At 60.6% G+C, this 55,756-nt stretch carries 55 protein-coding genes, 1 tRNA gene and 2 riboswitches (2 of these 58 cut by a window edge); of the genes, 30 read left to right on the forward strand and 26 right to left on the reverse strand.

Annotated features, from left to right (window positions below; genetic code table 11):
• The 5 genes from pip to QA644_RS08995 form a co-directional block, all read left to right on the forward strand.
• Positions 1–846, forward strand: the 3' portion of a protein-coding gene (pip, locus tag QA644_RS08975) for a prolyl aminopeptidase (protein ID WP_283072058.1). Its footprint begins 123 nt before the window's first position; the window shows 846 of its 969 coding nt (coding positions 124–969); the start codon falls outside the window, past its left edge; the stop codon is at positions 844–846.
• A gap of 380 nt (positions 847–1,226) precedes the next feature.
• Entirely contained in the window at positions 1,227–1,826 is a 600-nt protein-coding gene (locus QA644_RS08980; protein ID WP_283072060.1) for a transglutaminase-like cysteine peptidase, read from the forward strand.
• A gap of 244 nt (positions 1,827–2,070) precedes the next feature.
• Entirely contained in the window at positions 2,071–2,823 is a 753-nt protein-coding gene (locus QA644_RS08985; protein ID WP_283072062.1) for a hypothetical protein, read from the forward strand.
• 116 nt (positions 2,824–2,939) lie between these two features.
• On the forward strand, positions 2,940–4,472 hold the full coding sequence (locus QA644_RS08990) for a D-alanyl-D-alanine carboxypeptidase (RefSeq protein ID WP_283072063.1): 1,533 nt from the start codon (positions 2,940–2,942) through the stop codon (positions 4,470–4,472).
• A 110-nt stretch (positions 4,473–4,582) separates the two neighbouring features.
• Positions 4,583–4,855: a hypothetical protein gene (locus tag QA644_RS08995; RefSeq protein WP_283072065.1), complete on the forward strand. Its 273-nt coding sequence runs from the start codon at positions 4,583–4,585 to the stop codon at positions 4,853–4,855.
• Positions 4,856–4,857: 2 nt separating this feature from the next.
• Here the strand turns inward: QA644_RS08995 and QA644_RS09000 are convergent, their stop codons facing one another.
• Positions 4,858–5,295 carry a DUF1489 family protein gene (locus tag QA644_RS09000; RefSeq protein ID WP_074068223.1) on the reverse strand — a complete coding sequence of 146 codons (438 nt, stop codon included), beginning with the start codon at positions 5,293–5,295 and terminating at the stop codon, positions 4,858–4,860.
• A 62-nt stretch (positions 5,296–5,357) separates the two neighbouring features.
• The gene (locus tag QA644_RS09005; protein WP_283072066.1) at positions 5,358–6,764 is read right to left on the reverse strand and encodes an L-serine ammonia-lyase; all 1,407 of its coding nucleotides are present in this window, start codon (positions 6,762–6,764) and stop codon (positions 5,358–5,360) included.
• Between the two features lie 181 nt (positions 6,765–6,945).
• Between QA644_RS09005 and QA644_RS09010 the strand changes: the two genes are divergently transcribed.
• From QA644_RS09010 to QA644_RS09020, 3 genes are read left to right on the forward strand one after another with little or no spacing between them, the layout of a single operon-like run.
• Entirely contained in the window at positions 6,946–7,710 is a 765-nt protein-coding gene (locus tag QA644_RS09010) for a DUF599 domain-containing protein (protein ID WP_074070273.1), read from the forward strand.
• Positions 7,707–8,675 (forward strand): DUF1624 domain-containing protein, encoded by a 969-nt coding sequence (locus QA644_RS09015; protein ID WP_283072067.1) that lies wholly within the window; start codon positions 7,707–7,709, stop codon positions 8,673–8,675. The genes QA644_RS09010 and QA644_RS09015 overlap by 4 nt, the downstream gene beginning before the upstream one ends.
• Positions 8,676–8,685: 10 nt before the next feature.
• Positions 8,686–9,159, forward strand: a complete 474-nt coding sequence (locus QA644_RS09020; RefSeq protein ID WP_283072068.1) for an isoprenylcysteine carboxylmethyltransferase family protein — start codon at positions 8,686–8,688, stop codon at positions 9,157–9,159.
• Positions 9,160–9,162: 3 nt separating this feature from the next.
• Here QA644_RS09020 and QA644_RS09025 read toward each other — a convergent pair whose 3' ends face one another.
• Both QA644_RS09025 and mgtE read right to left on the reverse strand, forming a co-directional pair.
• Positions 9,163–9,555 (reverse strand): MerR family DNA-binding transcriptional regulator, encoded by a 393-nt coding sequence (locus tag QA644_RS09025; RefSeq protein WP_022715690.1) that lies wholly within the window; start codon positions 9,553–9,555, stop codon positions 9,163–9,165.
• 66 nt (positions 9,556–9,621) lie between these two features.
• Positions 9,622–11,037: a magnesium transporter gene (gene mgtE, locus QA644_RS09030; RefSeq protein WP_283072069.1), complete on the reverse strand. Its 1,416-nt coding sequence runs from the start codon at positions 11,035–11,037 to the stop codon at positions 9,622–9,624.
• A gap of 236 nt (positions 11,038–11,273) precedes the next feature.
• On the opposite strand from mgtE, the gene QA644_RS09035 reads away from it, so the two are divergent.
• Positions 11,274–11,768: a peptide deformylase gene (locus QA644_RS09035; protein ID WP_283072071.1), complete on the forward strand. Its 495-nt coding sequence runs from the start codon at positions 11,274–11,276 to the stop codon at positions 11,766–11,768.
• A 75-nt stretch (positions 11,769–11,843) separates the two neighbouring features.
• Positions 11,844–12,341, forward strand: a complete 498-nt coding sequence (locus QA644_RS09040; protein ID WP_283072073.1) for a BON domain-containing protein — start codon at positions 11,844–11,846, stop codon at positions 12,339–12,341.
• A gap of 118 nt (positions 12,342–12,459) precedes the next feature.
• Here the strand turns inward: QA644_RS09040 and QA644_RS09045 are convergent.
• A tRNA-Leu gene (locus QA644_RS09045) sits at positions 12,460–12,544 on the reverse strand.
• Between the two features lie 174 nt (positions 12,545–12,718).
• Here QA644_RS09045 and lipB point away from each other — a divergent pair.
• From lipB to sugE, 9 genes are all read left to right on the forward strand, one after another.
• A complete protein-coding gene (gene lipB / locus QA644_RS09050; RefSeq protein WP_283072074.1) occupies positions 12,719–13,432 on the forward strand; it encodes a lipoyl(octanoyl) transferase LipB in 714 nt (237 codons plus the stop codon).
• A 59-nt stretch (positions 13,433–13,491) separates the two neighbouring features.
• Positions 13,492–14,430 (forward strand): DMT family transporter, encoded by a 939-nt coding sequence (locus tag QA644_RS09055; RefSeq protein ID WP_156886417.1) that lies wholly within the window; start codon positions 13,492–13,494, stop codon positions 14,428–14,430.
• Between the two features lie 85 nt (positions 14,431–14,515).
• Positions 14,516–15,208, forward strand: coding sequence for a hypothetical protein (locus tag QA644_RS09060; protein ID WP_283072076.1), 693 nt, complete (start codon positions 14,516–14,518; stop codon positions 15,206–15,208).
• Positions 15,209–15,312: 104 nt separating this feature from the next.
• The gene (locus QA644_RS09065; RefSeq protein ID WP_283072078.1) at positions 15,313–17,322 is read left to right on the forward strand and encodes an acetyl/propionyl/methylcrotonyl-CoA carboxylase subunit alpha; all 2,010 of its coding nucleotides are present in this window, start codon (positions 15,313–15,315) and stop codon (positions 17,320–17,322) included.
• Between the two features lie 114 nt (positions 17,323–17,436).
• Positions 17,437–18,699, forward strand: a complete 1,263-nt coding sequence (locus tag QA644_RS09070; RefSeq protein ID WP_283072080.1) for a hypothetical protein — start codon at positions 17,437–17,439, stop codon at positions 18,697–18,699.
• A 130-nt stretch (positions 18,700–18,829) separates the two neighbouring features.
• The gene (locus tag QA644_RS09075) at positions 18,830–19,957 is read left to right on the forward strand and encodes an S-(hydroxymethyl)glutathione dehydrogenase/class III alcohol dehydrogenase (RefSeq protein ID WP_194729761.1); all 1,128 of its coding nucleotides are present in this window, start codon (positions 18,830–18,832) and stop codon (positions 19,955–19,957) included.
• Positions 19,958–20,267: 310 nt separating this feature from the next.
• Positions 20,268–20,741: a YaiI/YqxD family protein gene (locus QA644_RS09080; protein ID WP_194729762.1), complete on the forward strand. Its 474-nt coding sequence runs from the start codon at positions 20,268–20,270 to the stop codon at positions 20,739–20,741.
• Positions 20,738–21,571 carry an S-formylglutathione hydrolase gene (fghA, locus tag QA644_RS09085; protein ID WP_239598694.1) on the forward strand — a complete coding sequence of 278 codons (834 nt, stop codon included), beginning with the start codon at positions 20,738–20,740 and terminating at the stop codon, positions 21,569–21,571. The genes QA644_RS09080 and fghA overlap by 4 nt, the downstream gene beginning before the upstream one ends.
• Positions 21,572–21,730: 159 nt before the next feature.
• Positions 21,731–22,045, forward strand: coding sequence for a quaternary ammonium compound efflux SMR transporter SugE (sugE, locus tag QA644_RS09090; protein WP_074068251.1), 315 nt, complete (start codon positions 21,731–21,733; stop codon positions 22,043–22,045).
• 36 nt (positions 22,046–22,081) lie between these two features.
• Here sugE and QA644_RS09095 read toward each other — a convergent pair whose 3' ends face one another.
• The 7 genes from QA644_RS09095 to crcB form a co-directional block, all read right to left on the reverse strand.
• The gene (locus tag QA644_RS09095) at positions 22,082–22,474 is read right to left on the reverse strand and encodes a DoxX family protein (RefSeq protein ID WP_283072083.1); all 393 of its coding nucleotides are present in this window, start codon (positions 22,472–22,474) and stop codon (positions 22,082–22,084) included.
• Between the two features lie 124 nt (positions 22,475–22,598).
• Complete coding sequence (locus tag QA644_RS09100; RefSeq protein WP_194729765.1) at positions 22,599–24,131, reverse strand: acyl-CoA carboxylase subunit beta; 1,533 nt, start codon at positions 24,129–24,131, stop codon at positions 22,599–22,601.
• 36 nt (positions 24,132–24,167) lie between these two features.
• Positions 24,168–24,626: a hypothetical protein gene (locus QA644_RS09105; protein ID WP_074068258.1), complete on the reverse strand. Its 459-nt coding sequence runs from the start codon at positions 24,624–24,626 to the stop codon at positions 24,168–24,170.
• Between the two features lie 68 nt (positions 24,627–24,694).
• Positions 24,695–25,480 (reverse strand): ATP12 family chaperone protein, encoded by a 786-nt coding sequence (locus QA644_RS09110; protein WP_194729766.1) that lies wholly within the window; start codon positions 25,478–25,480, stop codon positions 24,695–24,697.
• A gap of 9 nt (positions 25,481–25,489) precedes the next feature.
• Complete coding sequence (locus tag QA644_RS09115) at positions 25,490–26,140, reverse strand: HAD-IA family hydrolase (protein WP_283072086.1); 651 nt, start codon at positions 26,138–26,140, stop codon at positions 25,490–25,492.
• Complete coding sequence (locus tag QA644_RS09120; protein WP_092585543.1) at positions 26,137–27,129, reverse strand: RluA family pseudouridine synthase; 993 nt, start codon at positions 27,127–27,129, stop codon at positions 26,137–26,139. Before QA644_RS09120 ends, QA644_RS09115 begins: the two co-directional genes overlap by 4 nt.
• A gap of 87 nt (positions 27,130–27,216) precedes the next feature.
• Positions 27,217–27,594 (reverse strand): fluoride efflux transporter CrcB, encoded by a 378-nt coding sequence (gene crcB / locus QA644_RS09125; protein ID WP_074068262.1) that lies wholly within the window; start codon positions 27,592–27,594, stop codon positions 27,217–27,219.
• Between the two features lie 121 nt (positions 27,595–27,715).
• Between crcB and QA644_RS09130 the strand changes: the two genes are divergently transcribed.
• Positions 27,716–27,982, forward strand: coding sequence for a hypothetical protein (locus tag QA644_RS09130; protein ID WP_194730132.1), 267 nt, complete (start codon positions 27,716–27,718; stop codon positions 27,980–27,982).
• A gap of 57 nt (positions 27,983–28,039) precedes the next feature.
• Here the strand turns inward: QA644_RS09130 and QA644_RS09135 are convergent, their stop codons facing one another.
• Complete coding sequence (locus QA644_RS09135; RefSeq protein WP_283072090.1) at positions 28,040–29,005, reverse strand: copper chaperone PCu(A)C; 966 nt, start codon at positions 29,003–29,005, stop codon at positions 28,040–28,042.
• Positions 29,006–29,083: 78 nt separating this feature from the next.
• Positions 29,084–29,467 (reverse strand): hypothetical protein, encoded by a 384-nt coding sequence (locus QA644_RS09140; RefSeq protein WP_283072092.1) that lies wholly within the window; start codon positions 29,465–29,467, stop codon positions 29,084–29,086.
• A 160-nt stretch (positions 29,468–29,627) separates the two neighbouring features.
• Positions 29,628–29,716, forward strand: a riboswitch (glycine riboswitch).
• A 3-nt stretch (positions 29,717–29,719) separates the two neighbouring features.
• Positions 29,720–29,800: riboswitch (glycine riboswitch) on the forward strand.
• Between the two features lie 72 nt (positions 29,801–29,872).
• On the opposite strand from QA644_RS09140, the gene gcvT reads away from it, so the two are divergent.
• From gcvT to gcvP, 3 genes are read left to right on the forward strand one after another with little or no spacing between them, the layout of a single operon-like run.
• On the forward strand, positions 29,873–31,009 hold the full coding sequence (gcvT, locus tag QA644_RS09145) for a glycine cleavage system aminomethyltransferase GcvT (protein ID WP_283072094.1): 1,137 nt from the start codon (positions 29,873–29,875) through the stop codon (positions 31,007–31,009).
• 25 nt (positions 31,010–31,034) lie between these two features.
• On the forward strand, positions 31,035–31,397 hold the full coding sequence (gcvH, locus tag QA644_RS09150; RefSeq protein WP_239598676.1) for a glycine cleavage system protein GcvH: 363 nt from the start codon (positions 31,035–31,037) through the stop codon (positions 31,395–31,397).
• Positions 31,397–34,261 carry an aminomethyl-transferring glycine dehydrogenase gene (gene gcvP / locus QA644_RS09155; RefSeq protein ID WP_283072096.1) on the forward strand — a complete coding sequence of 955 codons (2,865 nt, stop codon included), beginning with the start codon at positions 31,397–31,399 and terminating at the stop codon, positions 34,259–34,261. The genes gcvH and gcvP overlap by 1 nt, the downstream gene beginning before the upstream one ends.
• A 171-nt stretch (positions 34,262–34,432) precedes the next feature.
• Here the strand turns inward: gcvP and QA644_RS09160 are convergent, their stop codons facing one another.
• Positions 34,433–35,233 carry a class I SAM-dependent methyltransferase gene (locus QA644_RS09160; protein ID WP_074068271.1) on the reverse strand — a complete coding sequence of 267 codons (801 nt, stop codon included), beginning with the start codon at positions 35,231–35,233 and terminating at the stop codon, positions 34,433–34,435.
• A 754-nt stretch (positions 35,234–35,987) separates the two neighbouring features.
• On the opposite strand from QA644_RS09160, the gene QA644_RS09165 reads away from it, so the two are divergent.
• Positions 35,988–36,263 (forward strand): flagellar basal body protein, encoded by a 276-nt coding sequence (locus QA644_RS09165; protein ID WP_283072099.1) that lies wholly within the window; start codon positions 35,988–35,990, stop codon positions 36,261–36,263.
• A gap of 17 nt (positions 36,264–36,280) precedes the next feature.
• Here QA644_RS09165 and QA644_RS09170 read toward each other — a convergent pair whose 3' ends face one another.
• The 8 genes from QA644_RS09170 to QA644_RS09205 form a co-directional block, all read right to left on the reverse strand.
• Positions 36,281–36,916, reverse strand: coding sequence for a LysE family transporter (locus QA644_RS09170; protein WP_237361670.1), 636 nt, complete (start codon positions 36,914–36,916; stop codon positions 36,281–36,283).
• Between the two features lie 89 nt (positions 36,917–37,005).
• Positions 37,006–37,401 (reverse strand): Fe-S cluster assembly scaffold SufA, encoded by a 396-nt coding sequence (sufA, locus tag QA644_RS09175; RefSeq protein ID WP_039846772.1) that lies wholly within the window; start codon positions 37,399–37,401, stop codon positions 37,006–37,008.
• Positions 37,402–37,717: 316 nt separating this feature from the next.
• Positions 37,718–38,098, reverse strand: a complete 381-nt coding sequence (locus QA644_RS09180; protein ID WP_027512444.1) for an SUF system Fe-S cluster assembly protein — start codon at positions 38,096–38,098, stop codon at positions 37,718–37,720.
• 11 nt (positions 38,099–38,109) lie between these two features.
• Positions 38,110–39,351: a cysteine desulfurase gene (locus QA644_RS09185; protein ID WP_283072104.1), complete on the reverse strand. Its 1,242-nt coding sequence runs from the start codon at positions 39,349–39,351 to the stop codon at positions 38,110–38,112.
• A 13-nt stretch (positions 39,352–39,364) separates the two neighbouring features.
• Positions 39,365–40,639, reverse strand: coding sequence for a Fe-S cluster assembly protein SufD (sufD, locus tag QA644_RS09190; RefSeq protein ID WP_283072106.1), 1,275 nt, complete (start codon positions 40,637–40,639; stop codon positions 39,365–39,367).
• Positions 40,640–40,662: 23 nt separating this feature from the next.
• Positions 40,663–41,418: a Fe-S cluster assembly ATPase SufC gene (gene sufC / locus QA644_RS09195; protein WP_022715290.1), complete on the reverse strand. Its 756-nt coding sequence runs from the start codon at positions 41,416–41,418 to the stop codon at positions 40,663–40,665.
• Positions 41,419–41,490: 72 nt separating this feature from the next.
• The gene (sufB, locus tag QA644_RS09200; protein WP_074068280.1) at positions 41,491–42,960 is read right to left on the reverse strand and encodes a Fe-S cluster assembly protein SufB; all 1,470 of its coding nucleotides are present in this window, start codon (positions 42,958–42,960) and stop codon (positions 41,491–41,493) included.
• A 141-nt stretch (positions 42,961–43,101) separates the two neighbouring features.
• Positions 43,102–44,268: a cysteine desulfurase family protein gene (locus QA644_RS09205; protein WP_283072107.1), complete on the reverse strand. Its 1,167-nt coding sequence runs from the start codon at positions 44,266–44,268 to the stop codon at positions 43,102–43,104.
• Positions 44,269–44,469: 201 nt separating this feature from the next.
• On the opposite strand from QA644_RS09205, the gene QA644_RS09210 reads away from it, so the two are divergent.
• Positions 44,470–45,147 (forward strand): alpha/beta hydrolase, encoded by a 678-nt coding sequence (locus QA644_RS09210; RefSeq protein ID WP_022715287.1) that lies wholly within the window; start codon positions 44,470–44,472, stop codon positions 45,145–45,147.
• 3 nt (positions 45,148–45,150) lie between these two features.
• Here the strand turns inward: QA644_RS09210 and QA644_RS09215 are convergent, their stop codons facing one another.
• Complete coding sequence (locus QA644_RS09215) at positions 45,151–45,672, reverse strand: GNAT family N-acetyltransferase (protein ID WP_283072108.1); 522 nt, start codon at positions 45,670–45,672, stop codon at positions 45,151–45,153.
• Positions 45,672–46,790, reverse strand: coding sequence for an anhydro-N-acetylmuramic acid kinase (locus tag QA644_RS09220; RefSeq protein WP_283072109.1), 1,119 nt, complete (start codon positions 46,788–46,790; stop codon positions 45,672–45,674). The genes QA644_RS09215 and QA644_RS09220 overlap by 1 nt, the downstream gene beginning before the upstream one ends.
• Positions 46,791–46,900: 110 nt before the next feature.
• Here QA644_RS09220 and tyrS point away from each other — a divergent pair, with 110 nt between their 5' ends.
• Complete coding sequence (gene tyrS / locus QA644_RS09225; protein WP_283072111.1) at positions 46,901–48,157, forward strand: tyrosine--tRNA ligase; 1,257 nt, start codon at positions 46,901–46,903, stop codon at positions 48,155–48,157.
• A gap of 48 nt (positions 48,158–48,205) precedes the next feature.
• Here tyrS and QA644_RS09230 read toward each other — a convergent pair whose 3' ends face one another.
• Positions 48,206–51,604: an AsmA-like C-terminal domain-containing protein gene (locus tag QA644_RS09230; RefSeq protein WP_283072113.1), complete on the reverse strand. Its 3,399-nt coding sequence runs from the start codon at positions 51,602–51,604 to the stop codon at positions 48,206–48,208.
• Between the two features lie 122 nt (positions 51,605–51,726).
• Here QA644_RS09230 and QA644_RS09235 point away from each other — a divergent pair, with 122 nt between their 5' ends.
• From QA644_RS09235 to QA644_RS09250, 4 genes are all read left to right on the forward strand, one after another.
• Complete coding sequence (locus QA644_RS09235) at positions 51,727–52,200, forward strand: peroxiredoxin (protein ID WP_074068294.1); 474 nt, start codon at positions 51,727–51,729, stop codon at positions 52,198–52,200.
• Positions 52,201–52,211: 11 nt separating this feature from the next.
• Positions 52,212–53,021 (forward strand): ferritin-like domain-containing protein, encoded by an 810-nt coding sequence (locus tag QA644_RS09240; protein ID WP_194730133.1) that lies wholly within the window; start codon positions 52,212–52,214, stop codon positions 53,019–53,021.
• Between the two features lie 101 nt (positions 53,022–53,122).
• Entirely contained in the window at positions 53,123–54,433 is a 1,311-nt protein-coding gene (locus tag QA644_RS09245; protein WP_283072115.1) for a M23 family metallopeptidase, read from the forward strand.
• Between the two features lie 157 nt (positions 54,434–54,590).
• Positions 54,591–55,756, forward strand: the 5' portion of a protein-coding gene (locus QA644_RS09250) for a DEAD/DEAH box helicase (protein WP_074068298.1). It continues 328 nt past the right edge of the window; 1,166 of the gene's 1,494 nt are visible here — the first part of the coding sequence; its start codon is at positions 54,591–54,593; the stop codon falls past the right edge of the window.

The raw sequence follows: 55,756 nt of genomic DNA on the forward strand, positions 1-55,756 counted from the left end.
GGCGGTCCCGGCTCGGGATGTTCTGCAACCGCACGACGCTATTTCGACCCTTCAGTCTATCGCATCGTGCTCTTCGACCAGCGAAATTGCGGCCGCAGCCTGCCGAGTGCCGCCGAGTTCGATACGGACCTTGCGGCAAACACCACGTGGCATTTGGTTGACGACATAGAGCGGCTTCGGCTTCACGTCGATGTCGAGGCCTGGGTCATATTCGCGAACTCCTGGGGCTCGACGCTGGCGCTCGCCTATGCCGAGAGCCATCCCGATCGCGTGCGAGCCATGGCGATCGCTGGAGTGACGACCACCCGCCGTACCGAAATAGATTGGCTCTGCCACAGCATGGCACGCTTCTTTCCCGAGGAATGGGGGCGGCTGCGCGAGGCGATACCGCCCAACCTTCGCCATCTCGATATGCTTTCGGCCTTTCACCAGTTGCTGAATGCGCCTGATCAGGAAGTCCGCATAAAGGCGGCGCGCGATTGGCACGACTGGGAGGCGGCACCGATACTTCTCGCCGATCCGGATGGTTTGCCCCGCCGCTGGCGCGATCCGGACTATGTGCTGGCCCGAGCGCGGATCGTCACGCACTTTTTCTTCAACGGCGCATGGCTTGATGACGGTGTCCTGCTTCGCAACGCGGGACGGCTTTCAGGAATACCCGGCATATTGGTACAGGGCCGCTTCGACCTTGAAGCGCCGCTGACGACCGCCTGGGAACTGGCCGAAGCGTGGCCCGGCAGCCGCCTTGTCGTGGTTGAAAACGCCGCGCACTCGACGTCGAACACGGCAATCTCCTCCGCCATCATCGCCGCAACCGACGAATTTCGCGAAATTTCCCAAAAATAATTTTGAGGCATCGCTGCGAAAAACGAGCCGCAACCGCGGTTCGAAGCAACCCTATTCAGAATTTCCGCGTCTTCTCCATGCCGCGCGCGCTATCTCCGCACCGGGCAGCGCGCTGCAATATTTAGCCGAACTGGTCGCTGCCGTTAACTTTTTTACGGAACGGCAGCACCTGCGGCGCCCTCAAGGCTTGCGTCGAAACATAAAAGTTTATTCGAATTTACGTCGAAACTGCGACGAGTTTTACGCGTATTCGATTTTGTTTTTAATCAGGTTTTACGTGCTTTTGAATCAACTAAGATGTTAATTTTACTGCGTAATTTTGCGCTGGATAAAAACGTCCGTGTCATTGTCATCCTCACAAAACGGGGACGACAAAGACAATGTTCAATGCACTCAAAGGCACCTTTCTGGCCGGTATCCTGATGATGGCAATGACGGGCTCGGGCCAAGCGACGCCTGCCAATATGACGCTTGCAGGCAACACAAGTCCGCCGATCGGCCACTATGAATTTTGCAAGGCAAACTCGAGCGAATGCGCCTATGACGGTGGCGACGCCGGCCCCGCGATCCTAACCCAGGAGCGTTGGAAGGCGATTCTCAAGGTCAACTACGAGGTCAACTCGCAGATCCAGCCGATGACCGACAAGGAAATCTACGGCGTCGAGGAGCGCTGGGCCTACCCGCGCAGCGTCGGCGATTGCGAGGATTTCGTACTGCTGAAGCGCAAGATGCTGATAGACGCCGGCATCTCGCCATCCGATACGCTGATAACGGTTGTCATGCAGCCGAACGGCGAAGGCCATGCCGTGCTGACAGTCCGCACGGACCATGGCGACTTCATCCTCGACAACATGCGCAACAAGGTGATGCTTTGGGCGGATACCGAATACACCTTCCTGAAGCGCCAGTCCGCCGATGATCCGGCACGCTGGATGAAGCTGCAGGACGGCCGTGCCGTCGCGGTTGGTAGCGTTCGCTAAGTCAAATTGCCCCGCCGGAAATACCGGCGGGTCCACTCGGCCCGGTCAGTCCCCTACATCCCCGTCCCGACCGGCGCCCTGGAGCCGCTCCCGCTGTCCCGGGAGCGGCTCGCCCTTTTTGAGGGACGTTCGGCAATCGGGGTTAATCTTTCTTTAACTGCATCCGCCCGATGATACCGTGAGATTCATCCAGGTACCGGCGACTCCAGTCTCTTTCGCGGCGGTCAGACACTGAAGAACCGCCATGAGCCACCTCGCCCTCAGCACCGGCACATCCGAGGAGTCGCCCCTCTTCTCGAACGGCTTCATCCTCCGTCTGACCGCAGTTGTCGCAATGCTTGCAATTCTGATGCTGGGTATCAGCATCGGCGGTCGCTGGATCGGCCGGCACATTACGCTGGCGGGCAATACCGACAATACCGCCATCGTCACGATCACCATCGGCCGCGACACGCTCAATCTACCCGAAAACGTGATCCGCTTCCCGAGCCAGAGGCATAGCGGTGCCGCCGAACGCGCCGACGTCTATCTCACCTGGCCGGAATTGCAGGGCTACACGAAGGAACACCGCGAGCGATTCGACGACGTCTCGCAGTCCGCCAATCTCATCTTTCTGCAGATCACCCAGAGCACGATGTCGCGCGACATGTCCGGTCGCGTCGAGCTCATCTATACGCATGTGATGGAAGGCGCCGCCGTGCCCTATGGCAACGGACTGACGCTTCACAATCTGAAAGCCGAGGCAGGCTATGGCGGTGAGGTTCTGCTGACTGCACCGCGCGCCAATGAGGCCACATATGCCGTTCGCTGCATCCTGCCCTCCGCGGCGGTTAGCCCAACAAGCGGGGACTGCCAGCGCGACATCAAGGTCGGCAAAGACCTTAGCGTCCTCTACCGCTTCTCAAGCCGCCATTTGCAGGACTGGGACCATATTGATGCCGCTATTCGCGGATTTGTGGAGGCCCGTATTGTGACCCTTTCCGCAACACCCCGCTAAAATGCAGCTGCACGGCGAAGCAAACGATTAATCATAAACGGATTGGTAACCCTGCTCGGTTAGATTCAAAAGACAATGGCCGAGACAACGAGGACGTGTGTAGGCCGATATTTGAAATGCAAGCGAAGAGTGAAATAGTGTCAAGGTCAATATCCTTCGTATCATCGCCACGATCCGGCAATTTCCTGGTGAAGATGTTAGCGGCGATCGCGATCGCAACAACGGCTTTCCTCGTTGAGTCGGCCACAGCCGAAGCAGAAGCCGCAAATTCGAAATATGCGGGCATCGTCGTCGATGCGAAGTCCGGCAACGTTCTCTACAGCGAGAATGCCGATCGCCTGCAATACCCGGCGTCGCTGACGAAGATGATGACGCTCTATATGGTCTTCGAGGCGCTTGAGCAGGGTCGCATCCGTCTCGACACGCGTGTCCCCTTCTCGGCTTACGCTTCATCTCAGGCTCCGACCAAGCTCGGCGTCAAGGCCGGCAGTTCGATCAGCGTCGAACAGGGCATCCTTGGCCTTGTGACACTCTCCGCCAATGACGCGGCAACGGCCCTTGGCGAATTGCTTGCCGGCAGCGAAAGCCGGTTCGCGCAGACGATGACCGCCAAGGCGCATGCGCTCGGCATGACCCGTACTACCTATCGCAATGCCAACGGCCTGCCGAACACGGCACAGATGACCACGGCACGCGATCAGGCCCGCCTCGGTATCGCACTTCGCCAGCATTTTCCGCAGTATTACAGCTATTTCTCCACGCGCAGCTTCAAGTTCGGCAAACGCGTCATCCGCAGCCACAACCGCCTTGTCGGTTCGGTGCGCGGCGTCGATGGCATCAAGACCGGCTATACCCGGGCTGCCGGTTTCAATCTTGTGAGCTCAGTGCAGGCCGACGGCAAGTCGATCGTTGGTGTCGTCATGGGTGGCACCTCCACGCCTGCCCGCGATGGGCAGATGCGTAAGTTGATTGCGACCTATCTTCCGAAGGCTTCCACGCGCGGCGGTTCAAACCTGATTGCGCAGACGGCGCCCACGCCGGTTCCGTCACCTGTTGATTCTGCGGCTGAAATTCCTGTCGCGGCCGCCGATGTCGACCTGCCGCGCAAAGGCCCGACGCCGGATGCGCGCTATGAGGTAGCGTCCGCTGTCGTCGCCTATACTGACGCTCCTGCTGCGAAATCCGAAAACCCGCTCGTTGCCGAACAGAAGACCGAGATTCCGGCTCCGACCAAGGTGAAGACCAAGAGCTTCAAGCAAGCCTCCGTTGCTGCCCCCTCTCCGGCCCCTGCCTACATGCCGCCGGAAGAGCCCGCCGGCAATCCCGTCGATGCTCTCACGACCGCCTCGGTGGGTCCCGCCGCCGCTGCCGCGAAACCGGCTCCGGTTGCCGACCAGGGGCCCAGCGGCTGGGTCGTTCAGATCGGCGTGTCATCGAGCCGCGAAATGGCGATGGATCTGCTGGAGAATGCAAAGAGCAAGGGCGGCAAGGCTTTGAGCTCCGCAAAGCCCTTCGCAGTCGCCTATGCAAACGGCGGCGATCAGGTCTATCGCGCCCGCTTCGGCGGCTTCGACGACCAGCGCGAAGCCGTAAATGCCTGCAAGGCGCTCAAGCGCGCAGGCGTCAAGTGCTGGGCGGCAGCCCAATGAGAGATACGGTGCGGCCAGCATTCCTGCCGGCGCCGTTCACGGCCGGAATCGGTGTTTGCGGCGCCGGCTACAGTTCATAACCTCGATTTGTAATGCGTACGGGGATGATTATGGCGACCAATGGAAATGTAACGGGTTTTCCGCCCCGCAGTTCAGGCAAGCCGGCGCGGTTCGGCTTTCACCCGCTGCACGAGGCAGCGCTCCGGCTTGCTGAGATCGGCCTGCACCGGCCGAGAGCAAAATCGGCGAAGACCAAGGATCTCATCAATCTGCTCCTCTGCCACGGCGCGCGCGCCTGGCGCTACTCGCAGCCGGAAGCCAGCATCCACTTGCACGTCACCTGCCCGGACGGCAAATCGCCGGTGATGCTGCGGCTGCGCTGAGGCTACAGCAATCCAAGCTCCGACAGCTCGCGGCGCAAATCCGCGGGCATCTCGGCAACACCCTCTCCGAGCGTCGTGATATCCCGCGGCACGTCTTCTTCCGGATAATAGCGCCAGCCCTGGAAGGCGCGCTTCGGCTGCACGGCAGTTTCGATCACTTCCGGCCCAAGAACCAGGTGGCACCGGCCGATCCCTTCGCCGTCCGTGAAGGTCTGGATATCCAAGAGCTTCTGGCGCGCTTGCACCTGCCCCTTGATGACCCAATAGAGTGAGCCGCCGTCAAGCAGTTCGTCCACGCGTTTCGGAACCATGCGCGTTGTGTGAACGGAATGCGGCTCGAGGCCAGCCGCAATCGCCCGCAGCGAACGCTCCGCCACCCATTCGCGCAAATCGTCGATCGAGTCCGCGCCGACGCATAATTTGATGAGATGCAATGCCATGCCGTCGTTGAAATCCTTTTGACCGGCAGCGTCAAGCGACTAACGGTCGCAAGTCCACAGGCTCAGCATTCGACGACGTTGACAGCGAGACCCCCGGTCGAAGTTTCCTTGTATTTCTCGCTCATGTCGTAGCCCGTCTGGCGCATCGTCTCGATGCAGGCGTCGAGCGGCACGAAATGCTGGCCGTCGCCTTTGACGGCAAGCGAGGCGGCGGTAACGGCCTTGACGGCACCGAGCGCATTGCGTTCGATGCACGGCACCTGGACGAGACCGGCCACCGGGTCGCAGGTCATGCCGAGATGGTGCTCCAGCGCGATTTCCGCCGCATTCTCGATCTGGGCGGGCGTGCCGCCCATCACCGCCGCAAGTCCCGCAGCCGCCATCGCAGCCGCAGAACCGACCTCGCCCTGACAGCCCACTTCGGCGCCGGAAATCGAGGCGTTGTGCTTGATGATGCCGCCGACGGCAGCCGCAGTCAGGAGATAGTCGCGGATGCCGTTCTGATCCCAATCCTCGTGGAAATGCTCGTAATAGCGGATCGTTGCGGGAATAACCCCCGCTGCACCGTTCGTGGGCGCGGTCACCACGCGGCCGCCGGCCGCATTCTCCTCGTTGACGGCCATGGCATAGACACTCAGCCAGTCGTTGGCGAGCAGCGGATTGATGCGGTTGCTCCTCCACTCCTCCTGCAGCTTGTCATGGATCTTCCTCGCACGGCGCCGGACGTTCAAACCGCCCGGCATGACGCCGTCGACCTTGAGGCCGCGCTCGATACAGGAGCGCATGGCTTCCCAGATACGGTCAAGACCTTCGTCGAGCTCCTCACGGCTGCGCTGGCTCTCCTCATTGGCGCGCTTCATCTGCGCGATGCTGAGGCCGGAGCGCTCCGCCATTTCCAGCATCTGCTTGGCGGTGGCGAAGGGATAGGGAACCTTGGTCGCACCCGCGATGGCTTTCTTCTTGGCGCGCATCTGCTCGAGCTCGGTATCGGTGACAACGAAACCGCCGCCAACGGAATAGTAGACGCGTTTCAGAAGCAGGCGTTCGTCCCTGTCATAGGCGCAGAAGGACATGCCGTTTGCGTGGCCCGGCAAGGGCTGCTTCTTGTTGAAGACCAGATCGTTCTTCGACATGAAAAAATAGGTCGGGTGGCCGGGCGGCGTGATGCGGCCCGAGCGCTCCACCTGGTCGATGATGCCGTCCATCTTGTCTGGATCGACGCTGTCGGGCTTCTCGCCCATCAGGCCAAGAATGACCGCCCTGCCCGTCCCGTGGCCGATACCGGTATGCGCAAGCGAGCCATGCAGGCTGACCTTGATCGAGGCAACCTGCGCGCCAGAGGACGGACGTGGCCATTCGCTCGAAAGGATCAGGTCGAGGAAGCGGTTGGCAGCCGACATCGGCCCCATCGTATGCGAGCTCGAGGGGCCAATACCGATCTTGAAAACGTCGAATACCGAAAGGAACATGCCAGCTTCCTGTGAAAATCTTCCGCCAGACTATCCAAAAGGCTATTCCGGCACTCGCGACGAACCGACATCGCGTTTAATTGGCGCGACACTAAAACGAAGGGCGCGTCTTGCCAATCATTGCAGCATGCAATTGCATCTGTAGAGTGGCGGCGTCGAATGCAGGATTGTAACATTGATGCTGACGGTTGCGGATTATATCGCACTGGCTTTCTTCGCCATTCTGTGGCTCGGCTATTCCTGGCTGCTGCGCGGCAGGACATTCTTCGGCCGCACGAGCCTCACCCACGCCATGACCGAACGGCGGCGCGAATGGATCTACAATTCGCTGCGCCGCGACCTCAAGATGATCGACACGCAGATCATGGCCGGGCTCCAGAACGGCACGGCCTTCTTTGCATCGACCTCAATGTTCGCGATCGGCAGCTGCTTTGCACTGCTCGGCGCGACGGACAAGGTAAATGCCATCTTCGCCGATCTGCCTTATGTATTCAGCAGCGGCACCGCGAGCTTCGAACTCAAGGTCGGCGGGTTGACGGCGCTCTTTGCATACGCCTTCTTCAAGTTTGGCTGGTCTTATAGGCTCTTCAACTACTGCAGCATCCTCTTCGGCTCGATCCCAATGGTGCGCGACAGCGAGACCGATATCATCGCCGCCGAGCGCGCCGCCGAACGGGTCATCCGCATGAATGTGATTGCCGGCGGACATTTCAACGAAGGCCTTCGCGCGATCTTCCTGTCGATCGGCTATCTCGGATGGTTCGTGAACGCTTACGTTTTCATGGCGACGACGGCGATCATCGTCGTGGTGCTCACGCGCAGGCAGTTCTTCTCGGAGGCGCGGCTGGCGATCATGGATGCCAACCCGCCATCAATTCTCCACCTTTCTGCTATTCGCCGCGATATGCCGCCAGGTGGCGGAAGTGATTTGCCCGGGGGATTATGATGGCTATTTCGGCGAACGAAAACGGTGCGTCCTCCCGGCCGCCGCGCATCGGCCTGCTCGATACGGCGCGTGGCGCGGCCCTGATTGCCATGGCGACCTACCACTTCACCTGGGATATGGAGTTCATGGGCTATCTGGCGCGCGGCACAGCGGAGGCTGGGTGGCTGAAGATCTATGCCCGCGCGATCGCCTCGACATTCCTCTTACTCGCCGGTGTCAGCTTGGTGCTTTCCGGCACACCAAGCATCAGGCGCCAAGCCTATCTCCGGCGGCTTGGCATGATCGTTTCAGCCGCGGCTCTTATCACGGCCGCGACGGCAATGGCGATGCCACAGGGCGCGATATTTTTCGGTATTCTGCACAGTATCGCAGCGGCAAGCGTCATTGGCCTGCTCTTCCTGCGCATGCCCGGGATTATAACGATCGCCGCCGGCATTATGGCCGTCATCGCCCCGCTCTATCTGCGCTCTTCATTCTTCGATACGCCATGGCTTTGGTGGGTGGGCCTATCCCAAACGGTTCCGCGATCGAACGATTATGTGCCGGTTCTACCCTGGATTGGGCCTTTTCTCATCGGCATGGGCGTTTCGAGCATAGCGCTGAAACAGGGCTGGGCGGAATGGCTGGCAAAGTTTGGCACCGGCACCACTCTGCTCGCAAAAGCTGGCCGCCACAGCCTTGCCATCTACCTGATCCACCAACCGATCCTGATCTCGATCGCCTATGCGCTTTCGATCACCGTCCCGCCCGCAAAGCCGGATCCCGTGCAGACCTACTTGCAGCAATGCCAGTCCTCCTGCGTCGTCCAGGAAGGCGAAGCGCTTTGCCGCAGCTTCTGCCAGTGCACGCTCGAAAGATTGCAGGGTGAGAACCTGTTCACGCCACTCCAGTCTGGCGCAATCCAGGCGGATAAGGATGAAAGGGTACAGCGTATCGCATTGGAGTGCAGCACCGAAGCGCAATGAAGGCAGTTCGATGAATGCCTATCGTTCTAAGCCGCTGAAGTTTCCATGGCCGCCGGTTCTATACGGCCTCGCTTTTTTCTCCGCTTTCCTGCTCGGCGAAATCGCCGGGCTTCCGGTACCCCGGATGCATGCCGCCTTTGGCTGGATCATAGGCGCAGCGCTCACCGTCGCAGCCGTCTCGCTCGACATATGGGCGATCAAGACCCTGCTGGAGAGCGGGACGACGATCATGCCGCATCGCGCAACAGCCCATCTCGTCACCCGCGGACCCTTTCGCTACACGCGCAATCCGATCTATCTCGGCTACACGCTTGCAACGGTCGCCTTCGGCCTCATGACGGCAAACAGCTGGTTCTACGTCGCAGCGGTCTTCGCGGCGATCGTCACCACCTTTGTCGCGATCCGGCGCGAGGAAAGACACCTGCAGGCCCGCTTCGGCTGCGATTTCGAAAGCTATTGCAGAAGAACCAGACGCTGGATCTGACGCTCAGGTGCCCACGCCGATTTCGGCGAGCCGGCCGAGACAGGCCTCTTCGATATTGTCGAGCTCCGTCAGCGTGTCGTCGATATCCTTGCGCTTCTTGCGCAGGTCTTCCCGCTTTTCGTCAACACGTTTCATCAAAAGCTTGAGCTGGCCGAGTTCCCCCGGCGGGTCCTTATAGACCTGAATGATCTCGCGAATCTCCGCGATCGTGAAGCCGATGCGGCGGCCGCGCAGGATTTCCTGGATCAGGCGCCGATCGGCCGGACGAAAGAGGCGCGTGCGCCCGCGGCGTTCCGGATGGATCAGGCCCTCGTCTTCGTAGAAGCGAAGCGTGCGCGTCGACACTCCGAATTCGCGCGTCAGCTCCGTTATGCTATAGTACTTGTTCACTGGCATTGGCTTCCCACTCTCGTAGCCCATAATATTGACTTTTACGTAATAGTCAATTTAGGCAAGTCCGGCTCAGATACCGAACCACCAGGTGGCGATACCGAGGAAAGCGAAGAAGCCTGTGCAGTCGGTGACGGTGGTTACGAAAACGGACGACGCAATAGCCGGGTCCGCGCCGACTTTATCCAGAAGAAGCGGCAAAAGAATGCCCGCCAGCGCCGCAGCCACCAGATTGATGATCATGGCGGCGCCGATGACCATACCAAGCTGGTAGTCGTGGAACCACGCGCCGGCAATCGTGCCCATGATGCTGGCAAAAACGATGCCGTTCATGATCCCGACGCCCGCCTCCCTGCGGATGATGCGGCCGGCATTGTATATGTCGAGGTCGCGGGTCGCGAGCGCGCGCACGGTCACGGTCATCGTCTGCGTGCCGGCATTGCCTCCCATGGAGGCCACGATTGGCATCAGTACGGCAAGCGCGATCATCTTCTCGATCGAGGCGTCGAAGAGGCCGATGACACTGGCCGAAAGCATCGCCGTGCCGAGATTGATCATCAGCCAAAGGAAGCGCGAGCGGACGGTCGATATGACATTGTCGGACAGCTCTTCGTCACCGACGCCGCCGAGGCGTTTGATGTCCTCATCCGCTTCCTCGTGAATGACGTCGACTACATCGTCGATGGTAAGAACACCGACAAGACGCTCGTTCTCGTCCACGACGGCGGCTGAGAGAAGGTCGTATTGCTCGAAGAGCTGCGCCGCCTCTTCCTGGTCCATCTCGGCTGGAATCGGACGGGTCGTCTCGCGCATGATCGCTTCGATCTTTGTCTGCCGCTTGGTGCGGAGAATCTGGTCGAGATCGACGGCGCCGAGCAACTTGAAGGTCGGGTCGATAACGAAGATCTGCGTGAAGGAATAAGGCAGGTCCTCCTCTTCGCGCATATAGTCGATCGTCTGACCGACAGTCCAGAAGGGCGGCACCGCCACGAATTCCGTCTGCATGCGGCGGCCGGCAGAGCTTTCCGGGTAATCCAGTGCCCTACGCAGGCGCACCCGCTCGGTGAACGGCAGCTGCGCCAGAATTTCTTCCCGGTCTTCCTTGTCCAGGTCCTCGAGGATGTAGACAGCGTCGTCCGAATCGAGGTCGCCGATTGCAGCGGCAATCTGCTCGTTCGGTATCTGATCGACAATTTCGCGACGGATCGTTTCATCGACCTCCGTCAGCGCCGTCATGTCGAAATCGTCGCCGAGGAGGCGGACAAGCGCTAGACGCTGATCCGGCTGGATCGATTCCAGCAGGTCGCCTATTTCGGACTCGTGAAGACGCGCGACGTTCTGCCGGAGAAAAATCGTATCGCGGTCGGCGATGGCAGCGCCGACAAGCGCCAGAAAGTCGCTGCGGACATTGCCGTCCTCGTCGTAGATGTCGGCTCCTTCGTCGTCCGGACGTCTGCGGATGCGGTCGTCTTCTCCGGTTTCCGTCATCTGCCGTCCTCGCATTCCAAGATTAACGACTGTCGCGCCGCATTCGAGAATGGCGGCTGAAAAAGCATTGTCAACAAGCGGATAAACGAATTCCGCCTGCCCTCTCGGCCCGCCCGAATTCCAGCCCCTGCTAACCGAAATGCTCGGTGTCGTCTAGCGCCAAAGCGCATCGCGCAGATGACAATGCGCCGTCTTGCCGATAGTTTCCGCGCGCCAGCAAACAAGGACCGCCGCCGATGGCCATTCGCCCCATTCTTCGCTATCCGCATCCCGGCCTGAAGACAGTCTGCGAACCGGTGGCGGTCTTCGATTCGGCACTGCGTCGGCTTGCTGACGATCTGCTGGAGACGATGCGCGTCGCACCCGGCGTCGGCATCACGGCCGCCCATGTCGGCGTCTTCCTGCGGGTGGTCGTGATCGAGCTCAACAAGGCGGACGGGGTTCGGATATTTATCAACCCCGATATCATGTCGGTTTCGGATGAACTCATGCGCCAGACCGAAGGAAGCGTGTCGATGCCGGGCGTGACCGACGAGGTGACAAGACCCCGCGCAGTCCGTTTCCGCTACCAGGACATCAACGGTGTCCAGCATGAAGAGCATGCCGATGGCTTCCTGGCGATTTGCATTCAGCACGAAGTCGACCAGCTTGACGGAATTTTCTGGCTTCAGCGCCTGTCGAAGCTGAAGCGCGACCGCCTGATCCGGAAATGGGAAAAAGCGACGCTGTGATTTCACGAAACTTTGGCGAACCATTCCGGACCACGAGCGTTCTTCGATCAAGGTAACGCCTGAGGGAGAATGACGATGCCAAAGAAGAACGACAAGACCACCTTTTCGCGCGAAGACGATTATCGCGATTACGAAGAACGCAATCTTGACGACGGCTGGCCCTACTCCGACGAAGCAGGTGCGCGATCGCCTGAACCGCAAAATCGAGCCTACGGCGAAACGCCCGCAAACTTCGACCGCGAGCCTAACAGCGGCTTTCGCGTTGACGGCACGGACGGAGACGGAAACGAAAACCGGCTCAAGGATTCGCTCAGGGCCGATACGATCCATCGCGACGAAAGCGATGACCTCGAAGCGCGCGTGACGGAGAACCTGGAAAACATCCCGGATCTGAACCTCGACAGCATCGATGTTCACGCCGACGGCCATACCGTAACGCTGGAAGGCGCGGTCGAGACCATCGGAATGGCCCGGAAGGTCGAACTCGGTGCCCTTTCAGTTGATGGCGTCCACCATATCCGCAACCGGCTAGAAACGATCGGTGTTGATTCGCATCTATCGGACGAGGATTGAAGTCCCAAGGCCAATCGAACCGTCGGGCATGCCGCAAACGAAAAGGGACCGGAAACACCGGCCCATTTTTCATGTCGCACGCGAGATGGGACGTTCTAAAAATTTCTCTGGAAGAGAATGGTGCGGTCGAGAAGACTCGAACTTCCACGGGTTGCCCCACAGCGACCTCAACGCTGCGCGTCTACCAATTCCGCCACGACCGCATCGTGGTAGGTGCCGATTTGCGTCGGCGGGGCAGCATGTAGCAAAAGCATTTGGGGTGCACAAGGGCGATATGGCAGATTTTTGCAAAACAAATCACAGCATTTGAATTGCCCGTCAAACGGGGCCATATAGGCGATCTGCCGCCTCTGATCACCGTGCGGCGAGGGAAGTCTATGCTGCGCACCGATCTACAATTCTCGATGTTTCCGCTTGAAGGCTCAAAGCCGGTGCGTTGGCGCATCTCCGATGGTCTCATTCCTTATAGCGAAGCCGTCGAGACGATGGAGCGCGAGGTGGCCCTGATCGCCGAGGGCGGCGACGAGCTTGTCTGGCTCGTCGAGCATCCGCCCCTCTATACGGCAGGCACCAGCGCCAATGCGAAGGACCTTGTGCAGCCGGACCGTTTTCCGGTTTTTGCGACCGGCCGCGGCGGCGAATACACTTATCATGGCCCCGGCCAGCGCGTTGCCTATGTGATGCTTGATCTCAAACGCCGGCGGCAGGATGTCCGCGCCTTCGTCGTGGCGCTTGAAGAAGTGGTGATCCTTACGCTCGATTCGATGAATGTACGCGGCGAGCGGCGCGAGGACCGCGTCGGCGTCTGGGTGAGACGGCCGGAGAAACCGCATCTTCCGGACGGCAGCATGAGCGAGGACAAGATTGCTGCGCTCGGCATCCGGCTTCGCAGATGGGTGACGTTTCACGGCTTGTCGCTCAATGTCGATCCCGACCTCGACCATTTTACCGGCATCGTACCCTGCGGGATTTCTGCCTACGGCGTGACCAGCCTTGTCGATCTCGGCCTGCCGGTTATGATGGCGGATGTGGATATCCGCCTGCGCGAAGCCTTCGAATCGGTCTTCGGCAATACGGTGGGCGAACGCTAGGCCATATTGATCGGCATGCATTCCTGTGGTTGATGGCTTCGTTTTCGAAAGCCTGCACCATGTCCCAAGAACAATCTCCGCATAACCCGCTTCAAGGCATGGTCATCATGGCCGGAGCCATGGTCGTCCTGCCCGCCATGGACGCGATCGCCAAATACATGGCGACCTTCGAGGCGATGTCACCAGGGCAGGTGACATTCTATCGCTTCTTCTTTCAGGTCGCCTGCACGCTTCCTATCCTGCTTGCCGTCTTCCGCTGGAAGGCGCTTTCGGCAAAGCGGCCATGGATGAACCTGCTGCGGGGCGCCTTGCATGGCGCAGCCAGCCTGCTCTTCTTCGTCGCGGTCAAATACATGCCGCTCGCGGATGTCTTCGCGATCTATTTCGTGGAACCATTCATGCTGACGGCTCTTTCGGCGCTCTTCCTCGGCGACAAGGTCGGTTGGCGGCGGTGGGCGGCGATCGTCGTCGGCTTCGCAGGTGCGATGATCGTCATCCAGCCGAGCTACGAAATCTTCGGCCTGAAGGCGCTGCTGCCAGTGCTTTGTGCCTTCCTTTTCTCGCTCTATCTCTTCCTCAACCGGGCAATCGGTGAAGCCGATTCGCCGTTAACGATGCAGACCTTGGCCGGAATCGGCGGAACGCTCTTCATGGGGGCAGCGCTCCTGGGCGGAAATGCGCTTTCAATGCCCGATTTCGAAATGTCGCTTCCCTCGTCGGTATTGGGCCTCGTCCTTTTGCTCGTCCTCGGCACCATCTCCGGCTATGCGCATATGCTGATCGTCAGGGCATTCCGCCTTGCGCCGCTGTCGCTGCTTGCCCCGTTCCAATATTTTGAGATCATTTCGGCGACCGTGCTCGGATACGCGCTGTTCAACGATTTTCCCAATTTTTCCAAATGGATCGGCATTTTCATCATCGTCGCGTCCGGCCTCTTCATCATCTGGCGCGAACGCGTTCAGTCAAGATCGCTAAAATCATCGGAAACACCTGCGTAGTCGATTAACCCTTGTCGTTGAGGGTTCTTCAATTCCGCTGGGCTAAAATCATTTCTGGCTTCATGAAGAAGTCTGGAGATGAAAGATGAGCGAATTCCGACTCGCTTTTCCGGCATGCGTGATCGCGGGAAAGCATCGGCTGGCCGCCGACGATATCAGCCTCTTGCGCAAGCACAGCTTTCCGCACGGCGTCCGGAGGGCCGACGACGTCGTTGTCATGCTTGCACTGAACAATTCCTGTCCTGAAAAATGCCCGGAATGGAGCGCCTTCTTCGTGGAGGAACTCGCCGGTTTCATTGTCAACTACAGCTATCCGCAGGGCTCGCTGGACGAGATCAATGTCGCCTGGATCATGCGCATGTTCGCGACCGACGGCGTCATCAATTCGGCGCTCGAACTGGAACTCATACTGCACATCATGGAGATTTCCTCCCATGTACCGGACGAGCTGCGCGCCTTTGCGCTCGATCAGCTGCGCCTTGCGATTACCGACGATGTCGGCGGCTACAAGCTGTCGCGTGCAGTGGACCGCAAAGGCATCGCCCGCCAGGACATCGATTTCGTGATGCGCGTGCTGCGGAACATCTGCGAGGGCGGTGTGATTCCAGTTTCGCATCTCACCTACAGCGTCTTGCGCCGGATCGAAGCGGAAACGCTGCCGTCCGCCAATCATCCCCGCTGGGCTGAAATCCTCCAGGCGCTCCAGCTTCGGGATTACGCCGAACCGCGCACCAGCCGCTGGCTGCGGATCGTGGACGACGAACAAGCCGTTGCGTGACTTGCGTTAGGACAGGTCCCTTCCCCACCGTCAGATTTCGCACGATTGTGCGTCCCGGCGTTTCTGCGTAGAACTTCTGGACGCATTTTTCGGTTGGAGTCTGCATGTTCAAGAAAATTCTGATCGCGAACCGCGGCGAGATCGCTTGCCGCGTGATCAAGACTGCGCGCCGCATGGGTATTGCAACGGTCGCGGTCTATTCGGACGCAGACCGCGATGCCCTTCACGTCGAAATGGCTGATGAGGCAGTGCATATAGGCCCGGCGGCGGCAGCCGAGAGCTATCTCGTCGCCGAAAAGATCATCGCCGTCTGCAAGGAGACCGGCGCGGAAGCTGTTCACCCCGGCTACGGCTTCCTTTCCGAACGGGCCTCCTTTTGCGAGGCCCTCGAAAGGGAGGGCATCGTCTTCATCGGGCCGAAACCGAAGGCCATCAGGGCGATGGGCGACAAGATCGAATCGAAGAAGTTCGCCAATGCCGCCAAGGTTTCGACGGTGCCGGGCTATCTCGGCGTCATCGAGGATGCAGCGCATGCCGAGATGATCGCCGGTGAGATCGGCTATCCCGTGATGATCAAAGCTTCGGCCGGCGGCGGCGGCAAGGGCATGCGTATCGCCTGGAACGAGGCGGAAGTCCGCGACGGTTTCGACCGTGCCCGCTCGGAGGCAAGGAGTTCTTTCGGCGACGATCGCGTCTTCATCGAGAAATACATTGTCGATCCACGCCATATCGAAATCCAGGTGCTGGCGGATGCGCACGGCAATACCGTCTATCTCGGCGAGCGCGAATGCTCGATCCAGCGGCGGAACCAGAAGGTCGTCGAAGAGGCACCCTCGCCTTTCCTCGACGAAAAGACCAGACAGGCGATGGGCAAGCAGTCCGTCGCACTGGCGAAGGCCGTCGATTATCAGAGCGCAGGAACGGTAGAATTCATCGTCGACCGCGACCGCAATTTCTATTTCCTCGAAATGAACACGCGGCTGCAGGTCGAGCATCCGGTGACGGAGCTGGCGACCGGGATCGACCTCGTGGAGCAGATGATCCGGGTTGCCGCGGGCGAAACACTTCCCATCAGCCAGAAGGACATAAAGCTGAATGGCTGGGCGATCGAAAGCCGCCTCTACGCCGAAGATCCCTATCGCAACTTCCTGCCGTCGATCGGCCGCCTGACGCGTTACCGCCCGCCCGCGGAAGGCTGGCACGGCAGCACGATCGTCCGCAACGATACCGGTGTCTTCGAGGGCGCCGAAATCTCGATGTATTACGATCCGATGATCGCCAAGCTTTGCGCCTGGGCGCCGGACCGTTCGGCAGCGATCGAGGCCATGGGCCAGGCACTCGACGGCTTCGTGGTTGACGGCATCGCGCATAATCTGCCGTTCCTCTCGGCATTGATGAAGCATCCGCGCTGGCGCGAGGGCAGACTTTCGACTGGTTTCATTGCCGAGGAATATCCGGACGGCTTTGCGCCGATGGCCCCGGATCAGCGGGAGGAGGCTCTGCTTGCGGCCGTAGCGCTGTCCACAGCGCTGATCGAAGCCAATCGCCGCGAACGCCATATCGACCGATTGCGCGCTTCGGACGGTAATCTTCGCAAGCAATGGGTCGTGAAGATCGGCACGGACTATGTGCCGGTGAGGCTTGCCGATGGACTGGTGACCATCCCGTTCGACATGGAGATGGAAGCAGCGGGAGAAAAGTTCCATGTTGTCACCGATTGGCGACCCGGTGCGCCAGTCTGGAACGGGGCAATCGGCGGACGGGCGGTGACGGCCCAGATCCGGCCGGTTCTGAACGGCATGCGCATCGATTGGCAGGGCCTTGCGGTCCGCGCCACGGTTTTCACGCCGCGCCACGCCGAACTCGATTGCCTGATGCCGGTCAAGCTCCCGCCGGATACCTCGAAGCTGCTGCTTTGCCCGATGCCGGGGCTGGTGATTTCGATCGCCGTCGCGGAAGGCCAGGAGGTAAAGGCCGGCGAGACGCTTGCCGTCGTGGAAGCTATGAAGATGGAAAACGTGCTGCGCGCCGAACGCGATCTGGTCGTCGGCAAGATCAATGCGAAGCCTGGCGAGAGCCTCGCCGTCGATGCCGTGATCCTGGAATTCGCCTGATCCGGATTGGCACAGGTCCGTCTGCGCCGCCGCTGACGCGACTTCGCATTTGTTAAGGTCTTGCAGCCTAGTATGCGGCGTTTTCGTCCTGTGGCTGGGGCCTCGGAGACACGAATGACGGCGCTGCAATCTGCCGCCCTGCTGCTTTTCATCAATCTTGGCCTGCTCTGGCTGCTCATGCGCATCCCACTCGGCGTGCGCACCATTCGCCTGACGCGGACATTCCAGAGACCGCCGGAGGAGCTGTGGAGAGCGATCGATCCCGCCGGCACCGACGCCGACTGGCACCATTCCGTCATCAGCAGCAAGCCGCTCAAAAACCGCACAGGCATCGTCGAGCAGATCTACAGCCATTTGGACCGCAACGGCGCACCTCTGCGCCGCTTGCTGGCTTTGGAGCCGTTGCCGGCCGCCGGCGGACGCGGCTTTCGTTCGCGCGTCGCTGACGACAGCACGCTTGATTTGGCCTTCTGGCGGGATTTCAGCGAAAGCAGGATCGTCCGCCGCCTGCCCGACGGCGCCGAGATCGAAATTACGCAGACGGATCGTTACCGCGGCCTCGCCTTCCTTCTTTTCCGATATGTCATGCTGCGCCGCGAGCTGCGTGCGCTCGAAGGTTGGCTTGAAACCGGTGCATCGGTTCCGCAGGGATATTTCGAACATCCCACGTTTCAATGCGGCCTGGCTATACTTTCGACGTTTTTGCTTTGGCCGTTCTTCGGACTGACGACATCCGGGCTGATGATCTCGACATTTCTTACCCTCGTCATCGCTGTGCACGAGCTCGGGCATCTCGCCGCCTACCGGACTTTCGGACATGAATCCGTGCGCATGATCTTCGTGCCGCTCCTCGGCGGCATCGCGATTGGCGGCAGACCCTACAAGAGCCATTTCGAGGTTGCCACCTGTGCGCTGATGGGGCCTGGCATCTCGGCCTTCTTCGTGCCTATCCTGATTGCCGGGGATAACATTGCGGCACATGGCCTGCTGTCGGAGCAATTCCGCGGCCCGCTATTGATCTTCCTGCTCATCCTCGGCGCTTTCAACCTGCTCAATCTTCTGCCAATGCAAAGGTTCGACGGTGGTCAGGTCTTGCGGCAGATCTTCAGGACACCTCGCTCGCTGATCGGAGCGAGCTTTGCCATTACGGCCTGCATTCTCGTCATCGGCTGGGAGGTCGGCGTTTCCAGCGGCATCCTGGCTGCGGCGCTCGCCGTCTTCATCCTGCTCAGCATGATTGGCGCGGGATCCCTCAAGCCTCGCCACAAGCTCGAGGAGATGAAGGCCTGCGAGCGCCTGCTGGTCACCTTCGGTCTTTATGCTGCGATCCTCATTCACGGCTATGCCGTTATTTTTTCGGCAGAAAAGCTCTTTTGACGCTCTGAGCAAACTGGTTGTCGCAAGTAGCTGATTTTGCGTTAATGTCGTCGCCGCCTTTCCTTTTCGCTTGAGCCGCCGTCGCCCGGCATGCCAAGGTTACGCCGGAAAATCACGAGGAGATCAGACGATGGATGTTCGCGCCGCCGTTGCCGTTCAGGCTGGAAAACCGCTGGAAGTCATGACCGTGCAGCTGGAAGGCCCGCGGGCCGGCGAGGTTCTGGTCGAGGTCAAGGCGACCGGCATCTGCCACACGGACGATTTCACGCTGTCTGGCGCCGATCCGGAGGGCCTGTTTCCGGCAATCCTCGGCCATGAGGGTGCCGGCATCGTCGTCGATGTCGGACCGGGCGTCACTTCGGTCAAGAAGGGCGACCACGTCATTCCGCTCTATACGCCGGAATGCCGTGAATGCCCGTCCTGCCTGTCGCGCAAGACCAATCTCTGCACGGCGATCCGCGCCACCCAGGGCCAGGGCCTGATGCCGGACGGCACGTCGCGCTTTTCGATCGGCAAGGACAAGATCCATCACTACATGGGCTGCTCGACCTTTGCCAATTACACGGTGCTGCCCGAGATCGCCGTTGCCAAGGTCAATGCGGACGCCCCCTTCGACAAGATCTGCTACATCGGCTGCGGCGTCACCACCGGCATCGGCGCCGTCATCAACACCGCCAAGGTGGAGATCGGCGCAACGGCGATCGTCTTCGGCCTCGGCGGCATCGGCCTCAACGTCATCCAGGGCCTGAAGCTTGCCGGCGCCGACATGATCATCGGTGTCGACATCAACAATGACCGCAAGGTGTGGGGCGAAAAGTTTGGCATGACGCATTTCGTCAATCCGAAGGAGGTCGGCGACGACATCGTGCCCTATCTCGTCAACATGACGAAGCGCGGCGCCGACCAGATCGGCGGTGCCGACTACACCTTCGACTGCACCGGCAACACCAAGGTGATGCGCCAGGCGCTGGAAGCCAGCCATCGCGGCTGGGGCAAGTCGGTCGTCATCGGGGTTGCCGGTGCCGGCCAGGAAATCTCCACCCGCCCGTTCCAGCTGGTCACCGGCCGCAGCTGGATGGGCACCGCCTTTGGCGGCGCGCGTGGCCGCACCGACGTGCCGAAGATCGTCGACTGGTACATGGAAGGCAAAATTGAGATCGATCCGATGATCACCCATACGATGCCGCTCGAAGACATCAACAAGGGCTTCGAACTCATGCATTCCGGTCAAAGCATCCGGGGCGTGGTGCTGTATTGATCTCGTGTCGGTAATTTAAAATCGATCTGGCATTGCAGCCGGCCGATTGATAGATACGGCTGCATTCCAGCGCTTGAGCCGCTCAGATGCGTTCATTCTCGAATTGGAAAGGCGATATCAAATCTTTGCTGAAACCCGCTTCTCAGCGTACAGCGCTTTCCGAAATATCCAAGCATCAGGATGTTCCAGTATCGGGACGACATCATCATCTACGATCCGTTGCCGGACGGCGCAGGCCTGGAACTGATCCGCATTCTCAATGCGGCACGAGACTACCATCGCTATTTCGACGATTAGAAACGAACGACACATGCCGCAAATATATGTCGATGCAGACGCCTGCCCCGTGAAGCCGGAAATCCTGAAGGTTGCCGAACGCCACGGCATCGAGGTGACCTTCGTCGCCAATTCCGGCCTGCGGCCCTCACGTGATCCTATGGTCCGTAACGTCATCGTCTCCAATGCCTTCGATGCCGCCGACAACTGGATTGCGGAACACGCAACCAACAGCGACGTTGTGGTGACTGCGGACGTGCCGCTCGCCGTGCGGTGCGTTGCGGGTGGTTCACTGGTGTGCGGCCCCACCGGGCGCGTTTTCGACGACACAAATATCGGCATGGCGAGCGCCATGCGCGATCTCGGCGCGCACCTGCGGGAAACCGGCGAAAGCAAGGGCTACAATGCGGCCTTCAGTCCGAAGGACCGTTCGCGGTTCCTCGAAACCTTCGACCGGCTTTGCCGTCGCGCCAAGGCGGCAGCCCCAGGAACGGGAGATCAAAAATGAACATCATTTCCCAGGCGACCGCCTTCGGAGGCATGCAGGGCGTGTATTCGCACGAATCCGAAGCCTGCAAATGCGAGATGACCTTCGCAGTCTTTGCGCCGCCGAAGGCCATCAAGGAGCCCTGCCCGGTTCTCTGGTATCTTTCCGGGCTGACCTGCACGCACGCCAACGTCATGGAAAAAGGCGAGTACCGGCGCATGGCGGCCGAGCTCGGCCTGATCATCGTCTGCCCGGACACAAGCCCACGCGGCAATGATATTCCCGACGAGCTCACCAACTGGCAGATGGGCAAAGGCGCGGGCTTCTACCTTGATGCCACCGAAGAGCCCTGGGCAGAAAACTATCGGATGTACACCTACATCACCGAGGAGCTGCCGGCCCTCGTCGCCAAGCAATTTCGCATCGACATGAGCCGCCAGGGCATCTTCGGCCATTCAATGGGCGGTCATGGGGCACTGACGATCGCATTGAGGAACCCGGACCGCTTCAGGAGCTGCTCGGCCTTCGCGCCGATCGTCGAGCCGTCGACCGCCGATTGGTCGGCGCCGGCATTCGAAAAGTATCTAGGTTCCGATCGTGCGGCCTGGCGCAAGTACGACGCATGCGCCTTGGTAAGCGACGGCGCACGCTTCCCGGAATTTCTGATCGATCAGGGTAAGGCTGACGGCTTCCTCGACAACGGCCTGAGGCCGTGGCTTTTCGAAGAGGCGATCAAGGACACGGATATCAAGCTCACGCTGCGGCTGCATGAGCGCTACGACCACTCTTACTATTTCATCTCCACCTTCATGGATAATCACCTGACGTGGCACGCCGAGCGGCTCGGATAAGGAACGCAAGAAACGGTGGCATGGCAGCTATGCCAATTCCTACCTTGCAACGACAGTCAATCCGCGCATATGAGCACCAACGCAGACGACTGCGGCGCCCGCTCTCCTGCGGGCGCAAACGTCGCGGGGACGGCCTCGCTCTTTAAAAAGGAGAGTGAGATGGCTTGGTTTCTGCTGTTTCTTGCAGGTCTTTTTGAATGTGGCTGGGCAATCGGTTTGAAATACACCGATGGCTTCACGCGGCCCATGCCGACGGTCCTGACCGTCATTTCCATGGTGATCAGCATCGTGCTGCTCGGTCTGGCGGTCAAAACGCTGCCGATCGGCACAGCCTATGCGGTCTGGACCGGAATTGGCACCGTCGGAACGGTGCTGCTCGGCATCTGGCTGCTCGGCGACCCCGTCACCGCGGCCCGCCTCGGCTGCATCGCACTCATCATCGCCGGCATTGTCGGACTTAAGCTCACTGTATGACGATGAATGCCGCGGGACGAACCCGCGGCATTCTTCTCAGGCGTTGCGCTTGTCGACCGAAAAGGCGCCTGCACCGGCGAAAACCAGAAACAGGAAGACGAAGCAGTAGAGGATCGCCGATTCGCCCTGATTGACGGCCGGGTAGAAACCCATCGGCACGTGCTCCATGAAATAGGCAACAGCCATCTGGCCGCTCAGGATGAACGCGATCGGACGTGTCAGGAAACCGACGAGAATTGCCAGTCCGCCGACGAATTCCAGAAGCGCCGCCACGAGCATGAGCGGCGGAAGCGGGCCGCCCTCTCCTTGCGGGATCGGGAATTCAAACAACTTCATCGTGCCGTGCTCGATGAACAGAAGCGCAGTGATGATCCTAAGAGCGGCCAGCGCGTAGGGTTGATAGGCGCTGAGACGTTCGAAACCGGACATTTGGGCTCTCCCTTGAGATAACACAGTCGAGCGTTAATTTCCTAAACGAGAGGAATGAATACACGGATCGGTGACGTGCGTTCACTTCCTGTTGATTTCGCTTGATTTTCACGATTCTCACACCTCAGAGCGGAATATTGTCGTGCTTCTTCCAGGGGTTCGAGAGATCCTTGTTGCGTAGCATCTTCAGACCGCGCGCCAGGCGGCGGCGCGTCGAATGCGGCATGATCACCTCGTCGATATAGCCGCGCTCGGCCGCGACAAAGGGCGACAGGAAGCGGTCCTCGTACATCTTTGTGTGTGCCGCAATCTTTTCCGGATCGGTGATGTCCTTACGGAAGATGATCTCGACTGCGCCCTTCGCACCCATCACTGCGATCTGCGCCGTCGGCCAGGCATAGTTGAGATCGCCACGCAGATGCTTGGAGGCCATTACGTCGTAAGCCCCGCCGAACGCCTTGCGGGTGATGACTGTCAGCTTCGGCACGGTCGCCTCCGCATAGGCAAAAAGCAGCTTCGCCCCATGCTTGATAAGACCGCCATATTCCTGCGCCGTGCCCGGCAGAAAGCCCGGAACATCGACGAAGGTGACGATCGGAATACTGAAGCAATCGCAAAAGCGCACGAAACGCGCGGCCTTGCGTGATGCATCGCTATCGAGCACGCCGGCAAGCACCATCGGCTGGTTCGCCACAAAGCCGACCGTCGAGCCCTCGACGCGCCCGAAACCGCAGACGATGTTCTTGGCGAAGCTTGCCTGAATCTCAAAAAAATCGCCATCGTCCGCAACCTTGTGGATCAGCTCCTTGATGTCATACGGCTTATTGGCATTGGCGGGGATGAGCGTGTCCAGCGATTGATCCCCATCCATCACCGACTGGTAACATTCGATCTCCGGCACCGGCGAGGTGTTGGAAAGCGGCAGGAAATCGATGAGGCGGCGGACCTGCAGCAATGTGTCGACATCGTTGTCGTAAGCGCCGTCGGCGATTGAGGAACGCGTCGTGTGAACAGAGGCGCCGCCGAGTTCCTCGGAGGTCACGGTCTCGTTGGTGACGGTCTTGACGACATCCGGACCGGTCACGAACATGTAAGAGGTGTCGCGCACCATGAAGATGAAATCGGTCATTGCAGGCGAATAGACGTCGCCGCCGGCACATGGGCCCATGATCACGGAAATCTGCGGAATGACGCCGGAGGCGAGCACATTGCGCTGGAAGACTTCGGCATAGCCGCCGAGCGCAGCAACCCCTTCCTGGATGCGCGCGCCGCCCGCATCATAGATGCCGACGATCGGCGCCCGATTTTTCAGCGCCATGTCCTGGACCTTCATGATCTTCTCGGCATGCGCCTCGGAAAGCGAGCCGCCGAACACCGTGAAATCCTTGGCGAAGACGAAGACGGTCCGGCCGTTGACGGTTCCCCAGCCCGTGACGACGCCGTCGCCGGCAATCCGGCTCTTGTCCATGCCGAAATCCGTCGAGCGATGCTCAACGAACATGTCGAACTCCTCGAAAGAGTCTTCATCGAGGAAGAGGTCGATCCTTTCGCGTGCCGTCAGCTTGCCGCGCTTGTGCTGCGCTTCGATGCGCGCCTGGCCGCCGCCCTGCCGAGCAATCTCCCGGCGCCGCTCCAGTTCGTCGAGAACTTCCTTCATGAAATCTCCCCTCGCCGCTCGATCGCGGCATGATCTTCAGCCGCGGCCGGTATTGAGCTTAAAGGCCGAGCGGACTCGCGCGGCGATATCCTCCGCTAGAATCTGATCCGCCATGGCCCGATCGTTGGCAGTGCTGGTCACCTCGAACGAGCTGACGGCGATGACCGAGCCCTCGTCGACGGACGCCGCATCGATATTGATCTTGGCGATATTCCTGTTTTTGTCGAAGCCTGTGACTTTCTGGAGGGAAGCGATGCGAATCGTCAGCACGACGCGCGGATAGACCTCGGTCCGAACCGTTGCATTGATGGCGGCATTGATGCGGTCGCCGATGCCTGAAAGCAGCTCGGGCGGTGTATTGGGACCGCCGAGAACCACGGCACTGCGGACATCGTAGATAGGAGCGGCCGGCTCATCGGAGGTCAGGCCCATGCAGGACGTCAGCATGGCGCAGACCAGCCCCAGCTGACAAAAAAGCGACCTAAACCAATTCATGCTGAATTCCGCACCTCTCCCGCTCGGAGTCGCAGATTTCGCCATAATGGCTGCCAAAGCAATATGTTTCAGGCCTTTAGCGCCAAAAAAACCTCCGCCGCTGCCTTGAACTCCTCAAAGCGCTTGGCACGGCGCAGTTCGCCCTCCTCGTCGCTGCCCCAATGCTCGATCGTCCAATCCTCATCGAGATGGGCAAGCGACCAGACCTCGTCCAGGGTCAGATGGCGCTCGGCGAACCCCAGGGCCAGAAGGGCCGACCCGGTTAGCGTCGTTATCGTGTGAAGGGAGGCAAGTGCCAACGCACTATCGTGTCTGCGCAAAGTGACGTCGAAGGCTGCGACCGCTTCGCGCGGCTGCTCGTGATGCATCACGCCTTCAATCAGGATGAAGCGCGCGCCGAGATCATTCGCCGCCCAATCGAGAACCGGGTCCCACTGCTCGGTCTGGCGCTGCACCAGGAGTTCCGGTCCTTCGGCGCGGTAGCAGAGAAGATCGCTCGAGGAAAACCGCAGGATGTCTTCGAAGACGGCTTGCGTGTCCATCGCGACGCCGTCGAGCGCGGTATTGACGAGGCGTGTCACGGGCATGGTCGCCGGGTCAATCACTTCAGCCTGTGCATCCCACTCGGCGGCGAGGAGCTCGGCCAGAGCCTCTACCGGCACCGCCAGAACCTGTTTGGCGGGCGTGCGCACGACCTTACCATCAAGCTCGATCGCGAAGGCGTCGTCCCGCTCGGCAACCGTGACGTTCTTGTAGAAGCGTTTCGGCAGCGGCCTTTTCATCTGGATCTGCGCGCGGCGGATCGGATCGGGGTGGCTCAGTCCTTCGGAAAGGTCGTTCAGCAGGTCGCGCATGGCGTCACCTCAAAAATGGTCAAGCACGTCATTCGGATGGTAAGCGACAGTATCGGCGCCGGCGGCAATCAGGTCGTCAACGCTGGCATAACCCCAAGATACACCAATTGCCTTTGCGCCTGCAGCCTTTGCCATCTGCATATCGTAGACAGCGTCGCCGATGACAATGGCATCAGCGGCCTTCATGCCGGCTTCGTCGCAGCATTCGGTTACCATGGCCGGATGCGGCTTCGACGGACAATCGTCGGCCGTCCGCGAGACGATGAAATGCGGCGTGAAACCGTGTGTTTCGAGGACATTGACAAGCCCGCGGCGCGACTTTCCGGTGACGGCGCCGATCAGGATGTCTTCCCGTGCGGCGAGCCTGTCTATCATCGGCTTTATCCCGGCGAAAAGGGGCACATCCATGCCGGACTCCTGCCTGACATCCATGTAGATCGACTTGTAGTGGGCCGTCATGGCGATCGCCTCGTCATCGACATGCAGCTTGCCCTGCATGCGGGCAATCGCGATATCGAGCGTCAGACCGATGATCGATTTGGTGCTGGAAAGATCCGGCCGTGAATGACCGAATTGAACGAAGGTTCTGGCCATCACCTCATGGATCAGGGCGGCACTGTCGACCAACGTGCCGTCGCAATCGAAGAGAATAAGCTTCATTCGTCAATCCTCTCCGCACCGGCAAGATCAAGGCCGAGAAGGTTCCAGGTCTGCACCATATGCGGCGGCAGCGGCGCCGTGATGCGCAGGCGTCCGCCTGCAGGATGCGGGATGTCGATATGACGGGCATGCAGGTGCAGCCGCTTCTGGATGCCGCCGGGAAAGTCCCAGTTCGGGTCGTCGATGAAGTATTTTGGATCGCCGATGATCGGATGGCCGATATGCAGCGCATGAACACGAAGCTGATGCGTACGGCCGGTGTATGGCTCCATCTCGAGCCAGGCCAGGTTTTGCGCCGCCGTTTCAATCACGCGGTAGTAGGACACGGCATGATCCGCACCCTCCTCGCCGTGCTTGGCAATGCGCATGCGATCGCCGTCGGCAGTCGCTTCCTTGACGAGCCACGTGGAGATCTTGTCCTCATGCTTGCGTGGCACGCCCTTCACCAACGACCAGTAGGTCTTCTTGGTGTCGCGTTCGCGAAAGGCAGCCGTCAGCTTCTGAGCGGCACCACGTGTGCGGGCAATGACGAGCACGCCCGATGTGTCGCGGTCAAGCCGGTGCACGAGCCGCGGCTTCTCGCCTTTGGGGCTCGTCCAGGCCTCCAGCATCTGGTCGATATGCCGGGTCAGGCCGGAACCGCCCTGCACGGCAAGTCCGGCGGGCTTGTTGAGCACGATCACCTTGTCGTCCTCATGCAGCACCATGCGCTGAAGAAGTTCGTAATCGCTGGAATGCTTCAGATCCTTCCCGGCGATCGGACCGCTCTTGACCTTCGCATCGACATCGAGCGGCGGCACGCGAACCATCTGGCCCGGCTGCACGCGCGCGTCGGTCTTTACGCGTCCACCGTCGACGCGGACCTGGCCCGAACGCAGCAGCTTCTGAAGCTGGCCGAAGCCGAGGCCAGGGAAATGAATCTTGAACCACCGGTCGAGCCGCATTCCCGCCTCGTCGGCATCCACCTTGATATGTTCGATTCCGGCCATTCTTGTTCTTTCGGAAAAACTTGGGCGCGCCACGCGCGGCTGTTGCCGGTGGCTTTAGAGCATTTTTCTCCGCGCGGAAACTGCCTTTCAGATCAAAGCACGCACAAGCGCGAGACCAGCCATGACAGAGGCAATCGAAAGCCCGACGCTTGCGGCGACGTAAAGTCCGCCGGCGACGGCCTCGCCCCGCTCGAAAAGCGAGATCGCGTCCAGAGAAAAGGCGGAAAAGGTCGTAAAGCCGCCGAGGAAGCCGGTGATGAGCAGCAGGCGCATTTCGACGGAGGCGTTGAACCGGCGCGCGATCATTTCGGCAAAAACGCCAATGGCGAAACAGCCAACGACGTTGACAATCAGCGTGCCCCAAGGAAAGCCAGGCCCCAGGAGCCGCAGCGACCATTGGCCGACATAATATCTCAAAAGCGAGCCGATAGCGCCGCCGGCGCCGACAAGAAGAGCCTGGATCATCGTTCTGGTTTACCTGACGAATTGACCGTTTCCAATTGGATGAGAAGAAATCCTACCGTTCATTAAAATGCGAATGATTTCCTTAGCCGCGCACGAACCGGCGATGTGTATCAAACGTCCTATGACACAGGTCGTCACCATATCCGCGAGCACGGCCGCCGCCGCTTTCGAAACGCTGAGGATTGCTCCCCGCGTGCCGACGAGCATGGCGGCAAAGGACGCGCGCCGGATCGCAGACCGTCAGCTCAAGGGCCGACATGACCAGGAGCTGAACGAAACGGCAAGCATCATTCAGTCCACCGAAGTGGCGCTCGACCTGATGGCCAAGGGCAACAAGCAGCCGCAGGCAGGATTGCAGCAGGCATTGAAATCCTACGAGGATTTTTGAGTTTCTCACCTTTGGAAAGCAGAAGGCCCGCGGCGACTGCCGCAGGCCTGTTGCTGGTTATTTGCCCTGGGCCGAGAGAACCTCCAACGTCACGTCGATCTTGCCCGCCTTCTCAAAGGTGAGCGTCACCGGCACGCTCTCGCCCTGCTTGAAAGGCGCCTTCACCTTCCGGAACATCAGATGCAGGCCGCCAGGCGCTAGCTTCACCGTCCCGCCCGCTGGAATGGCAATCCCATCCTTCAGTTCACGCATCTTCATGACATTGTTCTGCATCGCCATTTCGTGCATCTGAACTTCGCCCGCGGTCGGCGAGGAAACGACGACGAGCCTGTCGTCGGTCTTGCCGTTATTCTTGACAGTAAAGAAGCCGCCGCCGACCGGCTGGCCGGGCAGCATTGCCTTCGTAAAGGCGCCGGAGATTTCGAGGTCGCCGAGTGTTGCAGTGCCGCCTGCTGCAGCATTCATGTCCATCCCGGCCATGTCGCCATGGTCATGGCCATTGTCGCCACCGGCAACGACCTTCAGCAACGGCGCCGGGCTCTTGAGCCTATGGGGATCGCCGCCATCGGTTGCGACCTGGTCCCATGCCTCGGCCGCATCGCCGCAAAGCTGCTTCACCGGAAAGGCCAGCGATGTTCCGGCATCCACGCCCGAAACCTTGCCCTGGATCACGAAGGTATCATAAAAATCGTCCGAGAGGTTGCCGCCCATCCAGCGGATTTCGACTGCGCCGGATTTCACCTTGGTGCCGTGATTGTCGTAGGTCTTCTGATAGTCGCCCTTGATCACTTCAAGTTCCCAGCCGGCCTTCGGCTGCGGCTTGGCGAACACAAAGCCTTCCGGCAGCTTCACCTGCACTTCGTTGGTGGGCTTGCCGTCACAGCCATGCGGCACCTGCAGCGTTGCGAGGAACGTCTTTTCCTGTGGGGCTTCGGGATTAAGAAAGGTGACATGCGCCTGCGCTGCCGTGAATGCGGCTGCGAAAACCAGGGCCGCAGCGCTGAGTGTCTTGATTGTCTTCATCGGGTATCTCCTCGCCGGCTGCAGCTCCCAATGGCTGGCGCACCGGCATTGTCGTGTCATTTCGGTGGTGGCTGGAGATCAGGCCAGAACCGGCGGTGCCCTGGACTTCGGCCGGTCGACGGCGGGCACCCCGATGGGGGTGTCCGCAACAACCGGGGGGTTATGCAGCGTCGCGAACTCGAGATGCAGCCAGGAGCCGTTATCCGGCACCGGCAGGATGACGAAAGCCGTAAGCCGGCAGACTTCGCAATTCGGCTTCAGAGGGACCGTCTTGCCGCTGCTGTCCGTAGCGGTCACGCAAAGCGAGGCGTGGGTGCCGTCCGGCAGGACGTATGCAACGCTATTATAGTCCGCGTCCGCCGCAGCCGCCTGCGGCGCCTGATGTGCAAGGCCAAGCATAAGCAAGCTCAGCGCGCAGAGAATGCGCGTCAGCATGCCAGCGTTTCGGCCCGTTTTCATCATCTGGATCCTCTTTAGCGGATTTCGCGATTAAGCACTTTATCCGAAAAAAGCAAAAGCCCATTTGACGCAGTTCAACACTTTGTCGAAAGACGGCGCGACAAAAATTTGTTCGGCGGCGACATTCCCCCTTGCCAAGAGCCTGCTCCGCCGGATAATTGCCGCAACCCTGTTGGGAGAATCCGGTCTACAGACGGCCGGTGCCGAAGGAGCAACCGCCCCGGAAACTCTCAGGCCAAAGGACCAGCAAGGGGCAGACGGAACTCTGGAGAGAAGTGTTCTCGAAACGCTCGCCGAAGGGATAACAATCTCAGGCACAGGGACAGAGGGGGCTCGAAAGCAAGGCGTAGCCGCGCCTTCAGATTGAGCCCGCGCATGGAATTCCACGCGCAAACCCCGGAGGCGTCGTTGGACGATACTGCTGCCCTCAAGAAAACTCCGCTACACGCGCTGCATCTTTCGCTCGGTGCCCGCATGGTGCCTTTCGCAGGCTACGAGATGCCCGTTCAGTATTCGGCCGGCGTGCTGAAGGAACACCTGCAGACGCGCGCCGGCGCCGGCCTTTTCGACGTCTCCCACATGGGTCAGGTCGTCGTGAGGGCGAAGTCCGGCAGATATGAAGATGCCGCCCTCGCACTCGAAAGCCTCGTACCGGTCGACATTCTCGGCCTCGCCGAAGGCCGCCAGCGCTACGGCTTCTTCACCGACGAAAACGGCGGCATCCTCGACGACTTGATGATCACCCATCTCGACGACCATCTCTTCGTCGTCGTCAACGCCGCCTGCAAGGAGGCCGATGTCGCGCACATGCAAAAGCATATCGGCGACCGCTGCGACATAACCCTTCTCGACCGCGCGTTAGTCGCGCTGCAAGGTCCGCGCGCAGTCAACGTGCTGGCCGAACTCTGGGCGGATGTCGCGGCGATGAAGTTCATGGACGTGCGTCACTGCCGCTTGCACGACATCTCCTGTCTCGTTTCCCGTTCCGGCTATAGCGGCGAGGACGGCTTTGAGATCTCCGTACCCGCTAACAAGGCGGAGGATGTCGCCAGGCGGTTGCTCGAACATCCCGATGCGCAGCCGATCGGCCTCGGCGCCCGCGATTCGCTGCGTCTGGAGGCCGGACTCTGCCTCTACGGCAACGACATCGACGCCACCACAACGCCGGTCGAGGCGGCGCTCGAATGGGCCATGCAGAAGGCCCGCAGGACGGGCGGAGCGCGCGCGGGGGACTTTCCGGGTGCAGCACGCATTCTCGATGAACTCGACAATGGTGCCACACGCCGCCGCGTCGGCCTGAAGCCGGAAGGCAAGGCGCCGGTGCGCGGCCATTCCAAACTCTATGCGGATGCCGAAGGCAAGACCGAGATCGGCGAAGTCACTTCGGGCGGCTTCGGCCCGAGTGTCGAAGGCCCGGTTGCCATGGGCTATGTGCCGGTTTCGCATGCCTCCGTTGGAACCCAAATTTACGCTGAGGTGCGCGGCAAGTATCTCCTCGCTACGGTCGCCGCCCTGCCCTTCATCACGCCGACCTACAAACGCTAAGATATTTCCAGAGAGGAACAAAACCATGCTGAAATTTACCGAAGAACATGAATGGCTGAAGCTCGAAGACGGCGTGGCGACGGTCGGCATTACGAATTATGCCGTCGAACAGCTCGGCGACCTCGTTTTCGTCGAATTGCCGGAAGTGGGCGCGACCTTTTCCAAGAATGACGATGCCGCCACCGTCGAATCCGTGAAGGCTGCCTCGGAAGTCTATTGTCCGCTCGATGGCGAGATCACCGAAGTCAACGAAGCGATCACTGCCGATCCGTCGCTGGTCAATTCCGACCCGCAGGGCGCCGGCTGGTTCTTCAAGCTGAAGCTCAAGAATCCGGCCGATGCCGATGGCCTGCTTGACGAAGCGGCCTATAAGGAGCTCACCGCGTAATGACGACGCCGACAGAATTCCAGTTTACCGACTACCAGCCCTACGACTTCGCCAACCGCCGTCATATCGGCCCGTCGCCGGCCGAAATGAGCGACATGCTGAAGGTCGTCGGCTACAACAGCCTCGACAGCCTCATCGACGCGACCGTGCCGTCTGCGATCCGACAGAAGGCGGCGCTTGCCTGGGGCGCGCCGATGACGGAGCGCGAGGCGCTCGACAAGCTGCGCGAGACCGCCAACAAGAACAAGGTCCTCGTTTCCCTGATCGGCCAAGGCTATTACGGCACCATCACGCCGCCGGTCATCCAGCGCACCATCCTCGAAAATCCGGCCTGGTACACGGCCTACACGCCTTACCAGCCGGAGATCAGTCAGGGCCGTCTGGAAGCGCTCTTGAACTACCAGACGATGATCTGCGACCTGACCGGTCTCGACGTCGCCAACGCTTCGCTTCTCGACGAAGCGACCGCTGCTGCCGAAGGCATGGCGATTGCCGAGCGCGTCGCGAAGTCTAAGGCCAAGGCCTTCTTCGTCGATGCCGCCTGCCATCCGCAGACGATCGCGCTCATCCAGACCCGCGCCGAACCGCTCGGCTGGAGCGTCATCGTCGGTGACCCCTTCAAGGATCTCGATCCGGTGGACGTCTTCGGCGCCATCTTCCAGTATCCGGGAACGCACGGCCACGTGCATGATTTCACCGGCCTGATCTCCCGCCTGCACCAGACGGGCGCGATCGCCATCGTCGCGGCCGATATCCTCGCGCTGACGCTTCTGAAGTCGCCGGGCGAAATGGGCGCCGATATTGCGATCGGCTCGTCGCAGCGCTTCGGCGTTCCGGTCGGCTACGGCGGACCGCATGCCGCCTATATGTCGGTCAAGGATGCGCACAAGCGCTCCATGCCCGGCCGTCTCGTCGGCGTCTCGGTCGATGCCCGCGGCAATCGCGCCTACCGGCTGTCGCTGCAGACCCGTGAACAGCATATCCGCCGGGAAAAGGCAACGTCGAACATCTGCACCGCGCAGGTGCTGCTCGCCGTCATGGCCTCGATGTATGCGGTTTTCCACGGTCCCAAGGGCATCAAGGCGATCGCCCAGCAGGTCCACCAGAAGGCCGTGCTGATGGCTAAGGGCCTAGAAAAGCTAGGCTACAGGATAGAGCCCGAAACCTTTTTCGACACGCTCACTGTCGATGTCGGCCACATGCAGGGCCTCATCCTGCGCGCGGCCGTCGCCGAGGGTATCAACCTGCGCAAGGTTGGCACGACCAAGATCGGCATGAGCCTCGATGAGCGCACGCGCCCCGCGACGCTCGAAGCCGCCTGGCGCGCATTCGGCGGCAATTTCGCCGTGGCCGATTTCGAGCCAGGCTACCGCCTGCCGAAGGATCTGCTGCGCACCAGCGAATATCTGACGCATCCGATCTTCCACATGAACCGCGCCGAAAGCGAAATGACCCGCTACATCCGCCGGCTCTCCGACCGCGACCTCGCGCTCGACCGCGCGATGATCCCGCTCGGCTCCTGCACCATGAAGCTGAACGCCACGGCGGAAATGCTGCCTATCACCTGGCCGGAGTTTTCGGATATCCATCCTTATGCTCCGGTCGATCAGGCGCTCGGCTACCGCGAAATGATCGACGATCTGACGGAAAAACTCTGCGCCGTGACCGGCTATGACGCCTTCTCGATGCAGCCAAATTCCGGCGCGCAGGGCGAATATGCCGGCCTGCTCACGATCCGCAACTACCATATCGCCAACGGCAACGGCCATCGCGACGTCTGCCTGATCCCGACCTCGGCGCACGGCACCAACCCCGCCTCCGCGCAGATGGCCGGCATGAAGGTCGTGGTCGTCAAGGTTCGCGGGAACGGCGACATCGACATGGACGACTTCCGCGCCAAGGCGGAGGAGCATGCGGAAAATCTCTCCTGCTGCATGATAACCTATCCTTCGACGCATGGCGTGTTCGAGGAAACGGTGAAGGAGATCTGCGATCTCGTGCACAAGCACGGCGGCCAGGTCTATCTCGACGGCGCCAACATGAACGCCATGGTCGGCTTGTCGCGTCCCGGTGACATCGGTTCCGACGTCAGTCACCTCAACCTGCACAAGACCTTCTGCATCCCCCATGGCGGCGGCGGTCCCGGCATGGGCCCGATCGGCGTCAAGGCCCATCTGGCGCCTCACCTGCCCGGCCACCCGGAAACGGACGGACGCTCAGGCGCCGTCTCGGCAGCGGCCTTCGGCTCGGCCTCGATCCTGCCGATCTCCTGGAGCTATGTGCTGATGATGGGTGGCGAAGGCCTGACGCAGGCAACCAAGGTTGCGATCCTCAACGCCAACTACATCGCCGCCCGCCTGAAGGGCGCCTACGGGGTGCTCTACAAGTCCGAGAGCGGCCGCGTCGCGCATGAATGCATCATCGACACGCGTCCGCTGGCCGACAGCGCGAGCGTCACGGTCGACGACATCGCCAAGCGCCTGATCGACTGCGGCTTCCATGCCCCGACCATGAGCTGGCCGGTCGCCGGCACACTGATGATCGAGCCGACCGAGTCCGAAACCAAGGCCGAGCTCGACCGCTTCTGCGAGGCAATGCTGGCGATCCGCGAGGAAGCCCGCGCCATCGAGGAAGGCCGCATGGACAAGGTCAACAACCCGCTGAAGAACGCCCCGCACACGGTGGAAGACCTTGTCGGCGAATGGGACCGCCCCTACAGCCGCGAACAAGCCTGCTTCCCGCCCGGGGCCTTTCGTGTCGACAAATACTGGTCCCCGGTCAACCGCGTCGACAATGTGTACGGGGACAGGAACCTCGTTTGCACCTGCCCGCCGGTGGAGAGCTACGCAGAGGCTGCGGAGTAGAAGCGGTCGGGCAAAGCCCGAGCCGATCGATCCGGTCAATCGATTGCAGCGACGAATGCCCCGAGCCTGAAGCGGGGCTGGAAGGCTCCTCGTCGGAGGGGCCTTCGATTCCAAGATCAAGGATCGTGCGTGTAAGAAACGGCTGGGCCGATCAGACCTCTGGCTGCCGGCTCAGGGAACGATGCCGCGACAGGCCCATGCAACATTTGCGAACGACCTTGGACCATCGGACCGGCCCGCCTCGTATGCGTCGCGTACGGCAGCATCGATGCGCGCCCGCTCAGCGGCGTCGAGCGTCGCCACATATTTGCCAAGAGGGCCTTCGCCTGCGGCAATAGGTGCCCAGTAATCATTAAAGTTTTGGTACTCCATGCGGATTACCAGCTGGGTTTCGGTAACGTCCAGCAGACCCTGCTCGACAAAAGTCCGCTTCATTTCGCCAGGCTGCATCATCGGCTGAAAGCAATAGCGATTGCGCAGCTGCCGCCCGGTCTCGCTGAGCGCCGCCACCGTGTCGACCATCATTCGCATGCCGGGCATGCCGCCGAGATGATCCCAGACAGCTGCGGCGACTACCCCGCCCGAACGCACGACGCGGCGCATCTCTCCAACGGCCCGGCCGGCCTCGGGCACGAAATGAAGAACGAGCAGTGCGAGCGCGCGGTCGAAGCCTCCGTCTTCGAAAGGCAAAGAGCAAGCGTCCGCCTGCCCGATCTTGATGCGCGGGTCGATGTTGCGCCGAATTGCCTCCTCGACGAAGACTGGCGAATAGTCGACGGCAGCGATCTCGCTGAGATCAGCGGCCTTGGCAAGGGCAAATGTCAGGCTGCCCGTGCCGCAACCGACATCAAGTACCTTCTCACCAGCGGCAAGACCCGCAAACCCAATGAATGGCGACGCGAGCTTTTGGCTCCAGCGTCCCATGAGCTGCTCGTAGCCGGCCGCGTTGTGAACGTTAAAGCTTGAGGACATCGAAAGCTCCATCAGCCAGAGGCATGGCAGTTAAAACTGAGCACTTGGCAGGGCGGCCAAGCGGTCATTGGCAATGGCCATATTGCGCCGAAAGGAGCTTAGGGCAAAGGCCGTCGCCTAGGCCTTTCCCTCGCCGAGCCTCTGCACCCTGGCCAAATCCTCCGGCGTCGCCGGCGAAGGCTGAATATTCGAGGCGAGTTCCCGACCTTGTCGTCACGGGAGTGCTTGGCGCCCAGGCCGCAATTGCCGACATGATATTTGGGCCATATCGCCTCGAACGTTGCCCTGGAACGGCAGAGTTCATCGACCAGCGCCGCAGTACTTCCGATGACCCCGGCCCGCGCCTACTGCGCCCAGAAGACCGAAACCGCGAAACGCGTGAAGGTCAAAACCAATGGCCGGCGGTCCACCGTCTCGACGCCGGCCCCCTCTACCGTCGGCGCTCGAAAAAAGGGCCAGGCGGGCGGATGCAATCACGGCGGCGCCGGACAAGGCGGCGCTTCAAGGACATCGCCGCCGTGATCGGCCGCCAATCTTCGCTCCCTCGCATCTGCTCGAGGGTTTGGAACGAGCGCCATTTCAACGCTTGACGATTGGCTCCGCCACGGCCGGCCAATCGGATGCCCAGGCATGACAATGTGCCATTTCCGGACGCTATGCCGACGGTCCAAGCTCGGCATTAACGAACTGCGTTCAGCTTTCCCTAAAACCTCTGCTGTACAGCGGCTCCTATAGAGACATGAGGGAAGGGCTGATGAATGTGTCGAGCGTCATGAACACCGCTCTTTCCGGCATGCGCACGCAGACCAACAAGGTCAGCGCGATCGCCAGCAACGTGGCGAGTATCAGCACGCCGGGCTATGGCCGCATCGATCTCGATAGGCTGCCTGCCGATGAAGGCCAAAGTGTCGATCCCGCCACGGACCTGACAGGCCTGATCCAGGCCGAGCAAAGCTTCAAGGCAAATGCTGTCGTCTTCGAGACGGGCGCTGACATCTGGGAACTACTGATGAGCATCAAGCGCGACTGACCGGCGCCTGTAACTCTCTACGCAAGCAGCAGCCGCGCGGCAAAGCCGAGAACGACGGTGCCGAAGGCAATGATCAGGCCCCCGGAAATGTGGCGGATCAGCAGCGTGAGATCGCTTGAAATCCTGTCGCGGGCGAGATTCACCGCCGCGCTCAGCGCCGTCCACCACACCATGGCCCCGAAGAACACGCCGATGACGATCGATGCCACCTCGGTGACGGTTTTGCCATCGACCAAACCAAGGCCAGCAAAGAGGCCCCCGAAGGACAGAAGCGCGCCGGGGTTGGAAATCGCCAGCAGAAAGGTCGAGGCGATCGTGCGCAAGAGATCGCGCGCACCGACCTGCAAGGCACCGGCGGGCGGCGTCATCAGGTCTCGGATGCCGAGAAAGATCAGAAGTGCACCGCCGGCCGCCGCAATCGGCAGCGAATAGTCATCGACGATATCCGAAACCATCGCGAGACCGGCGGCCGCGACCAGCGCGTAACACGCATCGCCAAGCGCTGCCCCAATGCCGATGGCTGCACCCGATCCGAAACCACGATGAAGGCTGCGGTTGATGCAGAGCGTCGCGATCGGCCCCGGCGGCGCTGTGACGATGAGGCCGAGGAGCGCGCCTTTGGCAAAGAGCAGTAGCAGCGTTTCGATGATCATAAGGTAGAAACTGTTTCGCTGCTGAAAGGGACAAATCAAAATAACAAAGCCGCCATCGCTGGCGGCTTTCGGTTGCGGTCTCGAAGAATTCAGTGCGCGGCAGGCACCACCGCGTCGCCGCGCGCGGCAAGCGCCGCGAGATCGGCAGGCTTGAGCTCGACGGATTCGCCGCAGCCGCAGGCCGATGTCTGGTTCGGGTTCGTGAAGGTGAAGCCCGAGCGCAGCGTCGTGGTCTCGAAGTCCATTTCCGTGCCGAGCAGATAGAGGACCGCAGAGGGCTCCACCCAGACCTTGGCGCCGTCGCGCTCGATCAGGTCGTCCTTGGCATTGGGTTCGCTCACCAGCTCGATGGTATATTCCATCCCGGCGCAACCGCCTTTCTTGATGCCGACGCGGATGCCCTTGGCGTCCGGCCCGGAATTTTCAACGATTGCCTTCACGCGCGCCGCGGCGGTGCCGGTCATGCTCATCACTGCAAAGCCCATCGGCTCATTCTCCTTCCACACCGGGGTCAAGATCCGGCGCTTCATCTTTTCAATTTAGGCAGTTATGCCTAATGCTTCAATCCCTTAATCAAACGCGAAATTCGTCTTACGCCTTTTCATTGATGTATGTCCTCTCATCGCCAGGCGTTTGGGCGTTCTGGCAAGTGCCAAAAACATGAGCCAGCCGGCGCGCGCGAGGTTGGAATGAGCCGCTCCGCGCTTTACAAGGCGCTGAGCGGCCATCATCAAAGAAATGAAAGCTCTCGGGATCGGCCTTGCTCCCATCACGCCCAATGAAACGTCGGCCGCCTGACCCTCAATACCAGCCGACGGCCACCTGCGCCTCTTCCGACATGCGGTCCGGCGTCCACGGCGGATCGAAGGTCATTGCGACCTCGACGCCGGATACGCCTTCGACGGCGCCGACGGCATTCTCGACCCAACCCGGCATTTCGCCGGCAACCGGGCAGCCTGGCGCCGTCAGCGTCATGACGATCTTCACCATGCGGTCGTCTTCGATGTCGATCTTGTAGATCAGACCGAGTTCAAAGATGTCGGCGGGAATTTCCGGATCGTAGACGGTTTTCAGCGCCCCGATGACGTCGTCGCTGAGGCGCGCCAGTTCATCGGCAGGAATGCTCGAATGCACGATGCCCTCGCGCACGTCGGTCTTCTGTTCGCTCTCGTCCAGGCTCATACGGACACTCCTCAAGCAAAGAACTTGCGCGCATATTCCAGCGCGTCGGCCAAGGCATCGACCTCGGCACGTGTATTGTACATGCCGAAGGATGCACGGCATGTGGCGGTGACGCCGAAGCGTTTCAAGAGCGGCATGGCGCAATGCGTGCCGGCACGCACCGCAACGCCCTGCCGGTCGATGACCATCGAAACGTCGTGAGCGTGAAGACCGGCGAGTTCGAACGCAAAAATGCTACCTTTACCGGGTGCCGTTCCGAAGACGCGCAGCGAATTGATCGACCGCAGCCGCTCGCCAGCATAGGCCGTCAGTTCGGCTTCATGACGCGAAATCGCCTCGCGCCCGACCTTCTCCATATAGTCCAGCGCATGACCGAGGCCGATCGCCTGAACGATCGGCGGCGTCCCGGCTTCGAAGCGATGCGGCGGGTCGTTGTAGGTGACCGCATCCTCGGTCACCTCAAAGATCATCTCGCCGCCACCCTGGAATGGACGCATCTCGCGAAGCCGGTCCTTCTTGCCGTAGAGCACGCCGATTCCCGAGGGACCGTAGAGCTTGTGGCCGGTCATGACGTACCAGTCGCAGTCGATATCCTGGACATCGACAGGCAGGTGCACGGCACCCTGCGAACCGTCGATCAAGACCGGAATGCCGCGCTCATGAGCAATACGGCAGACTTCCTTGACCGGAACGATCGTGCCGAGCGCATTCGACATATGCGTGATCGCGACAAGCTTGGTGCGCTCCGTCAGGCTCTTCTCGAAGTGCTCGATATGAAAGGCACCTTCGTCGTCCACCGGCACCCAGACCAGCTTGGCGCCCTGCCGTTCGCGGATGAAATGCCAAGGGACGATGTTGGAGTGGTGCTCCATGATCGAGACGACGATCTCGTCGCCCTCGCCGATCTTCGGCATGCCCCAGCCATGCGCGACCGTATTGATCGCCTCCGTCGAGGATTTCGTGAAGACAATGTCGTCGACCGACGGCGCATTCAGGAAACGGCGCACTTTTTCGCGCGCGCCTTCGTAGGCTTCGGTTGCGGCATTGGAGAGGAAATGCAGGCCACGGTGCACATTCGCATATTCGGTCGAATAGGTCCGCGAGATGGCGTCGATGACGGCCTGCGGCTTCTGTGCGGACGCGCCGTTGTCGAGATAGACCAGTGGCTTACCATAGACCTCCCGCGCAAGGATCGGAAAATCCTTGCGGATGGCTTCGACGTCGTAGGTGGCTGCCGGTACTATCTTGTCCATGGCGCTTATCCGATCAGGCGTGCTTTTCGAGCCAGGCCGAGATGACGCCTTCCAGCGCCTCGACCAGGGCTTCGTCTTCAAGTTCTTCGACGGTCTCCGCAACGAAGGCATTGACGAGCATCGCGCGGGCCTTGTTCTCCGGAACGCCGCGCGCCATCATATAGAAGAGATGATTGTCATCGATGTCGGTAACGGTCGCACCGTGGCCGCACTGGACGTCGTCGGCGAAGATCTCAAGCTCCGGCTTTGTCGAAAAGTCGGCATCGTCCGACATCAGCAGCGTGTTGCAGGACATCTTCGCATCGGTCTTCTGCGCGTCAGGCGCAACCCGGATCATGCCCTGGAAGACCCCCTTGGCGCGGTCGAAGACGACGTTGCGGATGATCTCCGTAGAACCGGTGTGCGGAACGTTGTGGCCAAGCACCATCGTCACGTCGGTATGCGTATCGCCGCCGAGCAGGTTGATGCCCCGGAGCGTCAGGTCCGCACCCTCGCCCGTCACCTTGATATGCATTTCCTGGCGCACCAGCTTGCCGCCAGCGTTGATGAAAAAGAGCTTCAGCTTGGCATTGGCGCCGAGATCGATACGGATCTGGCCGAGATGCGTATCCTCGCGGCCCTGCTGCTGCAGGATGATCCAGATAAGTTCCGTGCCCTCGCCGATCGTGACGTCACTGACATGGGACACGAATGCCGCATCCCCGGTCACCGACAGGTGACGCTCGATCACGGTTGCCTTGACGTTTTCGCCGAAGGACACCGGCAGGCGAGTATGGATCTGGCCGCCGGCGTGAACGACGTCGATCTCCAGCGGCTTATCGAACTCAGTCTTTGCAGGGATATCGACGACATAGCCGTCGCGCACGAAGCTGCCATTGATGCGGCCGACGGCGTCATCGGCGCCGAGCGCACCGAGCGCGGCGGCGGCCGAGCCGTCGATCAGGCGCTGCGCGTAGCTGGAAATTTCGAGGTCGCCCGCCCTTACGCTAGGGTCCGCATGGCCCTGCACGATCGAAAGAACCGAAGAACCTTCGATCAACGGCTCGATCTCTTTCGACGCGGCGTCCCCGGCAGTGGCCGGCACCTCACGCAGCAGGTTCTTGAGGTCGGTATAGTGCCAGGCCTCGATCCTCCGTGTCGGCAGGCCGCCCTTCTTCAGGTCGTCGAGCAGCCGGTCGCGGGTCGCCGTCACGGCGCCGTCGCCCGGCAGATCGCCGAATTGATTGTTGAAAGCCTCAACGAGCGCCGCTTCCGCGGCAGTCAGGCGGCTCGTCGTCTGCATGTTCATGAGACCCGTCCTTTCCGCCTGAATCAGGCTGCCGCTCCGATGATGTCGGCGTATCCGTTGGCTTCGAGCTCATAGGCCAGCGTCTTGTCGCCGGACTTGATCACCTGGCCCTTGTAGAGGACGTGAACGGTATCTGGAACGATGTAATCGAGCAGGCGCTGGTAATGGGTGATGACGACCACGGCGCGGTCCGGCGAGCGCAGTGCGTTGACGCCATCGGCAACGATCTTCAGCGCGTCGATGTCGAGGCCGGAATCGGTCTCGTCGAGCACGCAAAGCTGCGGCTGAAGCAGCGCCATCTGCAGGATCTCGGCGCGCTTCTTCTCGCCGCCGGAGAAGCCGACGTTCAGCGGACGCTTCAGCATCTCGGTATTGATCTGCAGCTTGCCGGCCGCGTCCTTGACGAGGCGCATGAAATCTGGCGTCTTCAGCTCTTCTTCGCCGCGCGCCTTGCGCTGCTCGTTCATCGCGACCTTCAAGAACTGCATGGTGGCGACACCCGGGATCTCAACCGGATACTGGAAGGCGAGGAAAATGCCCTTGGCGGCGCGCTCGGCAGCGTCGAGCTCGAGGATGCTCTCGCCGTTGTAAAGAATGTCGCCTTCGGTCACTTCATAATCTTCGCGACCCGCGAGAATATAGGAGAGCGTCGACTTGCCAGAGCCGTTCGGCCCCATGATGGCAGCGACTTCGCCGGCCTTCACCGTAAGGTCCAAGCCGCGGATGATTTCGGTGCCGTCTTCGGCGATGCGGGCGTGCAGGTTTCTGATTTCAAGCATGGTTATGTCCCATAAAAAGCAATCGTAGAAAGGCGCGCCGCGCGCGCCATCGCGTAGTCGTTTCGGTTGGCGTTAGCCCACGCTGCCTTCGAGCGAGATGCTGATCAGCTTCTGCGCCTCGACGGCGAACTCCATCGGCAGTTCCTGCAGGACTTCCTTGACGAAGCCGTTGACGATCAGCGCGATCGCCGCTTCTTCCGGGATGCCGCGCTGCAGGCAATAGAAGAGCTGATCTTCAGAGATCTTCGAGGTCGTCGCCTCGTGCTCGAAATGTGCCGTCGAATTCTTTGCCTCGATGTAGGGCACCGTATGCGCGCCGCACTTGCCGCCGATCAGCAACGAGTCGCACTGCGTGAAGTTGCGCGCGTTAGAGGCCTTGCGGTGGGCCGAAACCTGACCGCGATAGGTGTTCTGCGACACGCCGGCGGCAATACCCTTGGAAATGATGCGGCTCGAGGTGTTTTTGCCGAGATGGATCATCTTGGTACCGCTGTCGACCTGCTGATGGCCGTTGGACACGGCGATCGAATAGAACTCGCCGCGGCTATCGTCGCCGCGCAGGATGCAGGACGGGTACTTCCAGGTGATGGCGGAGCCGGTCTCGACCTGCGTCCACGAGATCTTCGATCGGTCGCCGCGGCAATCGCCGCGCTTGGTGACGAAGTTGTAGATGCCGCCCTTGCCCTGGGCATCGCCCGGATACCAATTCTGGACGGTGGAATACTTGATTTCGGCATCGTCCAGTGCGATCAGTTCGACGACGGCGGCGTGCAACTGGTTTTCGTCACGCTGTGGCGCCGTGCAGCCTTCGAGGTAGGACACATAGGCGCCTTCCTCGGCGATGATCAGCGTGCGCTCGAACTGGCCGGTATCCTTCTCGTTGATGCGGAAATAGGTCGAGAGCTCCATCGGGCAGCGGACGCCCTTCGGCACGAAGACGAAGGAGCCATCCGTGAAGACGGCGGAGTTCAGCGTCGCGTAGTAATTGTCGGTCTGGGGAACGACGGAGCCGAGATACTTCTGCACGAGTTCGGGATGTTCTCGGATCGCTTCGGAGATCGACATGAAGATCACGCCGGCCTTCTTCAGCTCTTCCTTGAAGGTCGTCACGACCGAAACGGAATCGAAAACCGCATCGACGGCGATCTTCGGCTTCTCAACGCCGGCAAGGATTTCCTGCTCGCGCAGCGGGATGCCCAGCTTCTCATAGACCTTCAGAAGCTCCGGATCGACTTCAGCCAGCGACGACGGGCCTGATGTGCTCTTCGGCGCAGCGTAATAGTGGATTTCATTGAAGTCGATCTTCGGATAGTCGACGCGCGCCCATGTGGGCTCGTCCATCGTCAGCCAGCGCTTGTAGGCTTCAAGGCGCCATTCGAGCATCCATTCAGGCTCACGCTTCTTGGCGGAGATGAAGCGAATGATCTCTTCGGACAGGCCCTTGGGTGCCTTGTCCATCTCGATGATGGTTTCGAAACCGTATTTGTACTGGTCCACATCGATCTGGCGGACGCGTTCAACCGTTTCTTGGACGGCGGGCATGTCGTTCTCCAATCTCGCCGGGGAAAGGTCCGGCAGCTTGTCTTGGGGAAATTTTCCTTACCCCGTATGTAGGTGGCCAAAAGGCGCTTTTCAGCCCGATTGGCAAGCGGAAATTTGTGTTTCCGCAATTTAGTGAGGCCGTCAGGCCGCCTCTCCGGCCGGCCTGCACCGCCCGGCTATCTTCGCAAAGGCGGCGACCGCCCTGTCGATTTCCTCTTCCGTCGTCGCAAAACCGAGCGAGATGCGCAGCGCGCCCATTTTCGGGTCGCCGCCCATGGCCACAAGAACATGGCTTTCGCCGACCTTGCCGGACGAGCAGGCGGAGCCCGCCGAAAGCGCAACGCCTTCGAGATCGAAGGCGATCTGGCCGGTCTCGGCCTTGAGGCCCGGAAGCGTGAAGAAGCTCGTATTCGATACCCGCGGCCCGTCCGCGCCATAAATCAGTAAACCGGGCGCTGCGCGCCGCATTCCGGCCTCAAGACGGTCGCGAAGCCTTTCAAATCTGCTATTGCGCTCGTCGAATTCGGCAAGTGCCGCGGCTGCGGAGGCACCGAAGCCAATGATGGCGGCGGAATTTTCAGTCCCCGAACGGTGACCTTTTTCCTGGCCACCACCGCGGATCAGCGGCCTCGGCATCAGAGCTTCACCGCGCGAAACAAGCGCGCCGGCGCCTTTCGGCCCGCCGAGCTTGTGTGAGGACACGATCAAAAAATCGGCACCGAGCTCGTTGATGTCGAGCTTCAGGCGTCCTGCTGCCTGCACCGCATCCACTACGAGAAGTCCGCCATACGTCTGTACGATCTTTGCGGCTTCGCGGACCGGCTGGACGATACCCGTCTCGTTGTTGACGAGCATGATCGCCACCATCGGCAAGCCCGGGGCCTTGTCGTGGCCCGCAAGCAATCTCTCCAGTGCTGCCAGATCCACGACACCTGCGGACGTAACTGGAATCTCGGTCGTCTTCTCAGCAGGAAAGCGCCCGCCTTCTCGCACGGCCGGATGCTCGACCGCCGAATAGTAGAGATGGTCGATCGCAAGCGGCGTGCGCCCCATGCGGAAATCCGGCGTCAGCACCATATTGGCCGCTTCCGTCGCGCCGCTGGTAAAAATCACATTTGCGGGTTCAGCCGCGGTCAGCGCCGCAATCTGGCGGCGCGCACCCTCGATCGCAGCGCGTACGGCGCGGCCTTCGCCGTGAACAGAGTTCGGATTTCCAAACAGAGCAAGCGCGCTTAGAACTGCCTCGCGCGCTGCGGGATGCAGCGGCGATGTCGCGTTCCAATCAAGATAAAGGCGGGGCGGCGCCATGCTCTTTTGTCCTGCGCTTGATCCTGCTAGGCTGCCACGGTTCATTTTCCTTGAAATTTCCGCCGGGCTTGCCTTATGACACGTCCACGATGCGTGGATCGCATGCAAGTTTCGAATTGTTCTAAACTGCGTTTTAGAAAAGCTGACAACGTTCGTCAAGTCTAAGCAGCAGGAACGCGAAAATAAAAACCCGGAGTACCGATGCCCGAAGTCATTTTCAACGGCCCAGCCGGCCGTCTTGAAGGCCGCTACCAGCCCTCCAAGGAAAAAAGCGCGCCGATCGCCCTTATCCTGCACCCGCACCCGCAGTTCGGCGGCACGATGAACAACCAGATCGTCTACCAGCTCTTCTACATGTTCCAGAAGCGCGGGTTCACAACATTGCGCTTCAACTTCCGCGGAATCGGCCGCAGCCAGGGCGAATTCGACCACGGCGCCGGCGAGCTTTCGGATGCCGCTTCCGCGCTCGATTGGGTGCAGAGCCTGCATCCCGATTCGAAGACCTGTTGGGTCGCTGGCTATTCCTTCGGCGCCTGGATCGGCATGCAGCTGCTGATGCGCCGCCCGGAAATCGAAGGCTTCATGTCGATTGCGCCGCAACCGAACACCTACGACTTCTCGTTCCTGGCGCCCTGCCCGTCTTCCGGCCTGATCATCAACGGCGAAGCCGACAAGGTCGCGCCGGAAAAGGATGTCAACGGTCTGGTCGAAAAGCTGAAGACGCAGAAGGGCATCCTCATCACTCACCGTACGGTGCCGAATGCCAATCACTTCTTCAACGGCCAGGTCGAAACACTGATGGCGGAATGCGAGGACTATCTCGACCGCCGCCTGAACGGCGAACTGGTGCCGGAACCGGCAGCGAAGCGTATTCGCTGACAATCAAATGTCGGTGGCGCCGAGCTCGAATGTCGGCGCCACAAAGCCGTCGATCAGCCGCGGCGCGACTGGCCGCATTCCGATCTTCTTCAGGACATGCTGCGAGGCGACGTTTTCCGGATGCGTGAAAGCGATGAAACGCGTAGCGAAGCCCTTGTCGAAGAACCACATCGCAAGCGCACTGGCCACTTCCGTCGCATAGCCCTTTCCCCATTCTTCCTCGCAAAGCGCATAACCGAGTTCGAATTCGTTCTCGTCGCGGTCATGCATCGAAATGCCAGCGCGGCCGATGAAGCGGCCGTCATCTCTGCTCAGGAGCTTGTACTTTGTCGTACCGTCCTGCGCATTCTCTTTGAACCAGCTGGCAAGCCGCTCCTCGCACTTCTCGATGCTCCAAGGCGCGCCGCCGGACATATAACGCGTTGTGCCGATCGTCGAATGCAGCGTGCGGACGAGTCCCGCATCGCTTGCGTCCCACATCACCAGCCGCAGCCGCGACGTTTCGAGAATAAGCGTTCCCACCATCATGGCCTCGCAAGAATGCCGCCGCTGACTGGTTCCTTGACGCCGGTCGTGCCCGGAAAAGTCAGCGGCAGTCCCTCCAGCGACCGGACTGCTAGATAGGCCCAGGCTTCAGCTTCCATGGCATCGCCGTTGAAGCCCGCAACCTCGGCGGAGATCACGTCGGCATTCTGGCGGGCAGCGAGATCAGCAAGATCGCGCATGATCGTGCGGTTCAGCCGTCCGCCGCCGCAGACGATGTAGAGTGTCGGCATCACCGGAAGGTGACCGGCCGATTTGATGATCGAGGCGGCAGCCACATAGGCGAGCGTCCTCGCACCGTCCGCGAGCTCGGCGTCCGCTCCGCTGGGCGGTAGAAAGTCATTGCGATCGAGCGAACGGCGTTTCCCCGCAGTAAAGAACGGGCTTTCCAGATACAGCTCGGCCAGTTCGGCGACGATCTTGCCTTCCGAAGCAATCATACCGCCCTGGTCGAACGGAACTCCGGCATTTGTCTCGACCCATTGGTCGATCAAGGTATTTCCCGGCCCGCTGTCATAGGCGACGATCGAGCCGTCGGCGCCGATATAGGTGAGGTTCGAGATGCCGCCGATATTGACGAAGCAGACCGGCAGCTTTGCGTCTCGAAGAGTCCCAGAAAGCGCCGCATGATAGGCCGGCACGAGCGGCGCACCCTGCCCGCCATGCACCATGTCGTTCGCCCGCATGTCGTAGACGATCGGGATGCCGGTCTCGCTCGCAAGCAGCGGCCCGTCGCCAAGCTGGACGGTCAGCGCCTCGTCCGGCCGGTGCAGCACGGTCTGGCCGTGGAATCCGACGACATCGATCGAGCTTCGATCCAGACCGCAACGGTCGAGAAACTCCGTAACGGCAGATGCATGACGCAGCGTGAGCTCTCGCTCGATTGTTGCAAGTTCGCCGGGGCGTTCCTTGCGCCTGAGTATGGATTTTGCGCCTTCAAGCGAAAGCTTCAGCCTGTTGCGAAAGGCCGGATCGTAAGGCACACCCAGAAACGGCCCGCGTTCCACGCTGGCTTCACCGTCCGTACGAACCAGGGCGACATCGATCCCGTCCATCGACGTTCCGCTCATCAGGCCGATTGCGGTTCTTATTTTACCCATCCATCCTCCAAAACATTCCGAACGGAATAGTGCACTTTCGGCAAAACAGTGCTAAACGCGCCGCGGCAGTTCAACAAGTATCAATCCGACACCTCCGAAGAGACGAAGTCATGTACGAGTTCAAATCCGATTTCCTGCGCATCCTGAAAGAGCGCGGCTTCATTCATCAGATCTCCGATGAAGCAGGCCTCGACGATCTGTTCGCCAAGGAAACCGTGACGGCCTATATCGGCTTCGATCCCACGGCGCCGAGCCTGCATGCAGGCTCGCTGATCCAGATCATGATGCTGCACTGGCTGCAGAAAACCGGCCACCGCGCGATTTCACTGATGGGCGGCGGCACCGGCATGGTAGGCGATCCGTCCTTCAAGGAGGAAGCACGCCAGTTGATGACCGTCGAAACGATCGAAAGCAACATCGCCTCGATCAAGCGTGTCTTCTCGAATTACCTGACCTACGGTGAGGGTCCGAAGGACGCCTTGATGATCAACAACGCCGAATGGCTGCGTTCGATCAACTACCTCGATTTCCTGCGCGATGTCGGTCGCCACTTCTCGGTCAATCGCATGCTGGCCTTCGACAGCGTGAAGACGCGTCTCGATCGCGAACAGTCGCTCTCGTTCCTCGAATTCAACTACATGATCCTGCAGGCCTACGACTTCGTCGAACTGGCAAAGCGCTACGGCTGCCAGCTGCAGATGGGCGGTTCCGACCAGTGGGGCAACATCATCAACGGCATCGACCTCGGTCACCGCATGGGGACTACACAGCTCTATGCCCTGACCTCACCGCTTCTGACGACATCTTCCGGCGCCAAGATGGGCAAGTCGGCGACCGGTGCCGTCTGGCTGAACGCCGATATGTTCTCGGCCTATGACTTCTGGCAATACTGGCGCAATACCGAAGATGCGGACATCCCGCGCTTCCTCAAGCTTTACACCACCTTGCCCATGGACGAGATCGCACGCTTGTCTGCGCTCGGTGGCTCGGAAATCAACGAGGTAAAGAAGATAGTCGCAACCGAAGTAACGGCGATCCTGCATGGCCGCACCATTGCTGAAGAGGCCGCGGAAACGGCTCGCAAAACCTTCGAAGAAGGCGGGATCGCCGAGAACCTCCCCTCCGTCGATGTTCCCGCATCCGAACTCGACGCCGGTATCGGCCTGCTTTCGCTGATGGTCCGCGCCGGCCTTGCTCACTCCAACGGCGAAGCCCGCCGTCACGTTCAGGGCGGAGCCGTGCGCATCAACGACCAAGCGGTCAGCGACGAGCGTCGGCTGATCGGCAGCGGTGAAATCACCGCCGATGGCGTCATCAAGCTGTCGCTCGGCAAGAAGAAGCACATCCTGATCCGCCGCGCAGCCTGAGCCACACGGTATCGAAATCCAAGGAAGCCGGCCTTCGCGCCGGCTTTTTTATTGGAACTCGAAGATGTTGCGGAAAACGCCCGGCGCAATGATCGACAGCGGATTGATCTGCAAGGCCGGATGGTCGAACTTGCCGGTCAGCTTGAACGTGATGCCGATCAGGCCGCGATCCGAGCCGTTCCCGAGAATGATGCCAATGACCGGCAGTTCGGCAAACAGCCGGTTCAAGCCATAGGCCGGCATGAAGGTGCCGGTCATATCCATGTTGCCGCGCTGATCGCGGATCACGCCCTGGAAGGTGGCCCCGATCTGATCGCCGCGCACCACGCCGTTTTCGATACCGACCACGCCACCGCGGGACACGACGCGCGCGAAGCCGCGCTGGAAGCGCTGCGCGGAAGTGTCGATATTGCGTTTGACGGCGGAATTGAGGCTGCGCTGGTTGTCGCCGACCGGCGTTGAAACGATCGAGTGCAGGCGCTGTTCGTTGACGATGGCGAAGCGGCGTATATCGACCGAGCCATCCCAATTGCCGCCGTTGCCGAGCCTGACCGACATGTTGAGCAGCCCACCCTGCATATGCTGATAGAGATCGGCGAAGCGCGAGACGGCACCGGCATCGCCACTCGTGATATTCAAGGCACGGCCTTCCCTTGTCTGGCTGACGACTGCCTCGCCGCTGCCGGTGATGCCGGAAAAGTTCAGCGCCTGCAGCCGGCCGCCGCTCGATACGTACCTGGCCTCGAAATTGCCGATCTTTTCATCGTTGAAGCCAACGACGCTGTTGAGATTCGCACGAACAGAGACGCTGGCACTGCCACCACCATCCCCGTCGCTGTCGCCCTGTCCGTTCTTCAGTCGTGCAAGGATCGGACGCGCATCGGCAGTGTTCCCAGATACCGAAACGTCGAAATTGCCCCTGTTGCGCCGGATCGATATCGCAAAGTCATCAAGGGACGAAAGTCTCACGCTGTCGAAATCGGCAGACTCGAGGTCGCCCTTGCTGAGGGCAAACGAGCCGCTGGCGCCAAAGCCGTCGCCCTTCAGACGGAAATTCCTGATCTGCGTTTTCTCGGGCGGTCCCGATACTTCGAATTCCGCCGTTGCGCCGATCCCGCTTCCCTTCGCCCAGCCGATCCAGGGAAGCTGCAACGACGCCTTGTCGAGATCGATCTGAACATTCTGGCGTTCCTCATCGATTTTCGTCAACTGCATCGTCAGGCTGCCGTCGATGATCCCGGATAGGCCAGGAAGCACCTTTGCGCGCTGAGCGTTGTTCAGCGTCGCCGTGATGATGCGCTGCGGCTTGACGCCGGACGATTTGTCGGTCGGCTCGACAAGCTCGATCTCGGCGGGCACGCCGTCGATCTGCCCCTCGGCGTCGAGCGCCACTTGCTGCGGATCGGCGTCGAGCGCGCCATTGAGACCGGTAATCATCCGGCCCGACACCGGCTTGCCGACATCGACGCCGCTGAGCTGCATGGTCGCCTTCCATTCGGGCGGCGGAGGATCTTGCGATCTCAGAAGGCCAAGCCGCGCCTCGACGTCGGCGATGATCTTGCCCTTCAGGTCACCAGGCACGAGGCCGGCGCGCTGCAGGACCTGGACCGGCTTGTAGGTCAGGAGTTCGCCCACCGCATCGGCATCGCCGGAAATCGCGAGCTTCATTTCCGCCATCAGTGGCTTCTGGTAAGTCGAGGGCAGTACGAACTGACCCTCTCCGAGGCTGACGGAACGGCCCGACGCAAAATATGACGTGCCACTCTTGATCGAAATCGTCGCCCTCTGGCCGGTCAGATCGAAATGGGCGGACGTATCGCGGATCGGCGGAATATCGCCTGCCACGTTCATGCGCGCATTCGCGATATCGAAATTGATACGGATTTGCTCATCGCCGAGTCTCAGCCCCTTGCCGACGGCCTCGTCCAATTTCCCGGACGGAATGAATACGGAGATCGACGCATTCGTGACCGTGCCGCCGAAGAGATTTCCCAGAACCCATTCGCGCGCCCTGGGCGCCATCCAAAAGGGCCAGAGCTGCTTGATCGCAGCCGTCTGAAGCTGCTGCGATTGTCCGACGAAGCTGATTTCCGGCGATTTGTCGCCGAATTTGACATGAAGCGATCCGAACAGCTGCCCCAGAGGACTAGAAACTGTCATGCCCGCGAACTGCAGTTCCCGCGAGGCGACGAGATAGCGGCCGGTCGTCTGGATATCGAATGGGAGCGGCTGTTCGCCCGACCCCACCGGCGCAGCCGTGCCGCCGCTGATCAGGAGATCGATGCCAAAACCCTTGCCGACGGCCGGATCGAGCTTGTCGAGGTCGATGATTGCGCCGTTGAACGGGACGGCGGTGTTGCCGAACTGCGCTTGCGATCTTGCGATCTCAAGCGTCTGCTTCGTAAAGTCATAGCCGAGATTGATGCGGCCGCCGGAAAGCTGCTGCTCGTCCCCGTCGACATAGATCGACCCGGGCGCAAGATCCGCCCTCGCGGCCAGGGACGGCGCAACATCGCCCGCACCCCGCACGGCGGAAACGGCAACGTCCGCAAAACTGTTCACGCCCTGCCGAATTTCCCCGAGCCCGTTCCTCTTCAAGGTAAATGGCGTCAGATCGGCATGGGTGAGTTTTGCCATGAACCGCGACGCTTTCCCGGCGCTCTTTTCAGCAAGCACGTCCAGCATCGCCACTTCGCCGTTGATCGCCACCTCGCCCGTCAAATGCAGCGAAGATGGCCCCGCATGCGCAAAGACCAGATTGTCGACCACGATCGAAAGCGGACCATTCGCGGTATCGGCGAGCTTGATGTCGATGCCGGAGAGACGCACGGTATCCGTACCCCCGCGCTCAACAAAATCGTCCAGGATATCGAGATGAGAAAACGCAGCTTCCATCGCCTGCGGAATTGCGTCGATGCGAAGCTTGCTTAAGTCCAGCGGGCTGCCGGACGGCAGAAGGGCCGTGTCGAGCGCAATATCGTCGGCTTCGATCGCCGTCACGGCCACCCGGCCGCGAAAAAGCGCAAACGGATCGAGCGCCATGCGCATCGCGCCGGTCGTCGACAGATGCTGCCCGCTTTCCTGATCGACCATATTGACGTTACGGGCTTCAAGCGCGAGCTGTGCACCGGACGTGAAACGGATGACGGTCGACCCTACCTCTGCCCGGTAGCGGGGACCTATCGCCGAATTCAACGCGGTCTGAGCCTGGCGCGACAGCGTCGCGTCGAACATTCCGCTTTCGATAATGAAAATGATCGCCGCCAGAACAAAGAGAACGGCGGCAAAGCAACCAGCCGTCACATTGGCCGCACGTCGCATGCGTGAACGCCGCGGCGGCGGGCAATGCACGATGATGGGGTCTTCGGCCTGTGCGGAGGGAAGCTCATGCAGCGCGACGATGTCTTTTTTGCGAAACGTAATCTTTTCGCCGCGGATCACCGACATGCGCTTTGGATAACCCCGAGTTAGAATGTGGCCGCCCGGTCTGGCGGGACGATTTGAGCTTCAATATATATCCGCGGAACATAGTGTCATCCATAAACCCGGCAAAAGAAAGGTTTCCACATATGGCGGTTCTCGGCATCGGCGCCACGGCGCCGGATTTCAACCTTCCCCGCGACGGCGGCGGGCGGGTATCGCTTGCCGATTTCCGCGGAAAATCGCTGGTTCTATTCTTCTATCCGAAGGACGATACGACCGGCTGCACCGCGGAATCGCTGGCCTTTACCGCTCTGGCCGACGAATTCGATGCCGCGGGAGCGGCGGTCGTCGGGATGTCCCCTGATTCGGTCAAATGCCACGAACGCTTCATCAAGAAGTACAGCCTTTCCGTTGCGCTCGCCTCGGACGAGGAGAAAACGACGCTGCAGGCCTATGGCGTCTGGAAGGAAAAGAGCATGTATGGCCGCAATTTCATGGGTGTCGAGCGCACGACCTTTCTGATCCGCACCGATGGTACCGTCGCGATGATCTGGCAGAAGGTCAAGGTACCCGGCCATGCCGAAGACGTTTTGAAGGCCCTCAGGAACCTTACCGCGTGAGCACGCTTTCGATGACATCGCTGCGCGGTGGCGCGATCGAGGCCATCCGTTCCGCCGATCTCGATCGCAAGACAGCTCTGGCGCAGGAAGCTGCGACCCGCTGGTTCGAACGGAGGGTTTCCCTACGTTCGCCGCGCGATGCGTCGCTGCCGGATAGGCCGGGCCGCCCGGAAAAGCCGACACTGGTACCCCCGACGCAGGTCGAGAGACGCTCGCTGCACACCATCAACGGCCGCATCGCGCTTCTTCACGCGATCGCCCATATCGAGCTCAACGCCGTTGACCTGGCGCTCGATATCGTTGCGCGGTTTGCCACCGAAGCGGTCCCCAATTCTTTCTTCGACGGATGGATGCAGGTTGCCTTCGAGGAGGCGAAGCACTTCCGCTTGGTGCGCGGGCGGCTGCGCGATCTTGGCGCCGATTACGGCGATATGCCCGCGCATGACGGCCTTTGGCAGGCGGCGCACGCGACCAGAAACGATCTGACGGCGCGGCTTGCCGTCGTTCCCCTGATTCTCGAGGCCCGCGGCTTGGATGTCACGCCCTCGCTGCAGGCGAAGATGCGTGAAACCGGCGATCTCGAAAGTGCGGCCGTCCTCGATGTTATCTACAATGACGAAAAGGGGCATGTGGCAATCGGCGCCAAATGGTTCCGCTTTCTCTGCGCTCGCGAGCGCCGCGACCCGGCCCAGACCTTCAAGGAGCTGGTGCGTGCAAACTTCCGCGGTCCGCTAAAACCGCCATTCAACGACCTGGCGCGCGCCGAAGCCGGCCTCACGCCTTCTTTCTATCGCTCATTGACGTCGACCAGCAATCTATAAACCTATGCGTGCATTAATATGCCCGCTAAGGCATTTGTTAACCATAACAGTGTGTAATCATTCCTGATCGAAGCACGGGCGCATCAATTGGGAGATTCTCCGTGACGCATGCACAGCATAATCGCGTATTCGGCAAGCGTTCGCAGGAACATATCCTCATTCTCGCCAGTGGCGACAAGGTCCGGCACGTAACCATAAAGCCGTGGATGGCAGCCCTCGGCTTCTGTTTTTCCGCCGTTTTCGTGATCGGCTATCTGCTTGCAACCTCCTACCTCGTCCTTCGCGACGACCTGATCGGCGCCACCATGGCGCGCCAAGCCCGCATGCAGCATGATTATGAAGATCGCATTGCGGCCCTTCGTGCGCAGGTCGATCGGGTCACCTCGCGTCAGTTGCTCGACCAGCAGCTGGTGGAAGACAAGGTGGACAAGCTTATGCAGCAGCAGATGGCGCTGACCTCGCGCCACGGCAAGTTTGGCTCCCTCCTCGACCGTGCGGAAAATTCCGGCCTGACGAGGAAGGATGAGATGATACCGGCTCAATCCCTCGTGCCCGAAGCAAAGGACAAGCGTGCATCGCTTTCAGCCGGTGCCCGGGCGATCGACAAGCTCCTGGCAGGCACGGACGAACCCGCCGACGCAACGCCCGACAATTCCACGCTCGCCTATGTCCCCACACCCGAAACCGTCGGCGATCGTGCCGACCGCCTGTTCTCGAAGGTCACGCTTTCACTGAAAGGCGTCGAGGAAGAGCAGCGCGCCCGCGTTGAGCAGCTGACCGTGGATGCGGGCGATGCCGCCAGCAATATCGAGAAAGTCCTGACCCGCTTCAGGATTGCCGTACCGGAGCAGGCAGCCGTCAAGCCCGATGATGATGACAGCGCTGTCGGCGGTCCCTATGTCGAGCCGGAAAACGGCGACAACTTCAACAATTCCCTCGCGCAGCTCGATACCGCCCTGACCCGGCTCGAAGCCGTTCGCAGTACGGCGGAATCCCTGCCGTTCCGCAATCCGGCCATCGGCAAGGAAATCACCAGTCCCTTCGGCAATCGGCGCGATCCTTTCCTCGGACGTCTCGCCCTTCATTCCGGCGTCGACTTTCGCTTTGCTGCGGGCGAAACGATCCGCCCGACAGCCCCCGGCAAGGTCGTCAATGCCGGCTGGACGGGCGGCTACGGCAACATGGTCGAGATCGATCACGGTAACGGCATTTCTACCCGTTACGGCCACATGTCGCAGATTCTGGTGAAGGCCGGCGACATGGTCGGCCGCTCGGATGTGATCGGTCTTGCCGGAAGCACCGGCCGCTCGACGGGCACCCATTTGCATTACGAGGTACGCCAGAACGGCCGCGCGGTCGATCCGGTGTATTTCTTGAACGCAGGCTTGAAACTCGCGACTTATATCAAATAATCAATTGCAGTAACCACAGTTTTACCTGTTCGACGGCTGCAGAGCCCGTATTCCTTGACTTACAAGCCGTTTGGGACTATGTCGCGCTGCATTGCGGCATGCAATCCCGCCGACTCAACCAGAGTATGGCCGAACCTGAACGGAAATAGTTTTCCCCTTGACGACATTTGCTGACCTTGGCCTGAGCCAAAAAGTGCTTTCCGCCGTTACCGACGCCGGCTACACGATCCCCACTCCTATTCAGGCAGGAGCAATCCCGTTCGCCCTGCAGCGCCGTGACATTTGCGGGATCGCGCAGACAGGAACGGGCAAGACGGCATCCTTCGTATTGCCGATGTTGTCGCTGCTGGAAAAGGGCCGCGCCCGCGCCCGCATGCCACGAACGCTCATCCTCGAACCGACGCGCGAACTCGCCGCGCAAGTCGCGGAGAACTTCGAAAAATACGGTAAGAACCACCGCTTGAATGTCGCGCTGCTGATCGGCGGCGTTTCCTTCGAAGACCAGGACCGCAAGCTCGAGCGCGGTGCAGACGTTCTCATCTGCACGCCCGGCCGCCTGCTGGACCATTTCGAGCGCGGCAAGCTTTTGATGAGCGCCGTCGAAATCTTCGTCATCGACGAAGCCGACCGAATGCTCGACATGGGCTTCATCCCCGATATCGAGCGTATTGCCAAGCTCATCCCCTTCACGCGTCAGACACTGTTCTTCTCGGCGACCATGCCGCCGGAAATCCAGAAGCTCGCCGACCGGTTCCTGCAAAATCCGGAGCGAATCGAAGTCGCAAAGCCGGCCTCCGCCGCCAAGAACATCACGCAGCGTTTCGTTGCTTCGCACGGCAAGGACTATGAGAAGCGCGCCGCACTGCGCGATCTGGTCCGCGCGCAGGAAGACCTGAAGAACGCCATCATCTTCTGCAACCGCAAGAAGGACGTGGCCGACCTCTTCCGCTCCCTCGAACGCCATGGCTTTTCCGTCGGCGCGCTCCACGGCGACATGGACCAGCGCTCGCGCACCAATATGCTTCAAAGCTTCCGTGATGGACAGCTGCAACTGCTCGTCGCCTCCGACGTCGCCGCCCGCGGCCTCGACATTCCGGATGTCAGCCACGTCTTCAACTTCGATGTTCCGATTCATGCCGAGGATTACGTGCACCGCATCGGCCGCACCGGCCGTGCAGGCCGTTCCGGCGCTGCCTTCACCATTGTCACAGGCCGTGACCAGAAACATGCCGACGCGATCCAAAAGCTGATCGGCGAGAAGGTCGAGTGGCTGAATGGCGATCTTTCCGCTCTTCCGCCTCCGGAACCCGGCCGCGAAGACGA

The organism is Rhizobium sp. CC1099 (genome assembly GCF_029714385.1).
In the GTDB taxonomy this organism is placed as follows: domain Bacteria; phylum Pseudomonadota; class Alphaproteobacteria; order Rhizobiales; family Rhizobiaceae; genus Rhizobium.

Excerpts from the sequence above, each read along its gene's own strand:
- QA644_RS09000 (WP_074068223.1), bottom strand. The coding sequence starts at position 5,295 with ATGGCATTGCATCTCATCAAATTATGCGTCGGCGCGGACTCGATCGAC.
- QA644_RS09110 (WP_194729766.1), bottom strand. The coding sequence starts at position 25,480 with ATGCGCGACCTGCTGAACGACCTTTCCGAAGGACTGAGCCACCCCGAT.
- QA644_RS09020 (WP_283072068.1), top strand. The coding sequence starts at position 8,686 with ATGAATGCCTATCGTTCTAAGCCGCTGAAGTTTCCATGGCCGCCGGTT.
- QA644_RS09240 (WP_194730133.1), top strand. The coding sequence starts at position 52,212 with ATGACATCGCTGCGCGGTGGCGCGATCGAGGCCATCCGTTCCGCCGAT.
- QA644_RS09035 (WP_283072071.1), top strand. The coding sequence starts at position 11,274 with ATGGCCATTCGCCCCATTCTTCGCTATCCGCATCCCGGCCTGAAGACA.
- QA644_RS09140 (WP_283072092.1), bottom strand. The coding sequence starts at position 29,467 with ATGATGAAAACGGGCCGAAACGCTGGCATGCTGACGCGCATTCTCTGC.
- QA644_RS09180 (WP_027512444.1), bottom strand. The coding sequence starts at position 38,098 with ATGAGCCTGGACGAGAGCGAACAGAAGACCGACGTGCGCGAGGGCATC.
- tyrS (WP_283072111.1), top strand. The coding sequence starts at position 46,901 with ATGTACGAGTTCAAATCCGATTTCCTGCGCATCCTGAAAGAGCGCGGC.
- QA644_RS09135 (WP_283072090.1), bottom strand. The coding sequence starts at position 29,005 with ATGAAGACAATCAAGACACTCAGCGCTGCGGCCCTGGTTTTCGCAGCC.
- QA644_RS09060 (WP_283072076.1), top strand. The coding sequence starts at position 14,516 with ATGAGCGAATTCCGACTCGCTTTTCCGGCATGCGTGATCGCGGGAAAG.
- gcvH (WP_239598676.1), top strand. The coding sequence starts at position 31,035 with ATGCTGAAATTTACCGAAGAACATGAATGGCTGAAGCTCGAAGACGGC.
- QA644_RS09160 (WP_074068271.1), bottom strand. The coding sequence starts at position 35,233 with ATGTCCTCAAGCTTTAACGTTCACAACGCGGCCGGCTACGAGCAGCTC.
- QA644_RS09165 (WP_283072099.1), top strand. The coding sequence starts at position 35,988 with ATGAATGTGTCGAGCGTCATGAACACCGCTCTTTCCGGCATGCGCACG.
- QA644_RS09070 (WP_283072080.1), top strand. The coding sequence starts at position 17,437 with ATGACGGCGCTGCAATCTGCCGCCCTGCTGCTTTTCATCAATCTTGGC.
- QA644_RS09040 (WP_283072073.1), top strand. The coding sequence starts at position 11,844 with ATGCCAAAGAAGAACGACAAGACCACCTTTTCGCGCGAAGACGATTAT.
- lipB (WP_283072074.1), top strand. The coding sequence starts at position 12,719 with ATGCTGCGCACCGATCTACAATTCTCGATGTTTCCGCTTGAAGGCTCA.
- QA644_RS09220 (WP_283072109.1), bottom strand. The coding sequence starts at position 46,790 with ATGGGTAAAATAAGAACCGCAATCGGCCTGATGAGCGGAACGTCGATG.
- QA644_RS09025 (WP_022715690.1), bottom strand. The coding sequence starts at position 9,555 with ATGCCAGTGAACAAGTACTATAGCATAACGGAGCTGACGCGCGAATTC.
- QA644_RS09130 (WP_194730132.1), top strand. The coding sequence starts at position 27,716 with ATGACACAGGTCGTCACCATATCCGCGAGCACGGCCGCCGCCGCTTTC.
- QA644_RS08980 (WP_283072060.1), top strand. The coding sequence starts at position 1,227 with ATGTTCAATGCACTCAAAGGCACCTTTCTGGCCGGTATCCTGATGATG.
- sugE (WP_074068251.1), top strand. The coding sequence starts at position 21,731 with ATGGCTTGGTTTCTGCTGTTTCTTGCAGGTCTTTTTGAATGTGGCTGG.
- QA644_RS09100 (WP_194729765.1), bottom strand. The coding sequence starts at position 24,131 with ATGAAGGAAGTTCTCGACGAACTGGAGCGGCGCCGGGAGATTGCTCGG.
- QA644_RS09210 (WP_022715287.1), top strand. The coding sequence starts at position 44,470 with ATGCCCGAAGTCATTTTCAACGGCCCAGCCGGCCGTCTTGAAGGCCGC.
- QA644_RS09205 (WP_283072107.1), bottom strand. The coding sequence starts at position 44,268 with ATGGCGCCGCCCCGCCTTTATCTTGATTGGAACGCGACATCGCCGCTG.
- QA644_RS09080 (WP_194729762.1), top strand. The coding sequence starts at position 20,268 with ATGCCGCAAATATATGTCGATGCAGACGCCTGCCCCGTGAAGCCGGAA.
- QA644_RS09015 (WP_283072067.1), top strand. The coding sequence starts at position 7,707 with ATGATGGCTATTTCGGCGAACGAAAACGGTGCGTCCTCCCGGCCGCCG.
- QA644_RS09115 (WP_283072086.1), bottom strand. The coding sequence starts at position 26,140 with ATGAAGCTTATTCTCTTCGATTGCGACGGCACGTTGGTCGACAGTGCC.
- QA644_RS09005 (WP_283072066.1), bottom strand. The coding sequence starts at position 6,764 with ATGTTCCTTTCGGTATTCGACGTTTTCAAGATCGGTATTGGCCCCTCG.
- QA644_RS09105 (WP_074068258.1), bottom strand. The coding sequence starts at position 24,626 with ATGAATTGGTTTAGGTCGCTTTTTTGTCAGCTGGGGCTGGTCTGCGCC.
- QA644_RS08985 (WP_283072062.1), top strand. The coding sequence starts at position 2,071 with ATGAGCCACCTCGCCCTCAGCACCGGCACATCCGAGGAGTCGCCCCTC.
- QA644_RS09215 (WP_283072108.1), bottom strand. The coding sequence starts at position 45,672 with ATGGTGGGAACGCTTATTCTCGAAACGTCGCGGCTGCGGCTGGTGATG.
- QA644_RS08995 (WP_283072065.1), top strand. The coding sequence starts at position 4,583 with ATGGCGACCAATGGAAATGTAACGGGTTTTCCGCCCCGCAGTTCAGGC.
- mgtE (WP_283072069.1), bottom strand. The coding sequence starts at position 11,037 with ATGACGGAAACCGGAGAAGACGACCGCATCCGCAGACGTCCGGACGAC.
- sufC (WP_022715290.1), bottom strand. The coding sequence starts at position 41,418 with ATGCTTGAAATCAGAAACCTGCACGCCCGCATCGCCGAAGACGGCACC.
- QA644_RS09055 (WP_156886417.1), top strand. The coding sequence starts at position 13,492 with ATGTCCCAAGAACAATCTCCGCATAACCCGCTTCAAGGCATGGTCATC.
- QA644_RS09230 (WP_283072113.1), bottom strand. The coding sequence starts at position 51,604 with ATGTCGGTGATCCGCGGCGAAAAGATTACGTTTCGCAAAAAAGACATC.
- QA644_RS09095 (WP_283072083.1), bottom strand. The coding sequence starts at position 22,474 with ATGTCCGGTTTCGAACGTCTCAGCGCCTATCAACCCTACGCGCTGGCC.
- sufB (WP_074068280.1), bottom strand. The coding sequence starts at position 42,960 with ATGCCCGCCGTCCAAGAAACGGTTGAACGCGTCCGCCAGATCGATGTG.
- QA644_RS09075 (WP_194729761.1), top strand. The coding sequence starts at position 18,830 with ATGGATGTTCGCGCCGCCGTTGCCGTTCAGGCTGGAAAACCGCTGGAA.
- gcvP (WP_283072096.1), top strand. The coding sequence starts at position 31,397 with ATGACGACGCCGACAGAATTCCAGTTTACCGACTACCAGCCCTACGAC.
- QA644_RS09170 (WP_237361670.1), bottom strand. The coding sequence starts at position 36,916 with ATGATCATCGAAACGCTGCTACTGCTCTTTGCCAAAGGCGCGCTCCTC.
- sufA (WP_039846772.1), bottom strand. The coding sequence starts at position 37,401 with ATGGGCTTTGCAGTGATGAGCATGACCGGCACCGCCGCGGCGCGCGTG.
- crcB (WP_074068262.1), bottom strand. The coding sequence starts at position 27,594 with ATGATCCAGGCTCTTCTTGTCGGCGCCGGCGGCGCTATCGGCTCGCTT.
- QA644_RS09185 (WP_283072104.1), bottom strand. The coding sequence starts at position 39,351 with ATGGACAAGATAGTACCGGCAGCCACCTACGACGTCGAAGCCATCCGC.
- sufD (WP_283072106.1), bottom strand. The coding sequence starts at position 40,639 with ATGAACATGCAGACGACGAGCCGCCTGACTGCCGCGGAAGCGGCGCTC.
- QA644_RS09235 (WP_074068294.1), top strand. The coding sequence starts at position 51,727 with ATGGCGGTTCTCGGCATCGGCGCCACGGCGCCGGATTTCAACCTTCCC.
- QA644_RS09120 (WP_092585543.1), bottom strand. The coding sequence starts at position 27,129 with ATGGCCGGAATCGAACATATCAAGGTGGATGCCGACGAGGCGGGAATG.
- QA644_RS09065 (WP_283072078.1), top strand. The coding sequence starts at position 15,313 with ATGTTCAAGAAAATTCTGATCGCGAACCGCGGCGAGATCGCTTGCCGC.
- QA644_RS08990 (WP_283072063.1), top strand. The coding sequence starts at position 2,940 with ATGCAAGCGAAGAGTGAAATAGTGTCAAGGTCAATATCCTTCGTATCA.
- fghA (WP_239598694.1), top strand. The coding sequence starts at position 20,738 with ATGAACATCATTTCCCAGGCGACCGCCTTCGGAGGCATGCAGGGCGTG.